This is a genomic window from Pseudoxanthomonas mexicana, from assembly GCF_010093385.1.
In the GTDB taxonomy this organism is placed as follows: Bacteria; Pseudomonadota; Gammaproteobacteria; order Xanthomonadales; family Xanthomonadaceae; genus Pseudoxanthomonas_A; species Pseudoxanthomonas_A mexicana.
In genome coordinates, this window is the sequence record NZ_PDWV01000029.1 from 1 (window position 1) to 47,633 (window position 47,633).

Below are 47,633 nucleotides of genomic sequence, written 5' to 3' on the forward strand. Positions count from 1 at the left end.
TGCTTGAGCTGATCATCGTATTCGCCCTGGTCCTGCTGAACGGCTTCTTCGCCATGTCCGAGATGTCGGTCATGACCTCGCGCAAGAGCCGACTGAAGCAGATGGCGCAGACCAGCCATCGCGCCCAGCGCGCACTGGACCTGTCCGAAAAGCCCGAGAGCTTCCTGTCCACGGTGCAGATCGGCATCACGCTGATCGGCGTGCTGACGGGCCTGTTCGGTGGCGAGGCCATCGGCATGGCCATCGCCGAGCGGCTGCAGGGCCTCTTTCCCTCCCTGGCCGCCAGCTTCACCCTGGTCGGCGAACCCCAGCCCTGGTCGGAGTTGATCGGCAAGACGCTGGCGGTCGCCCTGATCACCTTCATGACGCTGATCTTCGGCGAGCTGGTACCCAAGCGCCTCGCCATCACCGCGCCGGAGACGATTGCCGGCGTCGTCGCGGTGCCGATGGGCTGGCTGGCGAAGGCCGCCTTCCCCTTCGTCTGGCTGCTGTCCCACAGCACCCGCCTGGTCCTGCGCATGCTGGGTCTGGGCAAGGACGAGGCCACCACCATCAGCGAAGAGGAAATCCGCATGCTCGTGTCCGAAGGGCACGAGGCCGGCGTGATCGACGCCGACGAGCGCAACATGATGAACCGCGTGCTGCGCCTGGGCGACCGCACCGCCGACAGCCTGATGACGCCGCGCAAGAAGATCACCTGGTTGGACGCCGCGGCGTCCTACGAGGACAACCTGCAGACCATGCACGAGTCGGCGTTCTCGCGTTTCCCCGTGTACCGCGGCGACGACCAGGACGTGATCGGCGTGCTGGAGGTGAAGTCGCTGCTGGACCGCTTCGGCGTGGAGAAGCCGGACCTGTTCGTGAAGCTGCGCGAGCCGCTGTTCGTGTCCGAGTCCACCCATGCGATGAAGCTGCTGGAAATCTTCCGCGAGGAGCAGCAGTCGCTGGCGCTGGTGGTGGACGAGTACGGCGAGATCCAGGGCCTGGTGACCCAGAGCGACCTGATGGGCGCGGTGGTCGGCCGCCTGCAGGCGGCAGAGAACACCGAGGACGCGCCGCTGGTGGTGGTGCGCGACGACGGCTCGCTGCTGGTGGACGGCTCGCTGCCCAACGACGACCTGCGCGAACTGCTGGGCGGCGTGGCGCTGCCGGACGACGACGAATACAACACCCTGGCCGGCATGATGATCGAGCGCTTCGGCCGCATCCCGCACGTCGGCGAACGCCTGGACTGGGCGGGCTGGCGCTTCGAGGTGGTCGACCTGGATGGCGCGCGCATCGACAAGCTGCTGCTGCACAGGCTGCCCGACGCCGACGACGAAGACCTCGTCGCCTGACATGGCCCGCGAAGACAACCACACCACGACGGTGGCGCTGCTCGACGGCTTCGCCAACGGCGATCCCGACGACGTGCTCCGCCTGGGCGACCTGCTCAAGGACTTCGGGCCCGCCGCCTTCGGCATGCTGCTGTTCCTGGGCGTGCTGCCGGCCTTCATCCCGGTCCCGGGCGTGGGCGGCGCCGTCGGCGGGCCGCTGGTGATCCTGGTCGGCGTGCAACTGCTGCTGGGGATGCGCAAGCTGTGGCTGCCCGGATTCCTCGCCCGGCGCGGCCCGCACCGCAGCGCGATGATGCGGTTCCGCCAGCGCATGGCGCCGTGGCTGCGACGCCTTGAAAAGCTGGTGCGTCCCCGCATGACGGCCTTCCTGGACAACCGCATCGCCCTGAGCTTCACCGGCCTGCTGCTGGTCCTGCTGGGCGTGCTGCTGGCGCTGCCCATCCCGTTCACCAACTACGTCTTCGGATTCCTGCTGTTGCTGTTCGCCTTCGCACTGCTGGAACGCGATGGCGCCCTGCTGCTGGTGGCATGGATCGCAGGCAGTATCGCCGTGGTGGTGTTCGGTTTCCTGTCGGGCAACCTGGTGGAGGCGACCACCGCGCTCCTCGCGCGGTGGTTTTGAGCAGGCAGGGTTCTGTAGGAGCGATGTAAGTCGCGACCGCAGGTCTTCAGCGCCTTGATGCCGTCACGACACGGATAACGTGTGGTCGCGACTGACGTCGCTCCTACAACAGCGCCGCTTCTCACGCCACCAGCTGCGCGAACTCCGCTGCGGTGACCGGATATCCCAGCCAGTAGCCCTGCGCCAGGTCGCAGCCGCGTTCGCGCAGCAGGTTGAACTGGCCTTCCTTCTCCACGCCCTCGGCGACCACGGTGATGCCCAGCGAGTGGGCCATGGCGATGATCGCAGTGGTCAGGGCGAGGTCGTCGGGGTCGCGCAGCATGTCGGCGATGAAACTGCGGTCGATCTTCACGCCGTCCACCGGTACGCGGCGCAGGTGGCTGAGCCCTGAGAAACCGGTGCCGAAATCGTCCAGCCATACCTTCACGCCCGTGCGGTGCAGCGTGGCCAGCAGTGCACTGGCATGCGCCTCGTCGCTGATGACGGCGGTCTCGGTGAGTTCCAGGTGCAGGCGCGAGGCCGGCAGGCCGGTGTCGCGCAGGCACTCGGCCACCACGTCGGGCAGGTCGCCGCTGCGCAGCTGGCGCGGCGACACGTTGACCGAGACGAACAGCGGATCCATCGCTTCGCGGTTCCCGCCCCAGCGCGCGGCAGCCGCACAGGCCGCGCGCAGCACGCGCGGTCCGATGATTTCGATCAGGCCGCTCTGCTCGGCCACGTCGATGAACACCGAGGGCGCCACCATGCCCAGTTCCGGATGCTGCCAGCGCAGCAGCGCTTCGGCACCCACGATGCGGCTGTCGGCCATGCGGAACACAGGCTGGTACATCAGGCTGAGTTCGCCGCGCTCCCAGGCGCCGCGCAGCTCCTGCTCCATGCGCACGCGGCGCTCGACGGCCTGGTCCATCGCGCGGCTGTAGAACCGGTAACAGTTCTTGCCCGCCACCTTGGCCTGGTACATCGCGATGTCGCCGTTCTTCATCAGCGCGGTGGCGCCGGACGCATCCTCGGGGAACAGGGTGATGCCGATGGACGTGCCCAGGAACACTTGGCGGTCCTGCACCACGATCGGACGGCCCAGTTCCGCCACCAGCTTCTCCGCCAGGCGCGTGGCGCTGCCGCGCACGTCACCGTCCTGGATCAGGATGACGAACTCGTCGCCACCGAAGCGCGCCAGCAACGCATCGTCGCCGCCCATCTGGTCGACCGCATCGCGGATGCGGTGGGCGAACTGCTGCAGCACCTCGTCGCCGGCCTCGTGGCCCAGGGTATCGTTGACGCGCTTGAAGTCGTCGATGTCGGCGAACAGCAGCGCCAGCTGGCGGCCCGCGCCACGCAGCATCATCAGCCGGTGGTCCAGGCTCTCGCGGAACGCCAGCCGGTTGGTCAGCCCGGTCAGCGAATCGGTATAGGCCATGCGCCGCACGTCGCGGTCGTGCCGGGCGATGCTGTCGCTCATCGTGCCGAACGCGCGCACCAGTTCGCCGACCTCGTCCTGGCGCTCGCTCACCATGCGCTCGCCGTTGTAGTTGCCCACCTCGATGTCGTGGGCCGCCCGCGCCAGCTGGCGGATGGGCCGCACCAGGGTGCGCTGCGCGTACACCATGATGGCCACGCAGACCAGCACCAGCGCCGCCAGCAGCAACGCGATCCAGCCCAGGTGGCGCGCGCCGAGTTCGTTGAGACGCGCGCGCGCGGCGTTGATCGCCTTCTCCTCGTACGCGCGCACCGAGGCCACCGAATAGCCCACGCGCACGCCGCCGATCCGCTCGCTGCCGATCATGATCGGCTCGGACACGTCGACGATCTGCGCCGACCACTGCGTATGCATGCCGCGCGAGTTGACCGCCTCGTAGGCCAGCGGGTCGGTCATCGTCTGGCCGTACACGGCGATGTCGGCCGTGCCGTCGTGGATGATGCGGCCCTGGTTGTCGTAGACCAGCACATAGCTGACATCGGGCTCCTTCTGCGCGGAACGCACGATGCTGCCGATGGCATCCAGGTCGAAGTAGTACAGCGGGTTGGCCAGCGCATCGCCCAGCTGGTCGACCGTCGCCTCGCCGTGCCGGCGCAGGCTGTCCTCGACCATGCGGTGCATGGCGTCCCGCCCCAGGTCGGCGACTTCCTGCTGCATTACCTTCTGCCGGTGCAGCAGGGTACCCAGCAGGGCGAGCACCACCGCCAGCATGATCGCCATCGCCGCCAGGAAGCGCGCCTGCAGGCCGAAGCGCATGGACCTCATTCCAGTTGCTCCCGGACGCGCGTCACGCCGCGGCGCAGGTCGTCCAGGGCCTGCTGGGACGCCGGATCCACCGGCAGGAAGCGGGTCGTGCGGAAGAACACGCTCAATGCCTCGCGGGCGGCGGGATCCTGTGCGGCTTCGAGCAGCACTTCGCGCAGGCGCGCCTCGATCTTCGGGTCGAGGTCGCCACGCACCATTTCCAGCGCACGCGGGAAATCCTGCGTCTCATGGATGACGCGGAAGTCGCGCCGGAACGCGGGCGGCATCCGGCGCACATCGTCCCAGTCCAGGTTGCTCACCACCCCCGCATCGACCAGCCGCTTGTGCACCCAGGCGGCGATGTTGAGCTCCGACCGCGCGAACACGTAGCCGACGGCATCCGCCGAAGGCCGGTCCATGGGCGAAAGCAGGATTTCAAGACGCTGGCCGGCATCGAGCAGGGCGGTCGCCGGCGCGAAATAGGCGCTGGTGGACGCCGTGTTCTGGAAAGCGATGGTCCGGCCCTCCAGATCCGACAGCCGTTCCAGCCCGCTGTCGCGGCGCACGAAGAACACGCCGTGGTAGCGGCTCACCCCGCCGCGCTCGGTGAGCAGCAGCGGGCGGGCGCCAGCGCGCTGCTGCAGCTGCATGCCGGTACCGGCGGTCTCGGTCACCCAGTCCACGCGTCCGCGGCGCAGATAACTGGTCATCTGCTGCGCGTCGCGCGCCATCAGGATGCGGCCCTCGGTGATGCCGACATCGCGCATCCGCGGCACCACGTAGTCCAGCAACGGCTTGAGCTGCTCGTAGTGGGCCTTGGGATCGTCGCTGATCCGTCCGAGGACCAGCACGCGCTCGTCGCCGGCGGCATGGGCCGGCGCGATGAGGCTGGAGAGCAATGCTGCGCCGATCGCGGCCAGCGCCAGGCTGAACCAGGTTGTACGCAACGATAGACGCCCGCCAGAACGATGGCGGCAGCCTATCGGAAAACGTGACTTCAAGACAGTGATCCGGTCCCGCCACCGCCTGCCAGGCGGGCCATGCGCTGGGCATCGGCCAGGATGCCCCGAAGCAGGCGCACCTCCTGTTCGTTCAGCTGGGCCTTGGCGAACAGCCGCCGAAGCTTGCGCATGGCCGAATCGGGCGTGCGTCCCTTGTGGAAGTCGATGGCGTCCAGCGTATCGCCCAACTGGGTGAAGAAACCCTCCATGTGGGCATGGCTGGCCGGGACCTCGTCCGGGTGGACCGGCTCGTCGGTCGCCGGCGGGGCTCCCTCCAGCAACGCGAGCCTCAGCTCTTAGGCCAGAACCTGCACCGCCGCGGCCAGGTTCAACGAGCTGTACCCGGGGTTGGCCGGGATATGCACGGCCGCGTGGCAGAGCTGCAGTTCCTCATTGCTCAGGCCGGTGCGCTCGCGGCCGAACACCAGCGCCACTTCCCCGCCTGCGGCGGCACGCGCCACCGCCAGGGCGGCGGCCTGCCGGGGCGCGTGCTCTTCCAGCTGCACGCGGCGGCTGCGCGCCGTACAGCCGAGCAACAGGTGGCAGTCCGCCACGGCTTCGGCCAGCGTGTCCACCACCGGGGCATCGCCCAGCAGGTCGTCGGCCCCGGCAGCGCGCCGGTAGGCCTCCTCGGCCGGGTAGTCCTCGGGGGCGACCAACACCAGGCGCGCCAGGCCCATCGTCTTCAGCGCGCGGGCCGCCGCGCCGATGTTGCCGGGATGCTGCGTGCCCACCAGCACCACGCGCAGGCGGGCGGCAGCGGCCAAGGAAGCGGGATCCGCAAAGGCGGATTCGATGAGGGAAGGAGGCGTGTTCATGGGGCCAAATGGTAAACTGCGCGGGCCGGCCGCTGCGCCGTGCTGCTCTTTTCCACTTGTTCGCCCCGCTCCCACGCCTGTCCGAGGTCCGTTCGCATGCAGAAGCCCGTCGTCACCGTCATGGTCAAGGCCGCCCGCCTGGCAGGCAACGTGCTGTTGCGGAGCATCAACAAGCTGGACGCCCTGAACGTGGTGCAGAAGGAGCGGATGGACTACGCCAGCGAAGTGGACTCCGACGCCGAGAAAGTCATCATCAAGGAGCTTCGCCGGGCCTATCCGGACTACGGCTTCGTCGGCGAGGAAAGCGGTGCCCAGATCAACGGGCGCTATACCTTCGTGATCGACCCGCTGGACGGCACCAGCAACTACCTGCGCGGCTTCCCGCACTACTGCGTGTCCATCGCCCTGGTGGACAACGGCGAACCCACCGACGCGGTGATCTTCGACCCGCTGCGCAACGATCTTTTCACCGCCAGCCGCGGCGCCGGTGCCCAGCTCAATGAGCGCCGCATCCGTGTCACCGATCGCAAGGAACTGGCAGGCGCCATGATCACCACCGGCTTCCCGCCGCGCGAGCGCGCCCGCGCCGGGGCGCAGCTGGAATGCGTGCGCGAGCTGCTGGTGCATGCCGAAGACATCCGCCGCACCGGCTCGGCCGCGCTCGACCTGGCCTATGTGGCCTGCGGCCGCTCGGATGCCTATTTCGAAGCCGGCGTGAAGGACTGGGACATCGCCGCGGGCGTGCTGCTGGTGCGCGAGGCCGGCGGCAAGGTGTGCGATTTCCGCGGCGCCGCGCTGGGCAAGATCGACGGCCGCCCCGCCCTGCCCCGCCAGATCGTGGCCGGCAACCTGAAGGTCGCCGAGGCGCTGCAGAAGACGATCGTGTCGTCCGGCTACGCGGCTTCGTTCAACGGCTGAAACACGACACCGTTCTGCTTTCTGTAGGAGCGACGTAAGTCGCGACCGAAAACTGGAACACCCGGTATACGATCAGCCAAGGGGCTTTCCTGGCCTGGTCGACCATTTCCAAACTGTTTGAACCGGTCGATCTGGCCGTGCGGTCGCGACTCACGTCGCTCCTACAGAGACGACACCAACAAAAAAGGCCGCGCACTGCGCGGCCTTTTTCTTTCGATCATGTGTTCCGCTTACGGGCGGCGCGCCAGCAGCGCCTCGTCCTTGGCCTTCGGCATCAGGTCCTGCTTGGTGACGGTCAGGAAGCCGATGGTCAGAAGCGGACAGGCAACGAAGATCGAGGAGATCGTGCCCAGCACGATGCCGATCATCTGCGACAGCGCCATGCCTTCCAGCGAACCGCCTCCGTACAGGTACAGCGCGAACACGGTCAGGAAGGCCACGAACGAAGTGATGATCGTGCGCGACAGCGTCTGGTTGATCGAGCGGTTCAGGATCTCCATCGGTTCGGCGCGCAGGTTGCGGAAGTTCTCGCGCACGCGGTCGAACACCACGATCTTGTCGTTGATCGAAAAGCCCATCACCGACAAGAGGCCGGCCAGGATGGTCAGGTCGAACTCGATGCCGCTGAAGGCAAAGAAGCCGGCCACGATCAGCACGTCCGCCAGAGTGGTGACGATGGCGGACACGGCGAACTTCCATTCGAAGCGTACGGCGATGTAGATCAGGAAACCCACCACCACGAACAGCAGCGTGTAGAGGCCGTTGAGCGCCAGCTCCTTGCCGACCTGCGGGCCGACGAACTCGCTGCGCATCACCGTCGCCGTGTTGCCGTCACTGGATGCCAGGCGCAGCACGTCCTGTGCGGTGCGGTCACTGGCCGCGGTGCCGGCCGCCGCGCCGGCGTCCTGGCGGGGCTGCAGGCGCACCAGCAGGTCGCTGCCGGTACCGAACGTCTGCACCTGGGCGCTGCCATAGCCACCGGCCTCCAGACGTTCGCGAACTCCATCCACGTTCGGCGGGGTCTGGAAACGCAGTTCAACCACGGTGCCGCCGGTGAAATCCAGCGCGAAGTTGAAGCTCTTCAACGCGATGGCGCCGATCGCCGCGAACGCCAGCAGCGCGGCGATGCCGATGGACACCCAGCGCACGCGCATGAAGTTGAAGTTGGTGGTGTGCGGGATCAGCCGCAACGGGAAAAGGCTCATCTTCTGTCTCCCGTCAGATGGCGATGGACTTGAGCTTGCGACGGCCACCGTAGATCAGGGTGGCGATGCCGCGGGACACGGTGACCGCGGTGAACACGGACGTCAGGATGCCGATGACCATCGTCACCGCGAAGCCCTTCAGTGGGCCGGTGCCGAACGCATACAGCGCCACGCCGGCCAGCAGCGCGGTCATGTTGGAGTCGAAGATGGTGCCCGACGCCTTGTCGTAACCCGTCGCGATGGCGGCTTGCGGCGGCACGCCCGCCCGCAACTCCTCGCGTATGCGTTCGTTGATCAGCACGTTGGCGTCCACCGACATGCCGATGGTCAGCGCCAGGCCGGCGAAGCCGGGCAGCGTCATGGTGGCGCCGAACAGCGACATCACCGCCACCACCATCACCAGGTTGAGCAACAGCGCCACGCAGGTGATCAGACCGAACATGCGGTAGTACACCAGGAAGAACGCCAGCGCGAAGACGAAGGAGTACACCACCGCCTTGGTGCCGCGGGCCACGTTTTCGGCGCCCAGGCTGGGGCCGACCACGCGCTCCTCGATGAAATCCATCGGCGCGGCCAGCGAGCCCGCGCGCAGCAGCTTGGCCAGGTTGTCGGCCTCGGTCTTCTCCAGGCCCGTGGTCTGGAAGTTCTTGCCGAACACCCCGGCGATGCGGGTGGGCGCCAGGGCCTCCTCGCGCACGCGCACGCTGCGTACTTCCTTGCCGTCGACCATGGTCACCGTCGGCACGCGCTCGATGTACACCACGGACATCAGTTTGCCGACGTTGGCGCTGGTGTAGTCGAACATGCGCTGGCCGGCGACGTTGTTGAGGGTCACGTCCACCGCGGGCAGGCCGTTGTTGTCCACGCCGACGCGGGCGTTGACCATCTCGTCGCCCGACGCCAGCACGCGCTTGTTCAGCAGCACCGGGCCGCCGTTGTCGCGCAGCTGGTAGACCTTGGCTTCCGGCGGGATGCGGCCGCTGGCGACGGCGTCGGCGGCGTTGCCTTCCACCACGGCGCGGAATTCCAGCGTCGCGGTCGCACCGATCAGGCGCTTGGCCTCGGCGGTGTCCTGCACGCCGGGCAGCTGCACGACGACGCGGTCGTTGCCCTGGCGCTGGATGATCGGCTCGGCCACGCCGATCTCGTTGATGCGGTTGCGCAGCGTGGTGAGGTTCTGCTCGATGGCTTCGCTGGCGATCTGCTCCAACTCCGCCTGCGGCAGGCCGATGGTGATCTGCTGGCCCGCGGCCTGGTAGCTCAGGCCCGAGCCCGCGGCCAGCGTTCCGCCCGTGTTGCCGCGCGAGCTCAGGGTCTGCGCCAGCACCTGCTGCGCGGCGGCAACGTCTTCGCCATCCGCCAACGTGACCACGATGCTGTTGTTCGGGCGACGCTCCACGGAGGTGTAACGGATGCGCTTGTCGCGCAGGGTGACGCGCGTATCTTCCAGATAGCCGTCTACGCGCTTGTCCAGCGCGGCCTTCTGGTCCACCTGCAGCACGAAGTGCACGCCGCCCTGCAGGTCCAGGCCCTGCACCATGGGGCGTGCGCCGAGATTGCCCAGCCAGTCCGGCACGGTGGACGCAAGGCTCAACGCGACCAGATAGTCATCGCCCAACGTCTTGCGCAGCGCGTCATTGGCCGTGGTCTGCGCTTCCAGGCTCGGCAGGCGCACCAGCATGCTGGTGGCCTCGGTATCGACTTCCTTGGCCTGCACGCCCGCGTCCTTCAGGGCGGCATCCACGCGCCCGCGCAGGGCGGCATCGATGGCGAAGCCACGGTTGGCGGTGATCTGTACGGAGGGATCCTGGGGGTACAGGTTGGGCAGCGCGTACAACGCGCTCGCCAACACGACGATCAGGATCAGGACGTATTTCCAGCGTGGGAATTCAAGCATCGGGGCGACCCGCACAGGCCCTTCCCGGGCATGCGCTCAGCAATGGTTCGGATGGAAACGCAGGATCCGCACCGCCGCACGGGCGGCGGTGCGGGATGGATCAGGCGGACTTCAGCGTGCCCTTCGGCAGCACGTTGCCCACGGCGGCCTTCTGCACGCGCACACGCACGTTGTCGGCCACTTCCAGGGTGACGAAGTTGTCGCCGATGTCGGTCACCGTGCCGGCGATGCCGCCGGAGGTGATGACCTCGTCGCCCTTGGACAGCTTGTCCAGCATGGCGCGGTGCTCCTTGGCGCGCTTCATTTGCGGGCGGATCATCAGGAAATACATGATGGCGATCAGCGCGATCGGCATCAGCAGGCCGAAGCCGCCCATGCCCGGCTGGGCCGGCGCGGCCTGGGCGAACACGGGGGCAACGAAGAAATCAAGCAGATTCATGGACTTGTCCAGTCGGTATCGAAAGCAGCCGGGGATTATGCCACGCGCCGGGAGGGCCCGCCCGGCCTCCCCTGTCGGCCCGGACCCGAAAAGACCGCGTCGGCGCCGGATGGTTCCCGGTCGGCGCCCGAAAGCGGCCCCGCCGAAGGACTCCGCCTTGTCCTGTAAGCGTGTGGCAGCGCCGCTCGCGCCCTGGGGGGGGATGCCGTCAAGGTGCCCAAGGGGAAGCACGCGGGCATGGCCCGCTCCTACAAAAGGCCTCTGGCGCATCGCGGGCTTGGCTTGCGCCCCCCAGACGCCTGTTGATGCGTCGTGGGCAACAGCGACCTCCGCCGAACCGAACCTCGCTCTGTAGGAGCGCCCCATGGGCGCGATGCTCTTACGCACGACCCACGGAAAGCATCGCGGGCATGGCCCGCTCCTACAGGCGGGAAGGAGATGCGACGACTACAGTGGCGGGGGGGCCACGCCCCGCGCCGCATAGAAGGCGGCCCGGAAATCCGGGAACCTCGCCTCCGCGATCGCCGCGCGCATCTGCGCCATTACCTGCTGGTAGTACCAGAGGTTGTGCAGGGTGCCGAGCATCGGGGCCAGCATCTCGTTGCAGCGGTCCAGGTGACGCAGGTAACTGCGGGTGAAGCCGTTGCGGCAGGCATAACACCCGCAGCCGGGCTCGATGGGCTGCAGGTCGTGCTCGTACTTGGCGTTGCGGATGCGCACCGTGCCGAACGAGGTGAAGTAGTGGCCGTTGCGCGCGTTGCGGGTCGGCATGACGCAGTCGAACATGTCCACGCCGCGCGCCACCGCTTCCACCAGGTCCTCGGGCCGGCCCACGCCCATCAGGTAGCGCGGCTGGTCCGCCGGCAGCTGCGGGCAGGTGTGCTCCAGCATCGCGTTGCGTTCGGCCTCGGTCTCGCCGACCGCCAGGCCGCCGATCGCGTAACCGTCGAAGCCGATCGCCTTCAACCCGTCCGCCGAGCGCGTGCGCAGGTCGTGGTGCACACCACCCTGCACGATGCCGAACAGCGCAGCGTCATTGCCCTCATGGGCGTACTTCGATCGCCCCGCCCAGCGCAGCGACAGTTCCATGGACCGCTCGATCACCCGCTTGTCCACGGGCTTTCCATTGAGGTTCACCGGCGGGCATTCGTCGAAGATCATCACGATGTCGCTGTCCAGCACCTTCTGGATGCGCATGCTCTCTTCGGGCCCGAGGAACACCTTCGCCCCGTCCACCGGCGAGGCGAACGTCACGCCCTGCTCGGTGATCTTGCGGCGGTGCGCCAGCGAGAACACCTGGAAGCCGCCGGAGTCGGTGAGGATCGGCTTGTTCCAGCGCGCGAACCCATGCAGGCCGCCGTGTTCGCCGATAACCTCCAGCCCGGGCCGCAGGTACAGGTGGAAGGTGTTGCCCAGGATGATCTCCGCACCCAGGTCCTCGACGTGCTCGGGCAGGATGCCCTTCACCGAGCCGTAGGTGCCCACCGGCATGAAGGCCGGCGTCTCGATGGTGCCGCGCGGGAACGTCAGCCGGCCACGGCGGGCCGCGCCGTCGGTGGTCAGCAGATCGAAGGACATGCGGCTCATGCGGCAGGCCTCAAACCGAGATGCTTCCGCTCGTCATCCCGGCGCAGGCCGGGAAAACGGTAGATGGAAAGTCGCGCGCTCATTGCGTGTGCTCTGGAAACAGGAGCATCGCGTCTCCGTAGGAAAAGAACCGGTACTGTTCGCGCACCGCATGGGCGTAGGCGGCCATGATCCGGTCCTTGCCGGCGAACGCGCTGACCAGCATCAGCAGCGTGCTTTCCGGCAGGTGGAAATTGGTGACCATCGCATCGACGCTGCGGATGCGGTAGCCGGGGAAGATGAAGATCTGCGTCTCGCCGGCGAACGGTTGCAGTTCGCCGTCCCGCATGGCGGACTCCAGCGCACGCACGACCGTGGTGCCCACCGCGATGACGCGCCCGCCGCGGGCGCGCGTCGCGCGCACCTGCTCGACCAGCGCTGCGCCGACATTGAGCCACTCGCTGTGCATGCGGTGTTCGTGGATGTTGTCCACGCGCATCGGCTGGAACGTACCGGCACCGACATGCAGCGTCACGTGGCCGAATTCGACGCCGCGGTCGCGCAGCGCGGCAAGCAGCGCATCGTCGAAGTGCAGGCCCGCGGTCGGCGCCGCGACCGCGCCCAGTTCGCGCGCGAACACGGTCTGATAGCGCTCGTCGTCGTCCTGCCCGGGCGCACGCTGTATGTAGGGCGGCAGCGGCAGGCGCCCGGCCTTCTGCAGCCAGCTTTCCAGCGAATCCGGGACATGGAAGCGCAGCTGGTAGAACTCGCCGTCGCGGCCGACCACTTCCGCTTCGCCGCCGGCATCCAGCTGGATGCGGCTGCCCGGCTTAAGCGACTTGCTGGCGCCCACCTGCGCCCGCGCGGCGTTCTCAGGCAACAGGCGCTCGATCAGGATCTCCACGCGGCCGCCGCTTTCCTTCTGCCCGAACAGGCGAGCAGGAATCACGCGTGTGTCGTTGAAAACCAGCAGATCGCCCGGCTGCAGCCATTCGGGCAGGTCGCGGACGTGGCGATCCGCGAATGGCGCGTCGCCCGGCGGCACCACCAGCATTCGGCTGGCGGAACGCTCCGGCAGCGGCGCCTGGGCGATCAGCGCCTCGGGCAGGTCGAAATGAAAATCGGACTTCTTCACGGTCGGGGCCTTGCGGGGGCGTGCATTGTACGTGACCGGCCCGCGCGGCCCGGCGCCGCTCAGCGCTCGAACTTGGTCGACAGCACGATGGACGAGGTGGTGCGCTCGACGCCCTCCAGCGCGCCGATGCGGTCGGTCAGCAGGTCCATGTCGCCGACGCTGGGCACCGCCCCGATGGCGATCAGGTCGTGGCTGCCGCTGACCGAATGCAGCACGCGCAGCTCCGGCATGGCGCGCAGGGCGGCGACCACCGAGGTCATCTGCTTGGGATGCACGGCGATCATGATGTGCGCGCGCAGGTGGCTGCGGTCGTACTCGTCATGGACGCGGACGGTGTAACCGCTGATCACACCCTCGCGTTCCAGCCGCTCGATCCGGCTCTGCACCGTGGTCCGCGAGAGGTTCAGCCGGCGGGCGATCTGGGCGGTGGAGGCGCGCGCGTTCTCACGGAGCACTGAGAGCAGCTGCTGGTCGGCGTCGGTGAGCTTCATGGGGGGCTTTGTTTCGTCGAATCGACGAAATATCCATGAATTTAGCGCAGATCACAACTGTCAAGCGACGAGTTAATCCCGATAATAGGGGTTTGCCCCTCTTTTCCGGAGCTACGCCATGGCCCTGACCGACGCCCTCGCCCCCCTGCGCGCCCACAAGGGCCAGCGCCTGACATATGGCCTGGACGATGCCACCGTCGAACGCCTGGCCAAGGGCCACCCGGACCTCGCCGCCGTCATCGAGGTCGCCGCCGCCGAGCACGCACGCCTGAAGGACGAGTTCGCCGAACTGTTCGACCTGGATGAAGCCGAGCAGCTGCGCGCCGTGCAGGCCGGCTACGTCAACTTCTATGCCGACGACGCGGTCAACCCGTACATCGCACTGGCCGCGCGTGGCCCCTGGGTGGTCACCCTCAATGGCGCCGTGCTGTACGACGCCGGCGGCTACGGCATGCTGGGCTTCGGCCACACGCCGGCCGCCGTGCTCGACGCAATGGCCCGCCCGCAGGTGATGGCCAACATCATGACCCCCAGCCTGTCGCAGCTGCGCTTCGACCGCGCCCTGCGCAAGGAGATCGGCCACACCCGTGGCGGCTGCCCGTTCGCGAAGTTCCTGTGCCTCAACTCGGGTTCCGAATCGGTCGGCCTGGCCGCACGCATCGCCGACATCAACAGCAAGCTGATGACTGACCCGGACGGCCGCCATGCCGGCCGCACCATCAAGCGCATCGTGGTGAAGGGCAGCTTCCACGGCCGCACCGAGCGTCCGGCGCTGTACTCGGACTCCTCGCGCAAGTCCTATCAGCAGCACCTGGCCAGCTACCGCGGCGAAGATTCGGTCATCGCAATCCCGCCGTACGACGTGGATGCGCTGAAGCAGGCCTTCGCCGATGCGGAGGCCAAGGGCTGGTTCGTCGAAGCCGTGTTCCTGGAGCCGGTGATGGGCGAAGGCGACCCGGGCCGTTCCGTGCCGCCGGCGTTCTACGCAGCCGCGCGGGAACTGACCCGCAGCCACGGCAGCCTGTTCCTGGTGGATTCGATCCAGGCCGGCCTGCGCGCGCACGGCGTGCTGTCCATCGTCGACTACCCCGGCTTCGAGGGCCTGGACGCGCCGGATATGGAGACCTACTCCAAGGCGCTGAACGCCGCGCAGTACCCGCTATCGGTGCTCGCCGTGAACGAGCGGGCCGCCGGCCTGTACCGCAAGGGCGTGTACGGCAACACCATGACCACCAACCCGCGTGCGCTGGACGTGGCCTGCGCCACCCTAGCCCAGCTGACCCCGCAGGTACGCGAGAACATCCGCAAGCGCGGCGTCGAAGCGGTGCAGAAGCTGCAGCAGTTGCAGGCGGAACTGGGCGGACTGATCACCAACGTGCAGGGCACCGGCCTGCTGTTCTCGTGCGAACTGTCGCCGGTCTTCAAGTGCTACGGTGCCGGCTCCACCGAGGAATGGCTGCGCCAGCACGGCCTGAACGTCATCCATGGCGGCGCCAACTCGCTGCGCTTCACCCCGCACTTCGCGATGGATGCCGAAGAGCTGGACCTGCTGGTCGGCATGGTGGGCAAGGCGCTGCGCGAAGGCCCGCGCATCAGCCAGGCCGTGGCGGCCTGATTTCCGCAGACGCCTCACGGAAAAGGCGAGCTTCGGCTCGCCTTTTTCTTTTCCGTAGGGCGGGCCCTGGCCCGCCGCCCGGATCCCGCCGGTGGGCCAAGGCCCACCCTACGGTTGTGCGCTGAAACGCTCCAGCGACGCCTGGATCAGCGCCTTCGCTTCCTTCGCATCGCCATAGCCGTTGAGCTGGACCGGATTGCGCCCTTTCGGCAGATCCTTGTAGATGCGGAAGAACGCCTCGATGCGATCCCGTTCGATCTGCGGCAGATCGGCCAGGTCGCGGATGCCGGCATAGGTGGGATCGACCTTGTCGGTGGGCACGCCGATGATCTTCTCGTCGTGCTCGCCGTCATCGAGCATGCGCAGCACGCCGATAGGCCGGAACTTCACCAGCACGCCCGGATGCAGCGGCTCGCGCGTCAGCACCAGCGCGTCCAGCGGATCGCCGTCGCCGGCCAGCGTGCGCGGCATCGACCCGTAGTTGGCGGGATACGCCACCGGCATCGACTGGAACCGGTCGACGAAGACCAGCCCCTCGTCGTTGATCTCGTACTTGGTGAAGCGGCCCGCCGGGATCTCCACGGCCAGAAGCACCTCCTCCGGCGCGGCCTCGGGCTGCTGGGCGAGGAACGGATGGCGGATGTGGGCTTCGCGCGCGTGGGCAGCGCCCGGCGATACGGCGAGCATCATCGCGAGCAACAGCGGGGTCATGCGCTTCGACATGCCGAACGTCCTTGGATAGTCAGAGGAAGAGGTCATTCCCAGCACCGGTCGGCGCGGCCCTTCAGGGTCTCGGCACGGGTGCAGGTACGTTCTTCGATGCGGCCTTCCGCATGCTCGACAAGCTGCTTGCCGGCCGCTCCGCCGTCGACTAGGTCGAAGGCATCGTAGAGACGGCCTGTCGCCGTGCGGGCTTCGTAACGCAGGCGCGGCCCATCGAAGCGCAGTACCTGGAACAACTGGGTGTCCTCGGCGACCGGCCGCATGGTCTTGCGCGCTTCCTCGGAAAGCCGGTACTGCTTGGCGCCGGTGACCGACACAACGAACACCGGCGTCGGTGCTTCGTTCCTCAGGCGGCCGTAGACGTGGTCATGGCCCTGCAGCACCAGGTCCACCTTGCGCTTGCGGATCACCGGCAGCAGGTGCTGGCGCAGCAGCACGTTGTCGCGCCCTTCGCGCGGGGAGAAGAACGGCTGATGGGTCAGCACGATGCTCCAGCGGTGCGGATTCGACGCCAGCGCCTGGTCCAGCCACGCGGCCTGCGCCTTCGCCGTGCCCAGGTCGAGCGCGGAGGTGCCATCGATCACGACCACGCGCACGTCCTGGTAGTCGAACCAGTACGTCGTGCGCCTGGCCTGCGCCACGCCATTGCCCGGCAGCGCGAACGTCACCGGCCAGTGCGCGCCCAGCACGCGGCGCTCCTGCGGCGTGTCCTCGAACTCCTCGAAGTATTCGTGGTTGCCCGGCGCCGGCGCCACGACCAGCGAGGTCGGCAACACCTCGTTGGCTTCGAACCACTCGCCCCACTCGTTGTCGTCCTCGCCGTCGCCGCCGCTGACCAGGTCGCCGGCAAACAGGGCCAGGCGCGCCTCCGGTGCCGCGCGCATCGCTTCGCGCACCATCCGTGTGGTCAGGCTGACGTTCTTGTTCTGGGTGTCGCCGAAGTACAGCAGCGTCAGCGGCGCAGTCGCCGCGGCCGCCGTGCGGGTGTGATGCCAGGCGCTCCAGGTGCGGTCGCCCTGTACGCGCCAGGCGTACAGGGTGTCGGGCTGCAGGCCGTCGACGTCCGCGCGATGGTGGTGGGCTTCGCCGTTCTCGGTCTTCAGCGGCGTACTGGTCGCCTCGATCCGGCGCGGCTCACCCATGTCGGGCGAGTCGCCGGCGACGACGATCTCCAGCTGCGGCGCGCTGACACGCGTGTCGGTGCGCCAGGCCACCGAGAAGCCCGTGGACGCATCCTGCGCGGGCGAGGCCACGATGCGGTCCGGAAAGCCGCTCGGCGCGTAACGCACCACGCCCTTGGGCACGCGGGTGTTCGGTTCGGGCCGGCGCGCTTCCTGCGCCAGGGTCGTCGCGCAGAAGCCCAGCAACAGCGCGGACAGCACCCACCTCATTACCGCACCCCCTGCACGCTTCATTCCGCACGGCACTCCGGCAATGACAGCGCCTTCGCAATATCGCGCCAGTCGAACGCCGCCACCGCCTGGTCGTCATCGACGGCGTAGAACGCGCCCTGCGGGAAGCGTGCATCGGCGCTCTGGTCCAGCCACACGCCGTCGGTGTTCGCGGTCCTGTTGCCGGCGAACGCGCCCTTGTAGGCCAGCGTGGTGCGGTCGAACACATGGAACACGCTGCGGTCCTTGAACTGGTCGGTCGCGATCCAGTAACCGGTGCCGTCCGCGCACTGCGCCAGCGCCATGCCCTCGGCCTGCGCCTTGAACAGGTCCGCGCCGATGTCGCGGCCGCGGTACGTGCCGTCCAGGCCGTACTCGCGCAAGCGCGTGCCGACGGCGACATCCTCCTCCGCAAGCAACAGACGGTCGTTCGCCGCATCGCCGAACACCGACTCCGCGATGCGGATCGCACCCACCTCGCCGGTATCGCCGAAGGTGCCGGCCAGGGTGGCCTTCCAGCCGCCTTCCACGCGCTGCAGGTGGTAACGCTTGAAGCGCTGGCCCAGTTCGGCCAGCGGCGGCGGCGCGTCTCCGTTCTGCGGCGACATGTAGTTGTCGCTGACGATCACCTCGTAGGCATCCTTCTGCGGGCGCACCCAGAGGCCGTACGGCTGTTTCAGCTCGTCCGCGCCGAACACGAGCAACGGCGTGAAGTCCGGCAGCTGGAAGACCTGCACGCGCCGGTTGTCGCGCTCGACCACCAGTACCAGATCGTCGATCACCGCGATGCCGTTCGGCCGCTGCATCTGCCCGAGCTCGCTGCCCGGGCCGGACACGGTGCGCAGTTGCTTGCCCGTGCTGCCGTCGTAGACGACCAGGCGGTGCGTGTCCTTGGCGGTGGCGATCAGCCAGCGCGTCCCATCGGGCGCGCGCCAACTGGCGGGCGAATCGACGTTCTCCGCCGGCGTCGCGGGGGTGATGAAGGCTTCCGGCACCACGACGTGCGCGATCTTCGCCTCGCTCAGCAGCGGATCCTTCTCGACGTTCTCGTCGGGCTCTTTCTCGCGCGCAGGCGCCTGTGCCACCGGGTCGGCCGCAACCGGCGCATCGGGCTTGCCGCCGCAGGCGGCCAGCAGGGGAGGGAGGGCAAGCAGGACGAGGCGTGGTTTCACCGGGTTCCCCATGACATGTAGGCGTCAACAAACTGCCATGTTCTACGCAGGCGTGATGACATTTTCGTGTCAGCGCACCGCGCGCAACTACCTGTCATCGCGCGGGAACCTGACTGTCATGTGGCCGCCATGTGACGTGCTTACAAAGTGCCGTTTACTTTCGTCACGGGGACGACACACATGAAACGCAATGCCTTGGCCGCCTCGCTCGCGCAGGCGCTGTTCTGCGCTGCCCTGCTTCCGGCCAGCCTCGCTGCCACCGCACAGAACCAGGCGCCGGACGCGGGCACCGCAGGCGATCCCAAGCAACTGGACACGGTGGTGGTGCAGGCCGAGATCGCCTACCGCGACCGCACCGACGACATCGCGCCAACCCTGGTCTACGACCTGGAATATTTCCAGCGCTTCGAACCGAACACCGTGGGCGACATGCTCAAGCGCGTGCCGGGCGTGGGCTTCGTCGGCTCGGACATCATGGAATACGACGGCGTGCAGCTGCGCGGCCTGGGCGGCGGCTATACGCAGGTACTGATCAACGGCAAGAAGGTGCCGGGCGCCGGCGACGACCGTTCGTTCTATGTCGACCGCATCCCCGCGGAGATGGTGGACCACATCGAGATCAAGCGCAGCGCCAGCGCCAACCGCAGCGGCGATGCGATGGCCGGCGCGATCAACATCGTGCTGCGCGATGCCTACGAATTCACCGGCAGCTACATCCGCGTCGGCGTGAACCGCTGGGACGATGGCGAGATCAACCCGACCTTCGGTGCCGTGACCTCGTTCGAAGCGCTCGGCGGGCGCCTGCTGGCGGGCGTGAACGTGCAGGACCGCTACCGCGCCAAGACCAAGCGCTCCGACCGTTTCACCGACGACACCCTCGAAGAGAAGGTCAGCTGGGAAGATCAGACCGAAGTGAAGGACGGGCGCGACTACTCGGCCAACCTGTCCTACACCGCGGACGTGGGCGACACCGGCCGATTCAGCATCGACGGCTTCTACGTCAAGACCGATCGCGACGTGACCGAAGTGTCGTTCGAAGAGGAGCTGGACGACGACGAGACCGTCAATATCCGCGTGCCGGGCCGCGACCCGTACGACCAGAAGAACTATGGCATCGGCGCGGAGTACACGTTCGACATGGCCGGCGGCACCACCGCCGTGAGTGTCGACTACGCCCGCTTCGAGAACTCGCAGGCCACCACGGAAGGCGAGCAGGTTTACGTGAGCGGTGCGGAGAACTGGGACGACACCTGGAGCATTCCGGCGGACGCGGAGTGGGACGAAACCGTCTATGAAGCTGAATCCGTCACCGCCAAGGACGCCGAAACCGGCTTCCGGCTGACCCATGCGCGCCCGCTGGGCGGCGCCGAACTGGAGTTCGGCGTGGACTACCGCACCAAGAAGCGTGAAGGCCTGCTCATCACGTACGAGTGGGAGGCCGAGGAGGAGGGCCAGACCCCGGCGTCCCTGGCGGACTACGACCTGGACGGCAGCGTGGCTTCGGTGATCGAGGAAAAGCGCCTGGACCCGTACATCATGCTCAGCGGCAAGGGTGACGCTTTCTCGTGGGAAGCCGGCCTGCGTTACGAGACCACCAAGTCGGAGGTCGAGTATCTCGAGGATGACGAAAGCGAAGGCCGCGTCAGCAAGGACTACAACGAACTGCTACCGTCAGTGAACCTGCGCTGGAACCTGGGCGATGCCGACCGCATCAGCCTGTCGCTGGCCAAGACCATCAAGCGCCCGAACTTCAACGAACTGCTGCCGGCCCTGCTGGACGGCGAGTTCGGCGACAACGACTACATCGGCAACCCGGAACTGGACCCGGAGACAGCCAACGGCCTGGACCTCGGCTTCGAACACCGCCTTGGCCGCAAGGGTGTGGTCGGCGTGAACTTCTTCTACCGCGACGTGAAGGACCTGATCGAGATCGTCAATACCGGTGTGCCCAGCGAAGAGATGCAGGACACCTGGGAAGAGATGATCGAGGACGGCGACGCCGTCGACCTGGCCGACGCGATGGCCCAGGAACCGGCGTCGAGCTGGCTGTATACCTCGGACAACGTGGGCGACGGCAAGGTCTACGGCTTCGAGTTCGACGTGTCCACGCCGCTGTCGGCGATCGGCCTGGAGAACACCGGCATCTTCGCCAACTACTCGTGGGTCAAGTCCAAGGTGGACGACTTCCTGGGCGAGCGCCGCTTCAACGACCAGGCCAAGTCGGTCTACAACATCGGCTTCATCCACGACCTGCCGACCCTGGGCGCCAGCTTCGGTGCCACGTACCGCAAGCAGGGCGACGCTTACACGCGCCTGCTGGGTGAAGAAGTGCTCATCCGTTACGGCGGCGAGCTGGACGTCTTCGTCGAGAAGCGCTTCGGCACGAATGTCTCCGTGCGTCTGAGTGCCAACAACCTGCTGGATGCCAGCAAGGACGAGTTCTTCGACAAGTTCGACACCTTGCAGGACCAGATCGACCGCGACTACGACGAGTACGAGCTGGAAACCGAGGAAGCCGGCCCGAGCTACCAGTTGGTCATGCGCTGGGCGTTCTGATCCGGATCTGCAGCATCTCCATGCTCCAGGCAGAAAGCCGGCTCACGCCGGCTTTCTGTTTTGTGAGGCAGCGGGGTTTGATGCAGACTTCCCGTATCGCCAGCCGCCCTGCCCTCGCCATGAAGACCGTCGAAGTCCGCCACCCCCTCGTCCAGCACAAGATCGGCCTGCTGCGGAATGCCGGCCTCAACACCAAGGATTTCCGCGAACTGGTGACCGAACTGGGCACGCTGCTGGCCTACGAGGCGACGGCCGACCTGGAACTGACCAGCGAGACCATGGCGGGCTGGGCGGGTCCGGTGCAGGTGAAGAAGATCGCCGGCGCCAAGATCACCCTGGTGCCCATCCTGCGCGCCGGCCTGGGCATGCTGCCCGGCGTGCTGGCACTGATCCCCACCGCGCGCGTGAGCGTGGTGGGCCTGCAGCGCGACGAGGAAACCCTGCAGCCCGTGCCCTACTTCGAAAAGCTGACCGGACGGCTGGAGGAGCGCGATGCGCTGATCCTCGATCCGATGCTTGCCACCGGCGGCACGCTGATCGCCACGATCGACATGCTCAAGCGCGCCGGGGCGAAACGGATCAAGGGCATCTTCCTGGTCGCCGCTCCCGAGGGCCTGAGGGCGCTGGAAGCCGTGCATCCCGATGTCGAGGTCTACACCGCGGCCATCGACGAACGCCTCAACGACAAGGGTTACATCCTGCCGGGGCTCGGCGATGCGGGGGATCGCATCTTCGGTACGCGGATCGGCTGAAACTTCACCGGTCGTAGCGAAGTTTCTTGTTGTGGGCTTCGGAGGTCACGCCGCCAGGGGGCGTGCGTGCAGTTCCGTTACCTCGTGCGCCACACCGAACTTGCCCTTCTCGTCGCGGGTCACCTGCGCCAGCGCGCAGCCCGGGTCATGGGTGAAGAACAGATGGACGTTGCGTACCAGTTTGTCTTCCAGGAACGCGCGTTTCTCGTCGATCAGCAGTTCGGCATTGCGGTCGTAGCCCATGGTGATGGGCACGTGCACCCAGGAACGGCCCGGGATCAGGTCGGCGCAGAACACCACGCCGCCGTGCAGCTGGCCGTCGATGCATTCGGCGCCGACGATTTCGGCCAGCATCAGCCCCGGCGTATGACCATCGCTGAAGCTGAAACGGACCGCGTCGCCCAGCGCGTGCGAATACTCGCCCGACACGAGTTCCAGCCGTCTACTGGATTCCAGCAGCGGCTGCAGTTCCGGGATGAAACTGGCGCGGTCTCGCGGGTGCGGCTTCAGCGCACGCTGCCAATGCTCGGCGCCGACGATGAAAGTCGCGTTCGGGAACAGCAGCTCCGGTGGGCGGCCGTCCTGCCACGGCGCCAGCAGACCGCCGGCGTGGTCGAAGTGGAGATGGCTGAGCACCACCACGTCGACGTCCTCGTGCGAGAAGCCGGCCGCGCGCAGCGAATCCAGCAGCACGTGGCGGTCTTCCTGCACGCCGAAGCGTGCGCGCAGCTTCGGCTCGAAGAACGCGCCGATGCCGGTCTCGAACAGCACCGTCTTGCCGTTGAGCGGCTGCGCCAGCAGCGCGCGGCAGGCCAGCTCGATGCGGTTCTCCGCATCGGGCGGCGACCATTTTTCCCACATGGCGCGCGGCGCGTTGCCGAACATCGCGCCGCCATCGAGTTTCTGGGAATTGCCCAGCAGCGACCAGAGTTTCATGGCCCGGATTCTACGCCTCTCAGCGCGACGGGGCCGACTCGACGACCTTGGCGGCGCCGACCGGATTGCGCGGGTCGCTGCCACCCATCAGGGTGTTGGTGGCCTTGTCCCACTCCACCGTCTGCAGGTTGCCCCAGACATGGCTGGAACCGCGACCGCCCTGTGCGGCGTTGCCCGGCACCTTGAACCTGTGGCCCATGGCCTCCAGCGTCTGCTGCGTGCCGGGGCTGAGTGCGTCGGTCTCCATCTCGATCAGGTCCGGCATCCACTGGTGGTGGAAACGCGGCAGCGCGGCGACCGCCTGCGGCTCCAGCCCCGCGTCGTAGCCCAGGATGCCCAGCAGCACCATGGTGATGATGCGGCTGCCACCCGGCGTACCCAGCACGGCGACCTTCTGCGGCGACTCCAGGAAGGTCGGCGTCATCGAGCTGAGCATGCGCTTGCCGGGCTTGGGCGCATTGGCGTCGTAGCCCATCACGCCGAAGGCGTTCGGCGTGCCGGGCTTCAGCGCGAAGTCGTCCATCTCGTTGTTCAGCAGCACGCCCGTGCCCGGCGGGATCAGGCCCGAGCCGTACAGCAGGTTGACGGTCTGGGTGCCGGCGACGCGGTTGCCCTCGGCGTCGATGATGGAGAAGTGGGTGGTTTCCTCGTCCTCCAGCGGCGTCTGCTGGCCCGACAGCTGGTCGCTGGGCGTCGCCTTCTGCGGGTTGATCGTCGCGCGCAGGCCGGCCGCGTAGTACGGGCTGGTCAGCGTCTTCATCGGGATCCGCACGAAGTCCGGATCGCCCAGATAGAACGTGCGATCGCGGAATGCGCGGCGCATCGACTCGACGATCAGGTGCGTGCGCTGCGCCTCGTCGAGCTTCGACAGGTCGTAGGCGTCGAGGATCTGCAGCATCTGCGTCAGCGCCACGCCGCCGGACGACGGCGGCGGCGCGGTGGTCACCTTCCAGTCGTTGTACTGGAACGTCAGCGGCTCACGCTCGCGTACCGTGTAGCCGGCCAGTTCCTTCGCGGTCCACTGCCCGCCCTCGGCCTTCACGCCGGCCAACAGGCGCTTCGCGGTTTCGCCCTTGTAGAAACCGTCGAAGCCCTGCGCGGCCAGGCGTTCCAGCGTGCGCGCCAGGTCCGGCTGCCTGAAGAGGTCGCCTTCCTTGATCGGCTGTCCGTTCGCGAGGAAGACCGCGCGCGTGCCCTTGTACCGTTCCATCACCTCGCGGCGCGCCTGGTAGCCACGTGCCATGCGTGCATAGACGGGGAAGCCTTCGCGCGCAGTACGGATCGCGGGCGCCAGGGATGTCTTCAACGGCAACCTGCCGTACTTCGCCGCCAGGTGGACGAAGGCGGCCGGCAGGCCGGGGATGCCGGCAGCCCAGGGGCCGTTCTCGGCGCGATCGCGGTTGAACTCGCCATTCGGCAGCAGGTACTTGTCCGGCGTCGCAGCCGCAGGCGCGGTCTCGCGCGCATCGATGAAGACGTCCTTGCCGGTCTTGCCGTCGTGCAGCAGGAAGAATCCGCCGCCGCCCAGACCGGAACTGATCGGCTCCACCACCGACAGGGTGGACGACACCGCGATGGCCGCGTCGAAGGCGTTGCCGCCCTGCGCGATGACATCCAGTCCCGCCTGCGTGGCGAGCGTGTGCGCGCTGGCGATGGCGACGCCGGGCGGATGCGCCGGGGCGGACGGACGGACAGCGTCGGCCGCCGGTGCGGCGGGCACGAACGCGCCGAGCAACAGCAGGGCGAACAGATGGCGCTGGGTCACGATCTCTCCTGGACGATAACCGGGACGGAACACCGCCAGCGGAGCGGATCAGCCGGCCTGCAGCCGCAGCATCTTCGCCAGCAGTGCTTCGTGGGTCTCAGGATACGCCGGATCGGGATCGATGCACTCCACCGGGCACACGACGACACATTGCGGTTCGTCATGATGGCCGACGCATTCGGTGCAGCGCGCCGGATCGATCACGTAGATCGTCTCGCCCATCGAGATGGCCTGGTTGGGACAGGCCGGCTCGCAGACATCGCAATTGACGCAGAGCTCGTTGATCTTGAGGGACATCTTTTTCCGTCATTCCCGCGAAAGCGGGGATGACCTACCGGCCAAGGCGTGGCCGCCCATGGGCGGCCACGCGCGGAAAGGTCACTTGGCTTCGACGAACACGTATTCGGCGCCGCTCGGCGCCACCGCGGTCTTCACGCGCTCGCTGTCCTCGGCCTTGCCGATGAACAGGATGCGCACACCCTTGAAGGTGTCGGCTTCCACGCCGGCGAACGCGGCCACGGCCAGGTCCGCGATCTTGACGCTGGACGGCGAACCGAACGCGATCAGGTTGCCGCTGGTCACGCCACGCGCCACCGCGCCCTTGGCCTGCTCCAGCTGGCGGCCGTACTTGGCCTCGAACTCCGGATCGGTCTCGGCCGGCAGGTAGTAGACGTACGGGGTGTTGGTGATCGTGCCCATGTTGGCGTCGACCACCTTGCTCAGGTACTCCTTCCACGGGCCGTCTTCGGTCGTGGTCGGCGCCACCAGGGCGACTTCGGCCGGCCCGGCCGGGGCTTCGTCCTGCTTCTTGCACGCCGCGAACGGCAGCACGAGGCAGGCGGTCAGCAGCATGCGGGTTGCGATGTTCTTCATGGGTGTTCCCCCTCCTGTTGGATCTGTTGTCGGAATGCGGGCGCTCAGACGCCCTTCTGTGACTGCCATTGTGCCTTGAGCGCGGCAACCACCGCCGGCGGCACGAAACCGGACACGTCGCCGCCCAGGCGCGCGATCTCGCGCACCAGCGACGAGGAAATGAAGCCGTACTGCTCGGCGGGCGTGAGGAACAGCGTTTCCACCTCGGGAATCAGGTGGCGGTTCATGCTGGCCAGCTGAAACTCGTACTCGAAGTCGGACACGGCGCGCAGGCCGCGCAGCAGCACGCCGCCGCCGACCTCCTTCACGAAATGGGCCAGCAGCCCGTCGAAGCCGCGCACCTCCACGTGGGGGTGCCGGGCCACCGCGTCGCGCGCCAGCGCCACGCGCTGGGCCAGCGGCAGCGCCGGGCCCTTGCCCGGGCTTTCGGCCACGCCGATGATCACCCGCTCGAACAGCGGCGCGGCGCGGTCGATCAGGTCGATATGACCGTTGGTGATGGGGTCGAACGTGCCGGGATACACCGCCGTCCGGTTGCGTGCCACAGTCATTCAGTCGTCGCCGGCGAATCGTCGTGGCGCAGTGTACCAGCGCCCTGCGGGGCCGGGGCGCGATACAGGGCGTAGCGCACGTCGCGCGTCTGGCCTTCGCGATGCAGGACCCAGCCCGGGGGCGCGGGTGGCACCGTTCCGGCCGGCGATTCCACGTAGACCCACGCATCCGTCGCCAGGCGCGGCTGCAGCGCCGCCAGCGCCGGTTCCCACAGTCCGTCGGCGAACGGCGGGTCCAGGAAGACCAGATCGAAGGTCGCCTGCTGTCCTGCCAGCCACGCCAGCGCGTCCTGCGCCACCACGGTCGCCTGGGCGCCCAGGCGCACGCACGCGTCGCGCAGCGCGGCCGCTAGGCCGGGGTCGCGCTCCACCAGGGTGGCGTGTGCGGCTCCCCGGGACAGGGCCTCCAGCCCCAGCGCGCCGGTCCCGGCGAACAGGTCCAATACCCGCGCGCCCGGCAGCACCGGCATCAGCCAGTTGAACAGGGTCTCGCGCACGCGGTCGCTGCTGGGGCGCAGGCCGGGACGATCGGGCACCGCCAGCTTCGTGCCCCGCCAGCGGCCACCGATGATCCGCACCTGGCCGTTTCCGCGCGGCGCGGAAACGGCCAGGTGCGGATCATCGGCACGACGGTGATGGGAGTTCCCCATGATACGTCCCCGCACAGCGCGCACGGTTGAGAAAGCCGGACCCGGCCCATACACCGGACCCCATCGGCCGCAGCCTGCGGCCCGCAACCGATCCACGGAGCACGACCACGATGACCACCGAAACCCGCAAGGAAACACTGGGCTTCCAGGCCGAAGTGAAGCAGCTGCTGCAGCTGATGATCCACTCGCTGTACTCGAACAAGGAGATCTTCCTGCGCGAGCTGGTCTCCAACGCCGCCGATGCCGCCGACAAGCTGCGGTTCGAGGCGCTGAAGGACCCGAAGCTGCTGGAGGAAGACCCCAGCCTGCGCATCCGCATCGGCTTCGACGCCGACGCGCGCACGATCACCATCGACGACAACGGCATCGGCATGAGCCGCGACGAGGCCGTCGCGCACCTGGGCACCATCGCCAAGTCCGGCACGGGCGAGTTCCTGCGCGCCCTCAGCGGCGACCAGAAGAAGGACGCCAACCTGATCGGCCAGTTCGGCGTGGGCTTCTACAGCGCCTTCATCGTGGCCGACCGCGTGGACGTGTTCAGCCGTCGCGCCGGCCTGCCCGCCAGCGAGGGCGTGCACTGGTCCAGCGCGGGCGAAGGTGATTTCGAGGTGGCCACGGTCGACAAGGCGGAGCGCGGCACCCGCATCGTGCTGCACCTGAAGGAAGGCGCGGAAGGCTTCGCCGACGGCTGGAAGCTGCGCGGCATCATCAAGAAGTACTCCGACCACGTCGGCCTGCCCATCGAGATGCCGAAGGAGCGCTACGGCGAGGACAAGCCCGCCGCGCCCGAATGGGAGGCCGTCAACAAGGCCAGCGCGCTGTGGACGCGACCCAAGGCGGAGATCAAGGACGAGGAGTACACCGAGTTCTACAAGCACATCGCCCACGACTTCACCGACCCGGTGGCGTGGAGCCACAACAAGGTCGAAGGCAAGCTGGAGTACACCTCGCTGCTGTACGTGCCCGGCCGCGCGCCGTTCGACCTGTACCACCGCGACGGCGCCAAGGGCCTGAAGCTGTACGTGCAGCGCGTCTTCATCATGGACCAGGCCGAACAGTTCCTGCCGCTGTACCTGCGTTTCCTGCGCGGCGTGGTGGACTCGTCGGACCTCTCGCTCAACGTCTCGCGCGAGATCCTGCAGTCCGGCCCGGTGGTCGACTCGATGCGCTCGGCGCTGACCAAGCGCGCGCTCGACATGCTGGAGAAGCTGAGCAAGGACAAGCCGGAGGACTACAAGGCGTTCTGGACGAATTTCGGCCAGGTGCGGAAGGAAGGCCCGGCCGAGGACTACGGCAACCGCGAGAAGATCGCCGGACTGCTGCGGTTCGCCTCCACCCACGACGCCTCGGGCGAACCCAGCGTGGCGCTGGCCGACTACGTGGCACGCATGAAGGAAGGCCAGGACCGGATCTACTACCTCACCGGCGATGCGTACGTGCAGGTGAAGGACAGCCCGCACCTGGAGATCTTCCGCAAGAAGGGCATCGAGGTGCTGCTGCTCACCGACCGCATCGACGAGTGGATGATGGGTTACCTGAGCGAGTTCGACGGCAAGTCCTTCGCCGACGTCGCCCGCGGCGACCTGGACCTGGGCGCGCTGGACAGCGAGGACGAGAAGAAGGCCCACGAGGAAACCGCCAAGGCCAAGGAAGCGCTGGTGGAACGCCTGAAGACGGTGCTGGGCCTGGACGTGGCGGACGTGCGCGTCTCCCACCGCCTGACCGATTCGCCCGCCATCCTGGCCATGGGCCAGGGCGACCTGGGCGTGCAGATGCGCCAGTTGCTGGAGGCCAGCGGCCAGCAGGTGCCGGAGAGCAAGCCGGTGTTCGAGTTCAACCCCGACCACCCGCTGATCGCCCGGCTGGACGCCGAGAGCGACGCCAACCGCTTCAACAGCCTGACCCGCGTGCTGTTCGACCAGGCCGCGCTCGCCGCAGGCGAGAGCCTCAAGGACCCGGCCGGCTACGTGAAGCGGCTCAATGCGCTGCTGCTGGAATTGTCGGCCTGAAGGACCCCTTCTCCCCGCATGCGGGGAGAAGGTGCCCGAAGGGCGGATGAGGGGCGAACGGAGAGGCGGGAAGTGAGACGTTTCGTGCGCTGAAGAGGCGTGTCACTCGACAGGGACATCGGTTATTGCCGCATCCCGGCTCCGTCCGCCCCTCACCCGCCTTCGGGCAACCTTTCCCCGTAAACGCGGAGAGGGAGAGCTCACATGGATGCCGGCGTTACGCGCTTACATCCAGCAAACTGCCCAGCGTCTGGTCCGCGACCTTCAGCACGAACACGTTGGCGCCGGCCATCGCCTTGTAGGTCTGCGGGGCGGCCACGTCCTCGAGCGGCGGGGCCGGTTCGGGGGGCGCCCCGCCCACGGCCGCCGAAACGCCCCCCGTCGGGCCGGCCGACAGCCCCACCGTCTGCCGCGCGGCGTCCGGCGTGGCCAGGTTGGCGATGTGGTGGGCCGCGGCCTGCATGCCCAGCGCGGCGGCGCGCAGGCCGGAGGTGGCGATGCCGGCGATGGGGGTCATGCAATGACTCCAGAGGGTTTGCAGCCTCGATATCGGCCACCGCCGGCCCCACTTTAGCCCGGCGTCCACGGTCCGCCGACAGGCCGGTGGTAGCATGTCGCCCTCTTCGAGATCCCCCCTGAAATGATCGGTTTTTTCCGCCGCAAGAAGCCCCAGGACGGCCCGGACGCCGCCCAGACCCGCCCCAGTACCGAGGAACTCGCCGCCGCCTTCCCGCGCGCACCGGGCGAAGCGCTGCCGGCGGACACGAACCCCGCTTCCGACCGGGCGGCGGAGGCACCGGCGCCTGCATCGGCGGTGGCCAGCGTCGAGGCCGCCCCGATGGCCTCGCCCGTCACGCCTGCTATGCCGGCCGAAGACCGGGAGTCCGCCGATTCGGTTCCCGCCGCCGCCGCGGGCAAGTCCGGCTGGCGCGACCGCCTGCGCCGCACCAGCGCCGCGCTGGGGCTGGCCGGCCTGTTCACGCGCAATCCGCGCCTGGACGACGACCTGCTGGACGAGATCGAAACCGCACTGCTGACCGCCGACGTGGGCGTACCCGCCACCACGGCGATCATCGAGAACCTGCGCAAGCGGATGAAGGAACGCGAGTTCGCCGATGCGCAGGCGCTCCTGAAGGCCCTGCGCACCGACCTGATCGCGCTGATCGCGCCAGTGGCCAAGCCACTGGTGATCGATGCTTCGCGCAAGCCCTTCGTCGTGCTCACCGTCGGCGTCAATGGCGTGGGCAAGACCACCACCATCGGCAAGCTGGCGCGCCGCTTCAAGCAGGATGGTCACAGCCTGATGCTGGCCGCTGGCGACACCTTCCGCGCAGCGGCCGTCGCCCAGCTGCAGACCTGGGGCGAACGCAACGGCGTGCCCGTGGTCGCGCAGGGCCAGGATGCGGATGCCGCGTCGGTCGCGTTCGACGCATTGCAGTCCGCCAGGTCGCGCGGCTTCGACGTGCTGATCGCCGACACCGCGGGCCGCCTGCACACGCAGACCGGCCTGATGAACGAACTGGGCAAGATCCGCCGCGTGCTGGGCAAGATCGACGACACCGCGCCGCACGAGGTGCTGATGGTCATCGACGGCACCACCGGGCAGAACGCGCTCTCCCAGCTGCGCCAGTTCCACGCCGCCGTCGGCGTCACCGGCCTGGTGGTCACCAAGCTCGACGGTACGGCGAAGGGCGGCGTGGTGTTCGCGCTGGCGCGCGAGTTCGGCATTCCCATCCGCTATGCCGGCATCGGCGAACGCGTGGAAGACCTGCGCGTGTTCGATGCCGAAGCGTTCGTCGATGCATTGCTGCCGGAAGCGCTGGGTGGCGGCTGACATCGCCACATCCTTTGTAGGAGCGGCCCATGGCCGCGATGCTTTCCCCTTCCGATCGAGCAGGGGCATCGCGGCCATGGGCGGCTCCTACGGATGCATTTCTGGATGATCTCCGACCGCATCGCCTTCAGCGCCCGCCTGCTGGCCTGGTTCGACCGCCACGGTCGCCACGACCTGCCCTGGCAGCATCCGCGCACGCCGTATCGCGTATGGCTGTCGGAAATCATGCTGCAGCAGACGCAGGTGGCAACGGTCATTCCGTACTTCCTGCGTTTCATCGAACGCTTTCCCACCCTGCCTGATCTCGCCGCGGCCTCCACCGACGACGTGATGGCGCATTGGGCCGGGCTGGGCTACTACGCCCGAGCGCGCAACCTACACGCGGCCGCGAAAGCCTGCGTGAACGGGCACGGCGGCGAGCTGCCGCGCGACATCGAGGCCTTGCACGCGCTGCCGGGGATCGGTCGCAGCACCGCCGGCGCGATCCTGTCGCAGGCCTGGAACGACCGGTTCGCCATCCTCGACGGCAACGTCAAGCGCGTGCTGGCCCGCTTTCATGGCATTGCGGGATGGCCCGGGTTACCGGCGGTGGAAAAGCAGCTGTGGGCGCTGGCGGAACAGCACCTGCGCGACGTACCCGACGGCCGCCAGGCCGACTACACGCAGGCGCAGATGGATTTCGGCGCCACCCTGTGCACGCGCGCCAGGCCGGCATGCGCGGTATGCCCGCTGCAGGACGACTGCGTGGCGCGCCGTGAAGGCCTGGTCGACGCGCTGCCCACGTCGAAGCCGTCGAAGCAGCTGCCCGAGCGCGAGGCCACCGCGCTGTGGCTGGAGAATCCCGCCGGCGACATCCTGCTGCAACGGCGCCCCGAAACCGGCATCTGGGCCTCGCTGTGGACACTGCCGCAGGCCGATACCGATGCGGACATGCGCGACTGGTTCGCGCGGGAGGCGAAGGGCGACTACGACGCGGCCGAGACGCTGCCGGTGGTGGTGCACACCTTCAGCCACTACCGCCTGTACCTTCAGCCGCTGCGGCTGCGCAAGGTCGCCCTGCGCGAGCGGGTGCGCGACAATGACGGCCCCGTATCCAGTACGGGCCAAGCTCTGCGCTGGGTCGCGCGCGGCGAACTCGCCACGCTGGGCCTGCCGGCGCCCATCCGCAAACTGCTAGGAAATTGACCGATGGCCCGCACCGTCTTCTGCCAGTACGAACAACGCGAAACGGAAGGGCTGGATTTCGTGCCTTACCCCGGCGAGCTGGGCAAGCGCATCTTCGCCAACGTCGGCAAGCCCGCCTGGGCGGCATGGCTGGCGCACCAGACCATGTTGATCAACGAGAACCGGCTGTCGCCGCGCGATCCCAAGCACCGCGCCTTCCTGGAGACGGAACTGGAGAAGTTCCTGTTCGGCGGCGGCGCGGAGAAGCCGGCGGGCTACGTGCCCACGCCGTAGGGTGCATGGCGGCGCTTCAGGACTTTGTTTCGCGCTCCACGGCCGACGCCTCGCGCAGTTCCTTCTCGCTCGCCCGCAAGGCCTTCACGTCGAGGGGGCGGATGGTCTGGATGCGGCAGGGGATCTTGATGCTGGAAGTGCCGGCGCCCAGCGGCAGCACGTCGTCGAAGCGCGCCGACACGCGGTTGCCGAACTGGGTGATGCTGATGGCCATGGCGTACTCCAGGTCCGGGCAGCGGCCACTCAGTTCCAGCAGATAGGCTTCGCTGGGCTTGGTCCAGACGGCCAGGGCGGCGTCGCCCAGGGGGCTCCAGCCGTTGAGGGTGCCGAAGTAGCGGAAATCCTTGACGGGTTCGCCGGCGTGATCGCGGTAGAGGGCCAGCTTTTCGGTGGTGCTCAGCTTGGGGCCAGTGGCGCAGCCCGCCAGCAGGGTGGCGGCCAGCAGGGCCAGGGGGATCAGGCGCTTCATGGGGCGGACTCCTGTCTTTCCGGTGGGGCTTTCGACAGCGCAGATGATGCGCCGGTGGTGGACAGGTGGCGCGCGGCGGCCGGCGCCACGTTCAGCCCGGGTGCGGCTTGCCATCCCCCGCGCCGATCCGTATCATCTGCGGCCTTCGCACCGGCTCGGCCGTCCTGCGACAGATCCTGGCCTGGTAGCTCAGTTGGTAGAGCAGCGGATTGAAAATCCGCGTGTCGGTGGTTCGAATCCGCCCCGGGCCACCATATCGAATCCGGAAGGCCTGCAGCGATGCAGGCCTTTTGCGTATCCGTCGCCACCCTCGCCTCTTGCGGCGCCGCGCGGCGCGACCCTCTCCGCCTGCCGAGCCCTCCGGTCCCCATGTCCGAGCCCATCCGCCTTGCCAAGCGCGTTGCAGAACTGACCGGTTGCTCACGCAGCGAAGCCGAGCAGTACATCGAAGGTGGCTGGGTCACGGTGGATGGCGAAACGGTCGAAGCGCAGCAGCACCCCGTCACCGACGAGCGGGTGGAGATCGATCCGGCGGCCGAACTCGGCGCCGCCGAGCCCGCCACGCTGCTGCTGCACAAGCCCGAAGGCATCACGTGGCAAGACGCGGCTGCGCTGGCGACGCCGGCCACGCACATGGCTGGCGACGACAGCGGTGTGCGCCCGTTGAAACGCCACCTGCACCGCCTTACCGCGCTCGTGCCGCTGGATACCGAGGCCAGCGGCCTGATGGTGCTCAGCCAGGACGGGCGCGTGTGGCGCCGCCTGAGCGAGGACTATGCACAGATCGAGCAGGAGTTCCTGGTGGAAGTCCGCGGTGAACGCGGGCCGTACACGCTCAGCCGCATTGGCCACGCGGCCACCTATCAGGGCCGCGGCCTGGCGCCGTGCAAGGTCAGTTGGCAGAACGAGGTGCGGTTGCGGTTCGCCATCAAGAACGTGCAACCCGGCGAGCTGCGCCACCGCTGCCGCGAAGGCGGGCTGGAGGTGGTGTCGATCCGCCGCCTCCGGATCGGCCGCATCGCCTTGGCGAAGGTGCCGGTGGGCCAGTGGCGCTACCTTCCGCCGGGCACGCGCTTCTAGGAGCGCCCCGGCCCCCGCGGCGACCGATGTTCTGAATCGCCGCGGGTTCGGTAGACATCTCCCCGCCACTCCTCGCGGCCATCGGAGGCAGACATGCAGGGGAAACGACATGCCGTTGACTCCCGCGGCATGCAGCCTGCCTTGACCCGACCGTGACTTACGACCCACGACACTGGGGGCCTCACCGGCAAGACTCGGCCCCATGTACCCGGATACTCCCCCGACATCCGTGTCCTACCGCTACGGCCTGGCCACCTTCATCAAGGTGCAGGAAGGCGCGCGGGACGCATTCATCGACGTGCTGGGCGAAGTGGCCACCGTCGCCTGCCAGACGCCCGGCTGCCTGGAGTACATCATCAGCCTGGTACCCGGCGAACCGCATGGCGTCTTCGTCACCGAGTTCTGGCGCAGCATCGACGACCAGCGCGGCGCGCTGCACCGGCCCGAGATCGTCGCCCTGATCGAGCGCTGTTCGCCCCTGATCGACCGTGTCGAACAGAGGGCGCTGGAGCCCGTGGCCGGACGCCACCGGCACTGCGCACTTACGGCTTCGGCGCGTCCGGCTTCGGAATATCCGCCTTCGGCGCACGACCCGAACCGATCATCGCCACCGCCCGCAGTTCCACCACCGCGCCCGGCGACAGCAAGGCCGACGTGCCCACGGCGCTCCATGCCGGATAGTGCGAGGGGAAGAACTCGTGGTGGATCGGCGCGAAACGCGCGAACTCGTCCTGGAACCCCGCCGCATCGGTCGGCCCCGTGTGGAACGTGGTCAGCTCCACCACGTCCGCATACGTCGCACCCGCCTGCGCCAGGTCCTTGCCCAGCGCCACGAACATGCGCCGCACCTTCTCTTCGTAGGTCCCGGGCCCGGCGGCGGGAATGCCCGACACGATGACCATCTGGCCCACCTTCACCACCGGCGTGTAGTGCCAGTCGTGATAGGCGGCTTCATGCCCGGGACGGGCGAAATGCTCGCGCGTGGGGGCGTCCTGCGCGAAGGCAGGCAGGGCGGCAAGCGACAGCAGCAGGCAGGTCGAGCGCAGCGGCATGGCATTACTCCGGATGGGACGCGCGAGTCTTGCCCTGGCACCGGCCATCGCCATGTCCCATCCGTCACGCCTTCCCCACGTCGTTCACCTGCGGCTGAATACCGCACCGGATGCGGCCGTCATCGCGGATCGCTTGACGCAGCCTGCACGCGCGGTGCCGCAAGGTCTGCACAGCCGCTTTCCGGAGCCCGCCATGGACATCGTGATGAAGAACGCCCCGCACGCACTCCCCGAACGCTTCGTCTGGCACCGCACCCCCGAAGGCTGCGAACTGCGTCTGGACGATGTCGCCATCGCCGAGGTCAGGCCCCTCAATGCGGGGCTGGTGCTGCGCGTGCTGGTGGAGGCCGGCGACATCGCGCCGTTCGAAATGGCCGTGCGTTGCGAAGAGCGCGCGATCGGCTGGGCCACGCAATGGGCCCGCCAGCGCGCCGGGATGCTCTGCCGGCACGTGGACCGACAGCGCACCGTCGCCTCGGCAGCGCAGGCGCGCGAGGCGGACGCCCCGTCACTCGCCTTGGCCGTCTGATCGGTCGACCGTCGGTGGCGGCGGCACCGCACCTCCCTCGCGCAGGCCGTGCAGAAACGCCACGCTGCGCTCCATCGCCTGCCGTCCGGCCTCGCTGTCCAGGTTGAACTGGTATTCGTGCGGCAGCGGCGGCGCGTGATCCCTGGGAAAGAACAACGCGTCCACGCGCACGCCCTGCTTCTGCAGCGCCGCGGCCATCACATGCGAATGCGGCTCCAGCGGATCGGCATTGCCGGCGCTGATGAAAGCGGGCGGGAACGCGGGCGTGACATGACGCGCCACGGAAAAGGTGTCCAGTCGCGGATCGTCGAGAAAATCCTTTCGTCCCATGTAGGACCACAGGACGGTCCGCATGAAGCCGGCGAACGGGCTGTCCCATTGCACCAGGCCGGCATCGTAAGGCCCGCAGAACAGCAGCGTACCGGCGAGCTGCCGCGGCGCCAGCGCAGGCGTGATGCCGATGCGGCGCGCATGATCCGGTGAGGTGATGGCGTTGGCCAGCTCGGCGGCGATCTGGGCGCCGGCCGAATCGCCTGCCAGCACGATGCGGTCGGCATCGATGTTCAATGCCTCGGCGTGCGCCTGCAGGTAGGACAGCGCCGCGTTGACCTGGCGCGTGGGCGTGGGCCAGGTGGCGCCGGGGGCGATGCTGTAGTCCACGTTGGCCACCACGAACCCGCGCGCGGCGAGGATCTTCAGGTAGTGGGCCACGTCCTGCCGCCGGCCGGACATGAAACCCCCGCCATGCACCCACACCACGGTGGTCAATCGTTCGTGGCCGCCCTGCACGTTCGGCGGGTAATACACGTCCAGCAGCGCGTCGGGATCGGTCGCGTAGTAACGCACTGCAGCGCGTTCCGTCACCCCGCGGGCAGGTGCTTGCGCAGCGCGTCGCTGGCCTCCGCCGCGCCCCGGTCGAACACCCAGCGGATCAGCAGCACCGAGGGCCAGGGACTCAGCTGGAACACCGCCCATGTGCCGACACCCAACACGCCCAGCGCCAGTGCCACGCGCAGTGCCCAGCGGCGCACCTTTCCCCCGCGTCCTTCTCCCGCCGTCATGTCCGCCCCCGCCGACCGTTCGCTGGCGCCGATGGTGCGCCATTGCGCGCCGGATACAAGGGCCAAACACAAAAAAGCCACCGGGCTGGCGCGTCGCCCGGTGGCTTGGGGTCGCACGCCGGCCTCTCGCCGGCGCGCACCGCACTCAGTGGCCGCTGCCGGCCGCGAGCTTGTCCAGGTCGATGCCCTGGTTGCGCAGCGTGCGGGTGGCCGCGATGGCGTAGAACGCCAGGTACGCGAAGCACGCCACGCCGACGATGAAACTGAAATGCACGCCGACCTTGTCGGCCAGCAGGCCCTGCGCAAGGCTGACCAGGCCGCCGCCCATGATCATCATGATCAGCAGGCTGCTGCCCTGGTTGGTCTTGTCGCCCAGGCCGGTGATGGCCAGGGCGAAAATGCATGGCCACATGGTGCTGCAGAACAGGCCCACGCTGATGAAGGCCACCACGCTGGTCCAGCCGGTGGTGAACATGCCGATCAGCAGCGCCGCGATGCCGCAGGCGGCGAAGTACAGCAGCATCCGCGCCGGATTGCCCTTGCTCGCCAGCGTGGCCAGGATCATCAGCACGATGACGGCGGCATAGCCGAAGAACTGCGAGACCTCGTGCTTCATGATGGCGTTGACGGCCAGGAACACGCCGAACGCCACGTAGGGCAGCAGCAGCGTCAGCCAGCGCTTGGCACCGGCGCCCACGTTGAACGCGCCCGCCGCGCCGCCCCAGCGGCCGATCATCAGGCTGGCCCAGTACAGCGACACGAACGGTGCGATCTGCGACGTCTCCAGGCCCAGGCCTTCCGGCGACTCCAGGTACGCCGGCAGGTTGCTGATGGTGGACACTTCCACGCCGACATAGACGAAGATGGCGATCATGCCCAGCACCAGCTGCGGGTAGCCCAGCGCCGATTTCCCGTGGATCAGCTTGCTGCTGTCCTGTGCTTCGGATTCGGACAGCTTCTCCAGGTCGATGTGGTTGGGCACCGAGGAGAACTTCAGGAAGATCGCCACCAGGATGAAGGCCACGCCCAGCACCAGGTAAGGCGTCTTGACGCTCTCGATGCTGGCTTCGGTGCCGCCCGACAGCACGCTGCCGAAGATCGCCACGCTGACCAGCAGCGGGCCGATGGTGGTGCCGAAGTTGTTGATGCCACCGGCCAGCGTCAGCCGCTGCGCGCCGGTCTTGGGGTCACCGATGACGATGGCCAGCGGATTGGCCGCGATCTGCTGCAGCGAGAAGCCTAGGCCCACGATGAACAGGCCGGACAGCATCAAGTTGAAGGAACCGGTGTTGGCTGCGGGATAGAACAGCAACGTGCCCAGCGCGGAGATCACCAGGCCCAGGCAGATGCCGTTCTTGTAGCCGATGCGGTTGAGCAGATCCAGGCCCATGACCTTGGATATCGCCACGTAAATCAGCGAGCCTACGGTGTAGGCCACGTAGAACGCGACGGCCACGTACTGGCTTTGTGCCTGCGTCAGGTTGAAGGCTTTCTTGAACACCGGGATCAGGATGTCGTTGCTGGCCGCAACGAAGCCCCAGAAGAAGAACACGGTGATCAGCACGCCGAACTGCGACCATCGGGTGGTTTGGGTGGTCATGTATTGGTATGCCTACTGGTAAGGTATCCGGACGGAACGGCCAGCCTACGTAGCCGCCGCGCGATTGCAACTTGCACTGCGGCAGCGCCCCGCGACGACATCGCGGGACGCTGCGCGAATGGCCTTACTGCGCGCACTTCACCACGTCGGCGCCATCGGCCGCGCCGGCCACCACCCGGATGTCGGTGAAGGCCGCGGCGAACGGCGCATCGGCGGTGATGCTGAAAGGCGTATCCACGCCGGTCAGGTCGGCGCCCAGCTTGCCGAAACAGGCCAGCGGCACCTTGACGGTCTGCTTCCTGCCGACGGCGTCGCCGGAGAAGGTCGCGGTCAGGTCCAGGCTCGCGCCGCACGCCGCGCCGCACCCCAGGGTGAACTGCACCGGCTTGGCCGGCGCCTGCTTGACCACCACGTCGAACTGCACCACGCCCCGCGCCGTCGCCATCGCGGCCAGGTTGTTCTTCGACGGGTTGCGGGCGAAGAAGCGCGCGGGCGCCAGCCAGGTCACTTCCTTGGCATCCTGCTGCGTGTTGACCTGCACGGTGGCCACCTGCAGCGCGGGCTTGGCCTGCGGCCAGCGCTGGGTGGCGTTCATGTCGTTGCCCACGGCCTGGGTCGCGCCGCCAGCTTCCATCTGCAGGGTGAAGGGCGCGATGTCGGACTGCTTGAAGATGCCCAGCGCGGTGGCCTCACCGCAGCTCGCCGTCGCGTCTTCGGGCAGCGTGCCGACCGGCTTGGTGTCGCCGTAACGCAGGCCGCTGTCCAGCGCGAACTGCGGCGTGCTGTCGGCGTTCGGACAGGCCACCGCGGGCCACGGGAACGTCAGCTTGCCGCGGAAGTCGTGCGCCGGCTTGCCGTCCGCACCCGCCACGAGCACGTCGGTGATGCCCTTGCCTTCCGTGCCCGGCAGCCACGCCGCGACGAAGCTGCTGGACAGGTTGAGCAGATCGTTCGCGTACAGCGCGCGGCCGGACAGGAACACCGTCACCACCGGCTTGCCCGTGACCGCCGCAGCCTTCAGCACGGCCAGGTCTTCGGGGTGACGACGGCTGTGGGCCATCGTGTCGGACGGCACGATGTCGCCGTTGGTCTCGGCATACGGCGTTTCGCCGATGGCCGCGCCGACGACGTCGTAACTGGCCGGGTCCACGCCCTCCGCGCTGTCGCGCAGGATGACATTGGCCTCGCCCAGCTGCTCGCGCAGCCCGGCGGCGATGCTGTCGGCGTTGGGGAAGTCGGCATTGGTGTTGTCGGTGCCCTGCCAGGTCAGCGACCAGCCACCGGTCTGGTGGGAGATGCTGTCCGCGCTCTTGCCCACCAGCAACACACGCTGGCCCTTCTTCAGCGGCAGGGGGGCGCCATCGTTCTTCAGCAGTACCAGCGACTCACGCACGGCACGGCGGGCCAGGTCGCGATGCACCAGCGACTCGGGCTTGCCGGCGAACTGGCTGGCGGACGGCTTGTGCTCCCACAGGCGTGCGCGCAGCTTCACGCGCAGGATGCGGGTGACGGCGTCGTCGATGCGGGCCTGCGGGATTTCGCCGGACTTCACCTGGGCAATGGTGTTGGCGATGAGGACTTCCATGCATCCGGCACCATCACCATGTCGATGCCGGCGTTGATCGCCTGCGGGCAGCTGTCGTCCTTGCAACCGGTCACCTGGCCGATGCCGTTCCAGTCGGACACCACGAAACCGTCGAAGCCCATTTTCTCCTTCAGGGCCACGGTCAGCAGGTCGCGGGAGCCGTGCATCTTGCCGTAGTCCTTGCCGGCGGCGATGTCGTTCCAGCTGTTGAACGAGGCCATCACCGTCTGCACGCCGGCCTCGATGGCACCGTAGTACCCCTGCCCGTGCACGTTGATCATCTGCGCCTGCGTGACCAGCGCATTGCCCTGGTCCTTGCCGCCGTCGGTGGCGCCGTCGCCGATGAAATGCTTGGCGGTGGCGACCACGTTGCCGTCCTTGTCCAGCAGCCCCTGCATGCCCTTGACGTAGGCGGCCGCGTATTCGCGGATCAGCGCGGGCTGGGAGGAATAGCTCTCGTAGGTGCGTCCCCAGCGCGCGTTCTGCGCGACCGCGACGGTCGGCGCGAACGTCCAGGTCACGCCGGTGGCGCGCGTGGACTGGCCGGTCGCTTCGGCGATGCGCTCGATCAGTTCGACGTCATGCGCGGCGCCCAGGCCGATGTTATGCGGGAAAATGGTGGCGCCGTAGACGTTGCTGTGTCCGTGCACGGCGTCGGTGCCCCAGATCACCGGCACCGGGATCTTCGCATCCGTGCCCATCGAGGCGTCGTAGTAGGCATCGGCCAGCGCGACCCAATCCTGCACGCTGGCGTGCTTGTTCTTTGCCGGCCAGGAACCGCCACCGTTCAGCACCGAGCCGATGTAGTACTGGCGCACTTCCTCCGGCGTGATCGACTTGATCTCCGGCTGCACCATCTGACCGACTTTCTGCTCCAGCGTCATGCTGGCCAGGATTTCGGCCACGCGGGCCTCGATGGCCGGGTCCTTCGCGAACCGGCTTTCCAGTGCCGGCCAGTCCTTCAGTTCGGCGGAGGCATCCGCGGCGGCGACAGGCGGGGTTTCGGCATCCTTCTGGCCGGTACACGACAGGCAGGCCAGTAGGCTGGCCCCCAGCAGGGTCATTCGGATTGACTTCACTCGCATCTCCCTCGGTGTTGGCGGCGCGCACGCGGTCCGCGGCAGGACCTGCGCGGCGCCGGAATGGCCGACGGGATGCGGGGGCATGCCCCCGCATCCCGTCAGGTACTGCGGCACTCACACGTTGTGTGCGATCACAGCTTGTAGCGGAAGCCCAGCAGGTACTGGCGGCCGTACTCCTTGTATTCCGACGGCAGGAAGATCGTCTGGTCGATACCGCCCGCCGTGGTTTCCGTGCGATAGGGCTCGTTGGTCACATTGTTGACCTGCAGCAGCACGGACAGGCCGGAAAGCTTGCTCGTCTCGGGGAAGTCGTAGCCCACCTGGAGGTCCATGGTGCTTTCGGCCATGGTGTTCTGGTAGATCCTGTCCCCGAACAGCGAGGCGTACTCGCCACGGTACTCATCGCGATAACGCTGGCTGATCCGCGCCGAGAAACCATGCTTTTCATAGTACACGGTGGCATTGGCGACGACCTTCGACAGGCCTGGCAGGGTATCGGTGCTGGAACCGCCCGGACCATCGGGATCAATGGACGACTCGGTGTAGGACGCATTGAGCAGCAAGCCGAAGCCGTCCAGCGAAGGATGGATCATGTCGCCGCCAATCGCCCCACTGAGTTCCGCGCCGCGCATGTAGCCGCCGCTGCCATTGACGGGCGTGCTGAAATTGCCCCAGTTGGAGATCGGCGTGATTCCCAGATCGTCGTACCCGGTGAAATCCCAGCGCACGTTCTGCGTGTAGATGTAGGTTTCGAGGCTCTTGTAGAACACGGCCAGGGCCGCGTAGGTGGTGGGGCCGAAGTACTTCTCCAGGGAGATGTCATACGCCGTTGCGCGATAAGGCTCCAGCTTCGGGTTGCCACCACTTCCGCTCCATTCGCGCGTGGTGACATCGACACCGGCCGTGGTGTACGCGCCCATCTGCTCGATGGGGCCGCGCATCAGCGTTTTCGCCGCAGCGAAGCGCAGCAGCAGACCATCACCGAAGTCGGCCGACAGATTCATGCTGGGCAGGATGTCGCCGTAGGAGGCTCCGATGGTCTGTCCGCCCGCGATCACCCAGTCATTCGACGCATCGCGCGCCACGGTCGGACCGGTGGAACTCTGCTCGGAGCGGACGTACTGCACGCCGACATTGCCGCGCAGACGGATCGTGTCGGTCATGTCCAGGTCGATGTTCGCCTTGGCATAGAAGGTCTTGATGTCCTCCTCGATGCCGTAGTTCTTCATCAGGTCATTTTCGCTGGCTTCGTAGCGCAGATCGTAGAAACGACCGAGCAGGTCCCTGGCATTGAAGTTGATCACGTTGCCCAGACCGATGAAATCCATCGATGCGTGACCATGCGGCACGGCGTCCATCCGGATCGGCGTGCGGCCGTTCTTCAGGTCGACGTAGTAGGCCACGTAATCGCGGTCCTTGTTCCGGCGCGTGACGTTGACGCCCACGTCGTAACTGCGCAGGAAGTCCGACGACTCGACGAGACGGTTAAGCTCGATCCGCCCCGACTTCAACGTATCCTCGGTCGACGCCACGTCCGTTCTGCCGTCACGTCCCCAGCCCATCGCATCCATGCCCAGGTAGATCTGGGTGGGATCGTCCAGTCCCGGGATGTTGAAGCTGTTGAAACCCTTGCCGGTCTGCAGGTTGAAGTCGATGGTCCGCGGCGTGCCGAACGCGGATTGCAGTTCCAGTGTCGAGCGCGTGCTCTCCGCGCGGGAGTAGCTCAGATCGGTCTTGAGGGTGTAGATGTCACCCCACTTGATGGTGTTCGCCCAACCCGCCGAGAACAACTTGTCTTCGCGCGTGTTGACTTCATTGAGCATGTTCAACGCGCCGACATTGTTGAGCGTTCCGCTGGTGACCACCGGAACTCCGCCCACCGTCGTCGTGCCGACGTTGGTGTAGGTCACCGGATTGCCACCCGCGTCCCTCCACCACGGGTCGTTGTTCCACATGATGCTGTTTTCCACTTCGTCCTGATCGAATGTGGAGTGGTAGACATCGAGGATGCTGTGGAACGTGTCGCTGGGCTTGAACTCGAACACCGCCATGACGCCGTCACGGGTGATGTCGCGCGACTTCAGCGAAGCTTCGCCCGCCTGCCGCGCCACCGCGTCGGCGGGCTTGCCCGCCTGGGGAGCGCCCCAGGTGTCGGGATTGCCCCACCACCATGCTTTTTCCTGCTGCTCCTGGAAGGGCGAATCCATGCGGGCCACGCCGATGGCGAAGCCGATGGTGTCGTTGGCGAACTGGTCAACGTACGACGCACTGGCGCGGTAACCCTTGTCGCTGCTGCCGTCGATCAGCTTGCCCAGCGAGTTGTACTCGCCCTGCCCACTGAAAGTGATCCGGCGGCCGTCGAAATCCAGCGGACGGATCGACTGCATGTCGACGGTACCGGAGAGTCCCTGCCCCACCAGCGAAGCATCCGGCGTCTTGTAGACGGTGACGCCGTTGATCAGTTCGGCCGGGTACTGGTCCAGCTCCACGCCGCGACTGCCGCCGGTGCTGACCTGCTCGCGGCCATTGAGCAGCGTGCCGCCGAACTGCTCGGACATGCCGCGGATGTGGATCACCTGGGCGCGTCCATCCACGCGCTGCATGGTCAGGCCGGGCAGGCGAGAAATGGAGTCGGCGATGCTGATGTCCGGCAGCTTGCCGATGTCTTCGGCAGATACCACTTCCACGATCGACGTGGATTCGTTCTTGGTCTCGACCGCGGTCGCGATGGCGGCGCGGATGCCGGTGACGCGGACGGTGTCCAGCGTCTCGACGCTCTGCTCGGCGGGCGCGGCCTCCGCCTGCTGGGCCTGCGCGGCCAGCGGGAATGCGAGCGCCAGGCAGCACGCCATGGCCAGTTGTTGCTTGCGCAGGGCATGACGATGCGCGCGCGGGCTCATGCCCGCAGCGGGGTTTGTTTGGTGCATATGGTCCCTCTCCGACCGTGGTTGACAGCGCTGTCATATCGAAGCTCCAATGCACTGTCAACAAATTCGTAACATCCCCGTACCGTCGGAGCGCACAGGATTGAATTTGCTTGATGCGCGCCACCTCACAGAGAAATCGTCGCTGCACTGCAGCAAACGCTTTGCGCGGATTCCGGGAGGGATTCGCGGCGCAGCCACGACATCCTCAGAACCAAGGACTCCCGCATGACCCGACCTTTTTCCGGCCGCTTTCATCCCCTGCTCGCCAGCCTCGTCCTGATGGCATGGGCAGGTGCGCCGCGGGCCGCCGAGCAGCCCGCTCCCGCCGAAGTGTCGGTATGGATCACCACCGCCGACCGCACCCGCGCACTGGCGCCTTCGGCCCCGGCGCGTTTCGCCGGACGGGCGTCCGCGCGGCCGCAGATCGTGGTCGACGACACGCAGCGCTTCCAGGAGATCGTCGGCTTCGGCGCTTCGCTGACAGATTCGTCCGCCTGGCTGATCCAGCACACGCTGGACGCGCGCCAGCGCGATGCCCTGCTGGAAGAGTTGTTCGGCCGCGAGGGGAACGGCCTGGGCTTGAGTTTTTCGCGTCTGACCATCGGCGCGTCCGACTTCTCGCGCCACCATTACAGCCTCAACGACACGCCGGACGGCACGCCGGATCCCGACCTGAAGCACTTCAGCATCGACCAGAACCGCGGCGACGTCATTCCTGTCGCGCGCGCCATGCTGGCCATCAACCCGCAACTGAAGATCATGGCCTCGCCGTGGAGCGCGCCGGGCTGGATGAAGGACAGCAACAGCCTGATCCAGGGGCGCCTGCTGCCGCAGTACTACGATGCCTTTTCCCGCTACCTGCTGAGGTACGTGGATGAGTATGCCGCCGAAGGCATACCCATCTTCGCGCTGACCGTGCAGAACGAGCCGGACTACGAGCCGAAGGACTATCCCGGCATGCGCCTGAACGCACCTGCGCGCGCGCGGCTGATCGGCGACCACCTGGGCCCGATGATCGCCCGGCGCGGCAGCGGCCCCCTGATCTTCGACTGGGACCACAACTGGGACAAACCGGAAGAACCGATGGGCGTGCTCTCCGACCCGGTCGCCGGCAATTACGTGGATGCCGTGGCTTGGCACTGCTACGGCGGCGACGTGGCGGCGCAGTCGCCCGTGCACGACGCCTTTCCCGACAAGGACGCCTACATGACCGAGTGTTCCGGCGGCGACTGGGAACCGGTGCGCAGTGGCGGACTGCCCCTGCAGATGAAGAACATCATCATCCGCAGCATGCGCCACTGGGCGCGCGGTGCCCTGTTCTGGAATCTGGCGCTGGACGAGAACAATGGCCCCTATGCCGGCGGATGCCACACCTGCCGCGGCGTGGTGACCATCGACTCGCGTACGGGGGACATCACCCGCACGGACGAGTACTACGCACTGGCGCACGCCAGCCGCTTCGTGCGCCCCGGCGCCCACCGGATCGCCTCGAGCGGGCCGACCGACGATCTGGACAACGTCGCTTTCCGCAATGCCGATGACGGTTCACTGGTCCTGCTGGTGAGCAACTCCGCCATCCAGCCCCGCCGCTTCAGCGTGGCGCATGGCGAGCGCCGGTTCGCCTACACGTTGCCGGCACGCAGCGTGGCGACCTTCGTATGGCGGTCTGACGCAACGCAACACGACTGATTCGCCCGGCTGCGTCCCGAAGTGTCATCCGGGGCGCCATACGCCGTAGTATCCTGCCGCTTTCCCCATGGAGCAGCGGCATGATGCGGCGTATTTCCCTGCTGGTACTGATGGCGACCTCGGTCCTGCTGGCCGGCTGCGGCAGCGGCATGGTCCGGCGCGTCTCGGATCCCGCCGTGAGCGTGCAGCAACTCACGGTGAAGGCGGATGGCCAGTGGATGGTCGAACTGCGCCTGCAGAACTACAGCAGCATCCCGATGCGCTTCGACACCGTGAAGGTGGAGGTCCGGGTGGGCGACCAGGCCGCCGGGACGCTCCAGGCCACGCCCGGCCTGTCGGTCGGGCCGGAATCGGCCGACGTCGTGACGGTGCCGTTCGCGCCCGCCAGTGCGGCGCGCATCGTGGTCGCCGACGCGCTGGCCGGACGGCGTGGCCTGCCGTACACCCTGACGGGCAGCGCCGAGGCGACGCCCGAGGACGCCAAGGTCCGCAGCTTCGATATCGACACCCGCAACACCCTCAATCCCGTCCCCGGCCTGGACGGCGTGCTGCGCTGAGCGGCACCCCTCTGCCCGACTTCCCGAGACCCTGCATGAGCGCGTCCTACAAAGCCCCCCTCTCCGACCTCCGCTTCGCCCTGTACGACGTGCTGGGCGTCGAGCCGCTGTTCCAGCGCCTGGGCTATCCCGATGCCACCCGCGACATCCTCGATGCGGTCCTGGACGAAGCCGCCCGCTTCTCCGAAACCGTGCTCGCCCCGCTCAACAGCGTCGGCGACGAGATCGGCAGCACGCTGGACAAGGCCACCGGCGAAGTGACGACCCCACCAGGCTTCAAGACGGCGTACGCCCAGTTCGTGGAAGGCGGCTGGACGGGCCTGACGGCCTCGCCCGACTTCGGTGGGCAGGGCCTGCCGCACACCATGGGGGTGCCGCTCAACGAGATGGTCAACGCCAGCAACCTGGCGTGGGGCAACTTCCCGCTGCTGTCGCACGGCGCGGTGGAGGCGCTCAAGCACCACGGCGAGGCGTGGCAGCAGGAGGTCTTCCTGAAGCCGCTGGTCGAGGGCCGCTGGACCGGCACCATGTGTCTGACCGAACCGCATTGCGGTACCGATCTGGGCCTGCTGAAGACCAAGGCCGAACCGAATGCGGACGGCAGCTACGCCATCACAGGCACCAAGATCTTCATCACCGCCGGCGAGCACGACCTGACCGACAACATCGTGCACCTGGTGCTGGCCAAGCTGCCGGATGCGCCGCCCGGCGCGAAGGGCATCTCGCTGTTCGTCACCCCGAAATTCAAGGTGGCGCGCGACGGTACGGTCGGCGAACGCAATGCGCTGGCCTGCGGCTCGATCGAGCACAAGATGGGCATCAAGGCGTCGGTCACCTGCGTGATGAATTTCGACGGCGCGCAGGGCTATCTGGTGGGCCAGCCGCACAAGGGGCTGCAGGCGATGTTCACCATGATGAACACCGCACGCCTCGGCGTCGGCCTTCAGGGTATCGGCCTGAGCGAACGCGCTTACCAGAATGCGCTGCGCTATGCGCGCGAGCGCCTGCAGACGCGTTCGCTGAGCGGTCCGAAGTTCCCCGACAAGCCGGCCGACCCCATCATCGTGCATCCCGACGTGCGCCGCATGCTGCTGACGATGAAGTCGCTGATCGAAGGCAGCCGCCTGCTCGCCCTGCATGCCGGCAGCCTGATCGACGTGGCCAACCATGCCGAAGATCCGGCCGAGCGCGAGCGCGCCGACACACTGGTCAGCTTCCTCACCCCGATCTCGAAGGCCTGCCAGACCGAATGGGGCATCGAGAACACCTATCACGCGCTGCAGTGCTTCGGCGGCCACGGCTACATCCATGAGCACGGCATGGAACAGCTGGCACGCGACGCGCGCATCACCACCCTGTACGAAGGCACCACCGGCATCCAGGCGCTGGACCTGATGGGCCGCAAGACGGCGTCCACGCAGGCGGCAGGCCTGAAGCTGTTCCTCGCCGAGGTGCATGCGTTCGCCCAGCAGCACAAGGACGACGCCACGCTGCGCGAGTTCATCGATCCGCTGCAGCAGAAGGCCGCCGAGTGGGCGGGACTGACGAAGAAGGTGCTGGAACGTGCCGCGACGAACCCGGAGGAGATCGGCGCCGCGAGCACCGACTACCTGTTCTATTCCGGCTACGTGGTGCTGGCCTACTGGTGGGCACGCAGCGTGGCCGCGGCGCAGGCGTCGGCGCATGGGAACGCGTTCAAGCAGGCCAAGCGCGAGACCGCGCGGTTCTACTTCGCACGCATCCTGCCGCGTACCCTGGCGCACGCGGCCGCCATCGAATCCGGCGCAGACACCCTGATGGCGATGGACGACGCGCACTTCGGGGATTGACCCGGCCGGCCGGAAGCGCGCGGCCTGCGCGCTTCCGGCGAAATCCCTCGCGCGTTATACACATTTCGTCAACATTTGGGTATAACCTGCTTCTCCATGGAAGCAGGCTATACCCAAATGTTGAAGAAATGTGTATAACTGTCTCGTATACACATCCGACGCTGTGGACGATCTTACGAGTGATGCTAATGAGGGGAGCTGGCGTGACAAAATGAGAATGACGTAGTACGTGCATGTG

At 67.4% G+C, this 47,633-nt stretch carries 41 protein-coding genes, 1 tRNA gene and 2 pseudogenes; 17 read left to right on the plus strand and 27 right to left on the minus strand.

Going from position 1 to position 47,633, the window contains the following annotated elements; genetic code table 11:
* A partial coding sequence (locus tag CSC76_RS11435; RefSeq protein ID WP_238394947.1) for a hemolysin family protein occupies nt 1-1,337 on the plus strand: 1,337 nt, incomplete at its 5' end.
* Between the two features lies 1 nt (nt 1,338).
* Nucleotides 1,339-1,959, plus strand: a complete 621-nt coding sequence (locus CSC76_RS11440; protein WP_162110141.1) for an exopolysaccharide biosynthesis protein — start codon at nt 1,339-1,341, stop codon at nt 1,957-1,959.
* A gap of 121 nt (nt 1,960-2,080) precedes the next feature.
* Here the strand turns inward: CSC76_RS11440 and CSC76_RS11445 are convergent, their stop codons facing one another.
* The 3 genes and pseudogenes from CSC76_RS11445 to CSC76_RS11455 all read right to left on the minus strand — a co-directional run bounded on the left by CSC76_RS11445 (nt 2,081) and on the right by CSC76_RS11455 (nt 5,999).
* Complete coding sequence (locus tag CSC76_RS11445) at nt 2,081-4,201, minus strand: putative bifunctional diguanylate cyclase/phosphodiesterase (protein WP_162110142.1); 2,121 nt, start codon at nt 4,199-4,201, stop codon at nt 2,081-2,083.
* Complete coding sequence (locus CSC76_RS11450) at nt 4,198-5,091, minus strand: phosphate/phosphite/phosphonate ABC transporter substrate-binding protein (RefSeq protein ID WP_238394950.1); 894 nt, start codon at nt 5,089-5,091, stop codon at nt 4,198-4,200. Before CSC76_RS11450 ends, CSC76_RS11445 begins: the two co-directional genes overlap by 4 nt.
* A gap of 86 nt (nt 5,092-5,177) precedes the next feature.
* Nucleotides 5,178-5,999 (minus strand): annotated as a pseudogene (locus CSC76_RS11455) (RNA methyltransferase).
* 96 nt (nt 6,000-6,095) lie between these two features.
* Between CSC76_RS11455 and CSC76_RS11460 the strand changes: the two are divergent.
* On the plus strand, nt 6,096-6,917 hold the full coding sequence (locus CSC76_RS11460; protein ID WP_162110143.1) for an inositol monophosphatase family protein: 822 nt from the start codon (nt 6,096-6,098) through the stop codon (nt 6,915-6,917).
* A 230-nt stretch (nt 6,918-7,147) separates the two neighbouring features.
* Here CSC76_RS11460 and secF read toward each other — a convergent pair whose 3' ends face one another.
* The 6 genes from secF to CSC76_RS11490 all read right to left on the minus strand — a co-directional run bounded on the left by secF (nt 7,148) and on the right by CSC76_RS11490 (nt 13,650).
* Complete coding sequence (gene secF, locus CSC76_RS11465; protein WP_162110144.1) at nt 7,148-8,122, minus strand: protein translocase subunit SecF; 975 nt, start codon at nt 8,120-8,122, stop codon at nt 7,148-7,150.
* A gap of 13 nt (nt 8,123-8,135) precedes the next feature.
* Nucleotides 8,136-10,019 (minus strand): protein translocase subunit SecD, encoded by a 1,884-nt coding sequence (gene secD, locus CSC76_RS11470; protein WP_162110145.1) that lies wholly within the window; start codon nt 10,017-10,019, stop codon nt 8,136-8,138.
* 100 nt (nt 10,020-10,119) lie between these two features.
* Nucleotides 10,120-10,458, minus strand: coding sequence for a preprotein translocase subunit YajC (gene yajC / locus CSC76_RS11475; protein WP_162110146.1), 339 nt, complete (start codon nt 10,456-10,458; stop codon nt 10,120-10,122).
* 447 nt (nt 10,459-10,905) lie between these two features.
* On the minus strand, nt 10,906-12,045 hold the full coding sequence (tgt, locus tag CSC76_RS11480) for a tRNA guanosine(34) transglycosylase Tgt (RefSeq protein ID WP_162110147.1): 1,140 nt from the start codon (nt 12,043-12,045) through the stop codon (nt 10,906-10,908).
* 79 nt (nt 12,046-12,124) lie between these two features.
* Nucleotides 12,125-13,159 carry a tRNA preQ1(34) S-adenosylmethionine ribosyltransferase-isomerase QueA gene (gene queA, locus CSC76_RS11485; RefSeq protein ID WP_162110148.1) on the minus strand — a complete coding sequence of 345 codons (1,035 nt, stop codon included), beginning with the start codon at nt 13,157-13,159 and terminating at the stop codon, nt 12,125-12,127.
* Nucleotides 13,160-13,218: 59 nt separating this feature from the next.
* Nucleotides 13,219-13,650, minus strand: a complete 432-nt coding sequence (locus CSC76_RS11490; RefSeq protein ID WP_162110149.1) for an Lrp/AsnC family transcriptional regulator — start codon at nt 13,648-13,650, stop codon at nt 13,219-13,221.
* A 118-nt stretch (nt 13,651-13,768) separates the two neighbouring features.
* Here CSC76_RS11490 and CSC76_RS11495 point away from each other — a divergent pair, with 118 nt between their 5' ends.
* The gene (locus CSC76_RS11495) at nt 13,769-15,265 is read left to right on the plus strand and encodes an aminotransferase class III-fold pyridoxal phosphate-dependent enzyme (RefSeq protein WP_162110150.1); all 1,497 of its coding nucleotides are present in this window, start codon (nt 13,769-13,771) and stop codon (nt 15,263-15,265) included.
* 108 nt (nt 15,266-15,373) lie between these two features.
* On the opposite strand, the gene CSC76_RS11500 is transcribed toward CSC76_RS11495, so the two are convergent.
* The 3 genes from CSC76_RS11500 to CSC76_RS11510 form a co-directional block, all read right to left on the minus strand.
* A complete protein-coding gene (locus CSC76_RS11500; RefSeq protein ID WP_238394951.1) occupies nt 15,374-15,955 on the minus strand; it encodes an inorganic diphosphatase in 582 nt (193 codons plus the stop codon).
* Nucleotides 15,956-16,020: 65 nt separating this feature from the next.
* Nucleotides 16,021-17,379, minus strand: coding sequence for a purple acid phosphatase family protein (locus tag CSC76_RS11505; RefSeq protein WP_162110152.1), 1,359 nt, complete (start codon nt 17,377-17,379; stop codon nt 16,021-16,023).
* A gap of 20 nt (nt 17,380-17,399) precedes the next feature.
* Nucleotides 17,400-18,551, minus strand: a complete 1,152-nt coding sequence (locus CSC76_RS11510) for a phytase (RefSeq protein WP_425500862.1) — start codon at nt 18,549-18,551, stop codon at nt 17,400-17,402.
* Between the two features lie 180 nt (nt 18,552-18,731).
* On the opposite strand from CSC76_RS11510, the gene CSC76_RS11515 reads away from it, so the two are divergent.
* On the plus strand, nt 18,732-21,107 hold the full coding sequence (locus CSC76_RS11515; RefSeq protein WP_162110154.1) for a TonB-dependent receptor plug domain-containing protein: 2,376 nt from the start codon (nt 18,732-18,734) through the stop codon (nt 21,105-21,107).
* A gap of 119 nt (nt 21,108-21,226) precedes the next feature.
* Nucleotides 21,227-21,859 carry a uracil phosphoribosyltransferase gene (upp, locus tag CSC76_RS11520; RefSeq protein ID WP_162110177.1) on the plus strand — a complete coding sequence of 211 codons (633 nt, stop codon included), beginning with the start codon at nt 21,227-21,229 and terminating at the stop codon, nt 21,857-21,859.
* A gap of 45 nt (nt 21,860-21,904) precedes the next feature.
* On the opposite strand, the gene CSC76_RS11525 is transcribed toward upp, so the two are convergent.
* The 6 genes from CSC76_RS11525 to rsmD form a co-directional block, all read right to left on the minus strand.
* Entirely contained in the window at nt 21,905-22,795 is an 891-nt protein-coding gene (locus CSC76_RS11525) for an MBL fold metallo-hydrolase (protein WP_162110155.1), read from the minus strand.
* 19 nt (nt 22,796-22,814) lie between these two features.
* Nucleotides 22,815-24,560, minus strand: a complete 1,746-nt coding sequence (ggt, locus tag CSC76_RS11530; RefSeq protein ID WP_425500863.1) for a gamma-glutamyltransferase — start codon at nt 24,558-24,560, stop codon at nt 22,815-22,817.
* Between the two features lie 48 nt (nt 24,561-24,608).
* Nucleotides 24,609-24,857 (minus strand): YfhL family 4Fe-4S dicluster ferredoxin, encoded by a 249-nt coding sequence (locus CSC76_RS11535; RefSeq protein WP_055940809.1) that lies wholly within the window; start codon nt 24,855-24,857, stop codon nt 24,609-24,611.
* 81 nt (nt 24,858-24,938) lie between these two features.
* Nucleotides 24,939-25,433, minus strand: a complete 495-nt coding sequence (locus CSC76_RS11540; RefSeq protein WP_162110156.1) for a hypothetical protein — start codon at nt 25,431-25,433, stop codon at nt 24,939-24,941.
* Between the two features lie 44 nt (nt 25,434-25,477).
* Nucleotides 25,478-25,984: a pantetheine-phosphate adenylyltransferase gene (gene coaD / locus CSC76_RS11545; protein ID WP_162110157.1), complete on the minus strand. Its 507-nt coding sequence runs from the start codon at nt 25,982-25,984 to the stop codon at nt 25,478-25,480.
* Complete coding sequence (rsmD, locus tag CSC76_RS11550; protein WP_162110158.1) at nt 25,981-26,634, minus strand: 16S rRNA (guanine(966)-N(2))-methyltransferase RsmD; 654 nt, start codon at nt 26,632-26,634, stop codon at nt 25,981-25,983. The genes coaD and rsmD overlap by 4 nt, the downstream gene beginning before the upstream one ends.
* Before the next feature lie 110 nt (nt 26,635-26,744).
* On the opposite strand from rsmD, the gene htpG reads away from it, so the two are divergent.
* Nucleotides 26,745-28,643: a molecular chaperone HtpG gene (htpG, locus tag CSC76_RS11555; RefSeq protein ID WP_162110159.1), complete on the plus strand. Its 1,899-nt coding sequence runs from the start codon at nt 26,745-26,747 to the stop codon at nt 28,641-28,643.
* A 217-nt stretch (nt 28,644-28,860) separates the two neighbouring features.
* On the opposite strand, the gene CSC76_RS11560 is transcribed toward htpG, so the two are convergent.
* The gene (locus tag CSC76_RS11560) at nt 28,861-29,160 is read right to left on the minus strand and encodes a hypothetical protein (RefSeq protein WP_162110160.1); all 300 of its coding nucleotides are present in this window, start codon (nt 29,158-29,160) and stop codon (nt 28,861-28,863) included.
* A gap of 123 nt (nt 29,161-29,283) precedes the next feature.
* On the opposite strand from CSC76_RS11560, the gene ftsY reads away from it, so the two are divergent.
* The 3 genes from ftsY (at nt 29,284) to CSC76_RS11575 (ending at nt 31,935) form a co-directional block, all read left to right on the plus strand.
* Nucleotides 29,284-30,477 (plus strand): signal recognition particle-docking protein FtsY, encoded by a 1,194-nt coding sequence (gene ftsY / locus CSC76_RS11565; RefSeq protein ID WP_162110161.1) that lies wholly within the window; start codon nt 29,284-29,286, stop codon nt 30,475-30,477.
* A gap of 105 nt (nt 30,478-30,582) precedes the next feature.
* Nucleotides 30,583-31,662 carry an A/G-specific adenine glycosylase gene (gene mutY / locus CSC76_RS11570; RefSeq protein ID WP_162110162.1) on the plus strand — a complete coding sequence of 360 codons (1,080 nt, stop codon included), beginning with the start codon at nt 30,583-30,585 and terminating at the stop codon, nt 31,660-31,662.
* A gap of 3 nt (nt 31,663-31,665) precedes the next feature.
* Nucleotides 31,666-31,935: an oxidative damage protection protein gene (locus tag CSC76_RS11575; RefSeq protein ID WP_162110163.1), complete on the plus strand. Its 270-nt coding sequence runs from the start codon at nt 31,666-31,668 to the stop codon at nt 31,933-31,935.
* A 16-nt stretch (nt 31,936-31,951) separates the two neighbouring features.
* Here CSC76_RS11575 and CSC76_RS11580 read toward each other — a convergent pair whose 3' ends face one another.
* On the minus strand, nt 31,952-32,404 hold the full coding sequence (locus tag CSC76_RS11580) for a DUF6491 family protein (protein WP_162110164.1): 453 nt from the start codon (nt 32,402-32,404) through the stop codon (nt 31,952-31,954).
* Nucleotides 32,405-32,582: 178 nt separating this feature from the next.
* Here CSC76_RS11580 and CSC76_RS11585 point away from each other — a divergent pair.
* The 3 genes and pseudogenes from CSC76_RS11585 to CSC76_RS19410 form a co-directional block, all read left to right on the plus strand.
* Nucleotides 32,583-32,658: transfer RNA gene (locus tag CSC76_RS11585), tRNA-Phe, on the plus strand.
* Between the two features lie 115 nt (nt 32,659-32,773).
* Nucleotides 32,774-33,484, plus strand: a complete 711-nt coding sequence (locus tag CSC76_RS11590; RefSeq protein ID WP_162110165.1) for an rRNA pseudouridine synthase — start codon at nt 32,774-32,776, stop codon at nt 33,482-33,484.
* Between the two features lie 202 nt (nt 33,485-33,686).
* Nucleotides 33,687-33,935 (plus strand): annotated as a pseudogene (locus CSC76_RS19410) (antibiotic biosynthesis monooxygenase family protein); the annotation flags it as partial.
* A gap of 91 nt (nt 33,936-34,026) precedes the next feature.
* Here CSC76_RS19410 and CSC76_RS11600 read toward each other — a convergent pair.
* Nucleotides 34,027-34,536 carry a Rid family hydrolase gene (locus CSC76_RS11600; protein WP_162110166.1) on the minus strand — a complete coding sequence of 170 codons (510 nt, stop codon included), beginning with the start codon at nt 34,534-34,536 and terminating at the stop codon, nt 34,027-34,029.
* A 193-nt stretch (nt 34,537-34,729) separates the two neighbouring features.
* Here CSC76_RS11600 and CSC76_RS11605 point away from each other — a divergent pair, with 193 nt between their 5' ends.
* Nucleotides 34,730-35,065: a hypothetical protein gene (locus CSC76_RS11605; protein ID WP_162110167.1), complete on the plus strand. Its 336-nt coding sequence runs from the start codon at nt 34,730-34,732 to the stop codon at nt 35,063-35,065.
* Here the strand turns inward: CSC76_RS11605 and CSC76_RS11610 are convergent.
* The 6 genes from CSC76_RS11610 to CSC76_RS11630 form a co-directional block, all read right to left on the minus strand.
* Entirely contained in the window at nt 35,045-35,911 is an 867-nt protein-coding gene (locus CSC76_RS11610) for an alpha/beta hydrolase (protein WP_162110168.1), read from the minus strand. The two genes, CSC76_RS11605 and CSC76_RS11610, sit on opposite strands and share 21 nt — an antisense overlap.
* A gap of 14 nt (nt 35,912-35,925) precedes the next feature.
* Nucleotides 35,926-36,192: a hypothetical protein gene (locus CSC76_RS11615; RefSeq protein ID WP_162110169.1), complete on the minus strand. Its 267-nt coding sequence runs from the start codon at nt 36,190-36,192 to the stop codon at nt 35,926-35,928.
* A 79-nt stretch (nt 36,193-36,271) separates the two neighbouring features.
* On the minus strand, nt 36,272-37,726 hold the full coding sequence (locus tag CSC76_RS11620) for an MFS transporter (protein ID WP_162110170.1): 1,455 nt from the start codon (nt 37,724-37,726) through the stop codon (nt 36,272-36,274).
* Nucleotides 37,727-37,850: 124 nt separating this feature from the next.
* Nucleotides 37,851-39,311: a putative glycoside hydrolase gene (locus tag CSC76_RS19060; RefSeq protein ID WP_238394948.1), complete on the minus strand. Its 1,461-nt coding sequence runs from the start codon at nt 39,309-39,311 to the stop codon at nt 37,851-37,853.
* Complete coding sequence (locus CSC76_RS19065) at nt 39,275-40,390, minus strand: glycoside hydrolase family 3 protein (protein WP_238394949.1); 1,116 nt, start codon at nt 40,388-40,390, stop codon at nt 39,275-39,277. Before CSC76_RS19065 ends, CSC76_RS19060 begins: the two co-directional genes overlap by 37 nt.
* A 134-nt stretch (nt 40,391-40,524) precedes the next feature.
* Nucleotides 40,525-43,293: a TonB-dependent receptor gene (locus CSC76_RS11630; RefSeq protein WP_162110171.1), complete on the minus strand. Its 2,769-nt coding sequence runs from the start codon at nt 43,291-43,293 to the stop codon at nt 40,525-40,527.
* A 252-nt stretch (nt 43,294-43,545) separates the two neighbouring features.
* Between CSC76_RS11630 and CSC76_RS11635 the strand changes: the two genes are divergently transcribed.
* The 3 genes from CSC76_RS11635 to CSC76_RS11645 all read left to right on the plus strand — a co-directional run bounded on the left by CSC76_RS11635 (nt 43,546) and on the right by CSC76_RS11645 (nt 47,395).
* Nucleotides 43,546-45,009: a glycoside hydrolase family 30 protein gene (locus CSC76_RS11635; RefSeq protein WP_162110172.1), complete on the plus strand. Its 1,464-nt coding sequence runs from the start codon at nt 43,546-43,548 to the stop codon at nt 45,007-45,009.
* 83 nt (nt 45,010-45,092) lie between these two features.
* Nucleotides 45,093-45,566, plus strand: coding sequence for an LEA/WHy family protein (locus CSC76_RS11640; RefSeq protein WP_202923523.1), 474 nt, complete (start codon nt 45,093-45,095; stop codon nt 45,564-45,566).
* A 35-nt stretch (nt 45,567-45,601) separates the two neighbouring features.
* On the plus strand, nt 45,602-47,395 hold the full coding sequence (locus CSC76_RS11645) for an acyl-CoA dehydrogenase C-terminal domain-containing protein (RefSeq protein ID WP_162110174.1): 1,794 nt from the start codon (nt 45,602-45,604) through the stop codon (nt 47,393-47,395).
* The last annotated feature ends 238 nt before the right edge of the window (nt 47,396-47,633 follow it).

What these genes read in the sequence shown, in the direction of transcription:
- CSC76_RS11500 (WP_238394951.1), bottom strand. Translation starts at nt 15,955, where the DNA reads ATGATGCTCGCCGTATCGCCGGGCGCTGCCCACGCGCGCGAAGCCCAC.
- yajC (WP_162110146.1), bottom strand. Translation starts at nt 10,458, where the DNA reads ATGAATCTGCTTGATTTCTTCGTTGCCCCCGTGTTCGCCCAGGCCGCG.
- coaD (WP_162110157.1), bottom strand. Translation starts at nt 25,984, where the DNA reads ATGACTGTGGCACGCAACCGGACGGCGGTGTATCCCGGCACGTTCGAC.
- upp (WP_162110177.1), top strand. Translation starts at nt 21,227, where the DNA reads ATGAAGACCGTCGAAGTCCGCCACCCCCTCGTCCAGCACAAGATCGGC.
- CSC76_RS11535 (WP_055940809.1), bottom strand. Translation starts at nt 24,857, where the DNA reads ATGTCCCTCAAGATCAACGAGCTCTGCGTCAATTGCGATGTCTGCGAG.
- CSC76_RS11560 (WP_162110160.1), bottom strand. Translation starts at nt 29,160, where the DNA reads ATGACCCCCATCGCCGGCATCGCCACCTCCGGCCTGCGCGCCGCCGCG.
- CSC76_RS11460 (WP_162110143.1), top strand. Translation starts at nt 6,096, where the DNA reads ATGCAGAAGCCCGTCGTCACCGTCATGGTCAAGGCCGCCCGCCTGGCA.
- CSC76_RS11525 (WP_162110155.1), bottom strand. Translation starts at nt 22,795, where the DNA reads ATGAAACTCTGGTCGCTGCTGGGCAATTCCCAGAAACTCGATGGCGGC.
- CSC76_RS11635 (WP_162110172.1), top strand. Translation starts at nt 43,546, where the DNA reads ATGACCCGACCTTTTTCCGGCCGCTTTCATCCCCTGCTCGCCAGCCTC.
- CSC76_RS19060 (WP_238394948.1), bottom strand. Translation starts at nt 39,311, where the DNA reads ATGGAAGTCCTCATCGCCAACACCATTGCCCAGGTGAAGTCCGGCGAA.
- mutY (WP_162110162.1), top strand. Translation starts at nt 30,583, where the DNA reads ATGATCTCCGACCGCATCGCCTTCAGCGCCCGCCTGCTGGCCTGGTTC.
- CSC76_RS11495 (WP_162110150.1), top strand. Translation starts at nt 13,769, where the DNA reads ATGGCCCTGACCGACGCCCTCGCCCCCCTGCGCGCCCACAAGGGCCAG.
- CSC76_RS11605 (WP_162110167.1), top strand. Translation starts at nt 34,730, where the DNA reads ATGGACATCGTGATGAAGAACGCCCCGCACGCACTCCCCGAACGCTTC.
- CSC76_RS11645 (WP_162110174.1), top strand. Translation starts at nt 45,602, where the DNA reads ATGAGCGCGTCCTACAAAGCCCCCCTCTCCGACCTCCGCTTCGCCCTG.
- CSC76_RS11580 (WP_162110164.1), bottom strand. Translation starts at nt 32,404, where the DNA reads ATGAAGCGCCTGATCCCCCTGGCCCTGCTGGCCGCCACCCTGCTGGCG.
- CSC76_RS11630 (WP_162110171.1), bottom strand. Translation starts at nt 43,293, where the DNA reads ATGAGCCCGCGCGCGCATCGTCATGCCCTGCGCAAGCAACAACTGGCC.
- CSC76_RS11640 (WP_202923523.1), top strand. Translation starts at nt 45,093, where the DNA reads ATGCGGCGTATTTCCCTGCTGGTACTGATGGCGACCTCGGTCCTGCTG.
- htpG (WP_162110159.1), top strand. Translation starts at nt 26,745, where the DNA reads ATGACCACCGAAACCCGCAAGGAAACACTGGGCTTCCAGGCCGAAGTG.
- secD (WP_162110145.1), bottom strand. Translation starts at nt 10,019, where the DNA reads ATGCTTGAATTCCCACGCTGGAAATACGTCCTGATCCTGATCGTCGTG.
- CSC76_RS11445 (WP_162110142.1), bottom strand. Translation starts at nt 4,201, where the DNA reads ATGAGGTCCATGCGCTTCGGCCTGCAGGCGCGCTTCCTGGCGGCGATG.
- CSC76_RS11575 (WP_162110163.1), top strand. Translation starts at nt 31,666, where the DNA reads ATGGCCCGCACCGTCTTCTGCCAGTACGAACAACGCGAAACGGAAGGG.
- CSC76_RS11515 (WP_162110154.1), top strand. Translation starts at nt 18,732, where the DNA reads ATGAAACGCAATGCCTTGGCCGCCTCGCTCGCGCAGGCGCTGTTCTGC.
- tgt (WP_162110147.1), bottom strand. Translation starts at nt 12,045, where the DNA reads ATGAGCCGCATGTCCTTCGATCTGCTGACCACCGACGGCGCGGCCCGC.
- secF (WP_162110144.1), bottom strand. Translation starts at nt 8,122, where the DNA reads ATGAGCCTTTTCCCGTTGCGGCTGATCCCGCACACCACCAACTTCAAC.
- rsmD (WP_162110158.1), bottom strand. Translation starts at nt 26,634, where the DNA reads ATGGGGAACTCCCATCACCGTCGTGCCGATGATCCGCACCTGGCCGTT.
- CSC76_RS11440 (WP_162110141.1), top strand. Translation starts at nt 1,339, where the DNA reads ATGGCCCGCGAAGACAACCACACCACGACGGTGGCGCTGCTCGACGGC.
- CSC76_RS11540 (WP_162110156.1), bottom strand. Translation starts at nt 25,433, where the DNA reads ATGAAGAACATCGCAACCCGCATGCTGCTGACCGCCTGCCTCGTGCTG.
- ftsY (WP_162110161.1), top strand. Translation starts at nt 29,284, where the DNA reads ATGATCGGTTTTTTCCGCCGCAAGAAGCCCCAGGACGGCCCGGACGCC.
- CSC76_RS11600 (WP_162110166.1), bottom strand. Translation starts at nt 34,536, where the DNA reads ATGCCGCTGCGCTCGACCTGCCTGCTGCTGTCGCTTGCCGCCCTGCCT.
- CSC76_RS11620 (WP_162110170.1), bottom strand. Translation starts at nt 37,726, where the DNA reads ATGACCACCCAAACCACCCGATGGTCGCAGTTCGGCGTGCTGATCACC.
- CSC76_RS11490 (WP_162110149.1), bottom strand. Translation starts at nt 13,650, where the DNA reads ATGAAGCTCACCGACGCCGACCAGCAGCTGCTCTCAGTGCTCCGTGAG.
- CSC76_RS11590 (WP_162110165.1), top strand. Translation starts at nt 32,774, where the DNA reads ATGTCCGAGCCCATCCGCCTTGCCAAGCGCGTTGCAGAACTGACCGGT.
- CSC76_RS11505 (WP_162110152.1), bottom strand. Translation starts at nt 17,379, where the DNA reads ATGAGGTGGGTGCTGTCCGCGCTGTTGCTGGGCTTCTGCGCGACGACC.